The organism is Caulobacter sp. BK020 (genome assembly GCF_004342605.1).
Taxonomy (GTDB): Bacteria; Pseudomonadota; Alphaproteobacteria; order Caulobacterales; family Caulobacteraceae; genus Caulobacter.
Genome location: NZ_SLZL01000007.1, coordinates 115344 through 168679, shown reverse-complemented (window position 1 = coordinate 168679; position 53336 = coordinate 115344). Strand labels below are relative to the sequence as shown.

Here is a 53336-nt window from a genome sequence, read left to right as displayed (position 1 = left end):
GCCGATCAGCAGCGGCAGGATGAACAGCAGGGTCACGTGCATCAGCACCACGGCGGCGATCCGGCCGCCGACCGTGACGGGATACATGTCGCCATAGCCGACCGTGGTCGCGGTCACGCAGGCCCACCAGAGCGCGTCGACGAACGGCTTGTGCTCGAAGACGGCGTAGGCGGCGGCCCCCGCCACGAGCAGCGCGGCGTAAAGCGCCAGCAGTTCCTTGATGCTGTCGACATATTTGAGCATGGACCCCTCCCGAGAAGGCCCGACCTTAGCCAGGCCCCTGGGAGATGGTCCAGCGGCAACTCAATCCCTGGTGGTCGGTCCTAGTGACCGGCGCTCGGAGCCGGGTCGGTCGCCGCCGGGCGCGTCTTCATCCGCGCCATGCCCGCCTTTAGTTCCTCGAGGGAGATCTTGCCGTCGCCGTCGGTGTCGGCCTGGACAAAGCGCTTTTCCTTGCGGCCGGCGGCGAGCCACTCGTCCTTGTCGATCCCGCCGTCGCCGTTCTTGTCCCAGGCCTTGAGAACTTTTTCGGGCGAGGGCATGCGAGCCAGGGCGGAACCGGCGGTGAAGGCGGCCAGAGCGGCCAGGGCGAGGGCGGTGATCGTGCGGCGCATGGGGTGTCCTTGACAGTGCGTCCCGGTGGCCGCCATTCGCCCACCGTGTTGCGGCCGTATTGCGACGCGAGGCGACATCACGGAGTCACGTTGAAGGCGGCGTGATCATCGGCCTTTGGCGGGGCCAGGGTCGCCCCGTTGGGTGTCCAGCTCGATCCTATGCCAGCCGGCCGCGTTGATCCTGTCCATCACACCCCGGTAGACGTCGTGCGGGACCTCGACGTTCTCGTGGACGAAGATCCGTTGCAGTTCTTTGTCGGGCGACCCGGCCTGGGCGACGATGTCGCCGACCAGCAGGTCCAGGCTGGATCGCTTGTCGCCTACCCATATCGATCCGTCGCCATGGAGGTAGACGTCGACGGGCTTGGGTTCGGCGGGGCGAACGGCCGGAACCAAGTCCTTGGCCGAGATCTCCCGTGATTCCACGAGGTCGACGCTGATCTTGGCGTTCAGCAAGCCCCAGACCACCAGCGCCAGGGCGACGGCGCAGAGGGTCAGGCCAAGGGCGCGCTTCCAGCCCACGTCTAGTGTTTGCCCCGGTCTCGGCCGAAGTTCGGCTCGGCGCTCTCCTGGCCGGCGGCGACGATGCCGCGGCGGATGGCGCGGGTGCGGGTGAAGTGGGCGTGCAGGGTGTCGGCGTCGCCCCAGCGGATGGCCCGGCTCATGGCCTGCAAATCCTCGGTGAACCGGCCCAGCATCTCCAGCACCGCGTCCTTGTTGGCCACGAAGATGTCGCGCCACATGGTCGGGTCGCTGGCGGCGATGCGGGTGAAGTCGCGGAAGCCCGAGGCCGAGAACTTGATCACCTCGCTCTCGGTGACGTTCTCCAGGTCGGCGGCGCTGCCGACGATGGTGTAGGCGATCAGGTGGGGCAGGTGGCTGACCACGGCCAGCACCAGGTCGTGGTGCTTTTCGTCCATCAATTCGACCTGGGCGCCGAAGGTCCGCCAGAAGGCCGACAGCTTGGCGACGGCGGCGGCGTAGGCCTCGTCGTCGCTCTCGGCCGGGGTCAGGATGGTCCAACGGTTTTCGAACAGCTCGGCGAAGCCGGCGTCGGGGCCCGATTGCTCGGTGCCGGCGATCGGGTGGCCCGGGATGACGAAGACCTTGGAGAGGTCCAGGGCCTTGAACGCCTCGACCACATTGGCCTTGGTCGAGCCGACGTCGGTCAGGGTGGCGCCCGGCTTCAGGTGCGGGGCCAGGGCGGCGGCCACCTCGGCCGTCGACAGCACCGGCGTGGCGATCACCACCAGATCGGCGTCGCGGACCGCCTCGCCGATGTCGCCGGTGACATGCTCGGCCAGGCCCAGCTCGCTCACCCGGGCGCGGTGGGCCTCGCTGGCGTCGGCGACGGTGACCTGGCCGACCACGCCATGCTCGCGGGCCGCGCGGATGATCGAGCCGCCGATCAGGCCGCAGCCGATCACGGTCATCTTCGGATAGAGAACGCCAGGGTGGCTCATTCAAAACCCCCGCTCATCCCGGCGAAAGCCGGGACCCAAGCTGGGTTGGACGGGCGGGCGGCGTGCGAAACCCCAAGCTCGGCTTGGGTCCCGGCTTTCGCCGGGATGAGCGGAGAAGAAGGGCTCATCGCGAAACGAACTCGCGCAGCAGCTCGACGACCGTCCGGTTGTGCTCTTCCAGACCCACGGTGACGCGGATGGCGTTGGGCAGGCCGTAATTGCCCACGGCGCGGACCAGGTAGCCCTTCGAGGCGAGGAACGCCTCGGCCTCCAGCGCGGTCCTGCCGGACGTGGCCGGGAAGTTGATCAGCACGAAGTTGGCCGCCGAGGGGGTGACCTCCAGGCCCAGCCCGCCGATCTGCTGGGCCAGCCAGGGCCGCCACTGTTCGACCAAGGCCACTGAGCGCTGCTGGAACTCCGTATCGGCCAGGGCGGCGATGGCCGCGTCCTGGGCCGGGATCGAGGTGTTGAACGGCGGGCGGATGCGCTCCAGCGGCTCGATGATTCCGGCCGCGCCATAGCCCCAGCCCACGCGCAGGGCGGCCAGGCCGTGCAGCTTGGAGAAGGTGCGGGTGACGATCACGTTTTCGGCCGTGCGCGCCAGGTCCAGCCCGTCCTCGAAGCGCGGATCGGTGCAGAACTCGGCATAGGCGCCGTCCAGCACCAGCACCACCGACGGCGGCAGGGCTGCGTGCAGGGCGCGGATCTCCTCGCCGGTCAGCCAGGTGCCGGTCGGGTTGGCCGGGTTGGCGATGAACACCAGCCGGGTGCGCTCGTCCACGCACTTGACGATCTCGTCGACGGCGACGCGCTGGCCCGGCTCCTTGGCGAAGCGCACCTCGCCCTGGCAGGCGCGGGCTCCGATGGCGTAGGCGGCGAAGCCGTGCTCGCCCTGGACGATGTTGTCGCCGGGCTCAAGATAGACCTGGTTCAGCAGGGCGAAGATCTCGTCGCTGCCGTCGCCCAGGGTGATGCGCTCGACTTCCAGCCTGTAATGGGCGGCGATGGCGGCGCGCAGGGCCGCGCCCTTGCCGTCCGGATACAGGTGCATCCGGTCGACGGCGTCGCGATAGGCGGCCTTGGCCTTGTCGCTGCTGCCCAGGATGTTCTCGTTGCTCGACAGCTTCACCGGATGGGCGACGCCCTCGATCTTCGACTTGCCGCCCACATAGGCGGCGATGTCGAGGATGCCCGGCTTGGGCGTGGGGCGCGGCGCGGCGAAGCGGTCGGTGGTCGGGGCGGTCATGGTCTTGGGAACCTGGGGGTACTCGGCAGCGAAGAGGCGGCCTTCTTACACGGGGTCAGACCGTGACGTCTAACCTTTGGCCCGAAATCCTCGTCCTTCGACGGGCTCAGGATGAGGATTTCTATTCCGACCGGCCTGTCAGTCGCCCTCATCCTGAGCTTGTCGAAAGACGAGGGCGCCGCACGTGCTAAACGTCGAACTGGGTGGGCGCAGCCCCGATGACGCCGGTGAGGGAGCCCGGGGCGCGGGCCAGGCGCTCGTCGCCCGCCTGGTAGAAGCCCAGCAGCGAAAACAGCTTCAGCCCGCCGGCGTCGGCGACCAGTTCGGCGGCCACGCCGTCGACTGACAAGGCCTCGATGATGGTCCTGGCGGCCTTGGGGCTGTCGGTGACCCAGAAGGTCTGGTCGCCGCCGGTGGGTTCGACCTCGACCTCGGCCACGGCGAAGGCCACCTGCGGGCCCCAGCGCTCCAGGCAGGGCAGGGCGGCGAAGATCTTCAGGCGCGGCTCGGCCAGCAGCCGGCCCCACCAGGCGTTGTCCGGGACCAGGCCCAGGACGCCGACGCCCCACGGGGTCTTGGCGGCGGCCAGGGCGTCGCGGTCGGTGGCGACCACCGTCATCGGCGGGGCGACGCCGAACCGCAGGCGGGCCAGCTCGACGGCGCGGGCCGGGTTGGGGCCGCCCCAGACGGCCAGGTGGTAGGGGCCCTGGCGGGCCAGGCTGTCGGACATCAGCTCGCGCCAGAGGCGGATGACCAGGGCGTCGCTGGCGGCCTTGCGGGGGGCCTCCACCAGCTTGCGGACGATCAGGGCCTCGCGGCCGGGACGCAGGCCGAAGCCGGTGTCGCCGGCCGCCTGCTTGGCCGCCGCCACGGCGCGCGCCAGGCCGGCCCGCTCGTCCAGCAGGGCCAGAAGCTCACCGTCGATGGCGTCGATACGCCATCGGACCTCGTCCAGCGAAGGCGTCGCGTCGCCTGCGTCGCTACCCATGATTTATCCCCGAAATTGGAGGCCGGACCATAGACTTTGCCGCCGGAGGCGCAATAGGGCGCGATGACGGGAATAAAGTTGCGCTTGAAGAACATCGGTCGGCGCCTGGCGACCAAGCGAGCGGAGCTTGGATAAGGCGCCTGCGCCGCCCCTTCGAGTGTGTCGCATTGAGATACGTTTCGCTTGAGCTTTGTGTCGCATCGAGATACGTTCTTTGGTGAGGACGGACAACGTGAATGGCGATCCAGAGTTTCAGGGACCAGCGGGCGAAGGCGATCTTTGACGGGATCAATCCCGGCAAGGGCTTTCCTTCCGACCTGCTGCGTCCGGCGAAGCGGAAGCTGGAGATGCTGCAAGCGGCGACCGTTCTGGACGATCTCCGTGTTCCTCCGGGCAATCGGCTGGAGGCGCTTTCGGGTGATCGGGCGGGACAGCATTCGATCCGCGTGAACGACCAGTTCCGACTGGTGTTCAAATGGACGGAGGCCGGCCCGGCCGACGTGGAGTTCGTAGACTATCACTAGGGCTTCGCCAGGGCCTGCCAACCGAGGAGATTGCGATGAGCGCCAGCGTCGCAGCCGCAGATCCTCTCGCCCCGGTCCATCCGGGCGAGATCCTGCTGGAGGAGTTCATCAGGCCGTTCGGCCTTTCGCCGGGAAAGACGGCCAAGCGTCTGCGCATCGCGCGGCCGCGCATCGAAAAGCTGGTCCGGGGGCAGACTCCCGTGACGGTCGACACGGCGTTGCGCCTTGAAAAGCTGTTCGGCGTCACCGCCCAGTTCTGGCTGAATCTCCAGACCCGCTACGATCTGGAGACGGCCAAGTTGACCTTGGCGGACGATATCGCAGCGATCGAGCCGATCGCCGCCGCCTAATACACCCGCGGCGCCGGCCCCGTGTCGAACAGGCCCAGGCGGGTGCGGCCGTTCTCGAACTTCAGGGTGGCCGACAGGGTCGGGTCGCGGCCCAGGGCCTGGGCGACCGCCGCGGCGGTCGCCTCCGGGCTCTTCAGCGCCTCGTCGGGCGAGGCGACCTCGCGGACCGTGACGTCCAGGGCGCCGCGCAGGCGGCCGTCGTCGTCGACGGTCAGGGCGCCGGACTTGGCCTCCAGCAGCGCTTCGCCGGCGGTCAGCCGCCCCTCCTGGACGGTCAAGGTTCCTCCGGCGTCGGACCAGTCGCCGACCGCGTCGGCCCAGCTGGCCCCGTGCAGGGCGCTGATCTTGCTGATCTTCGAATCCCAGATCAGGTCGGCGGTGCGGTCCGCGGCGATGCGGCCCATCAGGCCGGTGAAGCGGGCCTTGGCCCCCTTGGCCTCGAAGAAGATCGCGCCCTGGTCGTCGGGCCCGGGCCGCACGTGCAGCTGCAGGCCGGCCGTCGACAGCAGCGGGAACGGCGCGGCCCCGGGGGCGGGCGTGAAGACCAGGTTCGCGCCCTCGATCGAAATGCGCGGCGGATATTGCTTGAAGCCGGCGAAGCTGGCGCGCAGGGCCTGGCCGGTGATCTGCACGTCGCCGTTGACCGGCCGGGTCATGACCACGCCCCGGGGGGCGACGATCACCCAGTGGCCGATGTCGTAGGCGTTGGCCTCGCCGTTCAGTTCCGGCGCCCTCAGGGCCCAGCCCGACGGCTCGGCGACGCGGGCGTTGACCAGCCTGACGTCCATCCGGAACGGATAGCCGGTGAAGGTCCGGCTTTCCCACGACAGGTCGTAGCCGCGCGACTTCAGCGACAGGGCCGTGGCGTCCATCCGCTGCTCGGCCTGGCCGCGCAACCATAGCCAGGCGGCGCTCCAGCCCAGGGCAACTATCAGCAGCAACACGAAAGGCGCCAGCAGACCGCGACGCCGGGGCTTGCGGGACGGGGCGGCGGCGTTATGGGTCATGGAATGGGCGGCTCCGTCGGGAACAGTAGATGAGCGTGGCAGGCAGCGAGGACCGCTGGGTCTTCGGATATGGATCGCTGATGTGGCGGCCCGGGTTCCCGTTCATAGAGCGAAGGACCGCCGTGCTCCATGGGCGCCGCCGCGCGTTCTGCATCTATTCGGTCCACCATCGGGGCACCTACGAGCGGCCTGGTCTGGTGCTGGGCCTGGCCCCCGGCGGGGCGGTGCGCGGCGTGGCCTACCGGGTGGCCGGCGCGCAGTGGCCCGAGGTCTACGCCTATCTGCGCGAGCGCGAGCAGCCGACCGAGACCTATTTCGAGGCCTGGTCCGAGCTTAAGATCGACGGGAACGGAAAGGTGAAGTCCCTGGTGTTCCTGTCCGACATGAAGCACGGCCAGTGGGCGGGCGCGCTGACCCTGGAGCAGCAGGCCGAACTGATCGCCGGCGCCCAGGGCCTGTCGGGCCGCAACATCGACTACCTGCGCGACCTGGTCATGCACCTGCGCGAGGACGGCGTGCGCGACCACGCCATGGAGACCCTGCTGAAGATGGTCGAGGCCCGGGAAGCGGCGGCTTAGGGCTGTTCGGTCCGCATCGCCTCCAGTCGCTGATATACATCATCCAGCCGTCGGGCGCAGATCGCCCGCAGCGCCGGGGTGGCCGCCTGCTGCTTGTCCCGCGCGTCGGGCGCGAAGCTCTGTTCGGGGGCCTTGGCGTCACGGGCCGCGGTGGCGCGCATGGCCTGGAGCTCGGCCTGCGACGCCGTCACCCCGAAGTGCGGCAGGATCTTGGTGAACAGCGCCTCGGGCAATTGGCGGTAGTTGACCAGCCGCCCGCCGCCGAGCGACGCGTGACGCACCGCGCCTTCGCAGACCGCCGCCAGCACCCGTGCGCAATAGTCCTCGTCGGGCACGCCGCCCGGCAGGTCGAGGCCGAAGGTCGAGGGCGGAACCAGGCTGGGCGTCATTTGCATGCCGCGCCGCCGGGCCTGCGAGACCATCACCTCGACCGGCTCGCGGTAGAGGAACACCCAGGGCGTCTGGGGGAAGGCGCGGCGGAACAGCGGCAGGTCGCGGCTGTGCCAGCAGTCGAGCTTGAGGAACAGGCGGGTCTCGCCGTTCCGCGCCTGGCCCAGGGCGGCGACCATGGCCCGCAGCACGGTGGCCTTGGCGTCGTCGCCGAGGTCGCTCCGCTGGGTGATCGCGCTGATTGGGGGCGCCTCCGACACCACCACATGGGCCGGCGAGGCGGCCAGCATCTGGGCCGCCAGGGTCGAGCCGCAGCGCGACATGTGGAAGATCAGGCCGGCCGGCTCCAAGGGGGGCAGGGCGGCGGCCCTGGCCTCCAGATCGTCCAAGGCGGTGCGGATCGCGAACAGGCGGTTGAAGGGCAGGTAACGCCGGCGGACCAGGGTGTCGTCGTAGAATGGCTCGCTCAGGCGACGCCGGCCAAAGCGCAGCCAGGCCACCGTGGCGCGACCCTCGACCTGCGTCACCTCGGCGGGCAGCCAGCCGGGCGCCGGTTCGAAGCCGTCGATCGAAGGGGTCTGGGGCAGGGTATGGAGCAGATCCCGCACCGTCCCAGCGTCGAGGTCGAGGCCTCGAGCCCGCGCCGCTTCGGCGGTCCGTTCGGCGAAGAGCGCGAAGTCCTCGATGTCGCCCAGGGCGTCGTGCAGGCCGAGGTCCGGCAGGACCAGGGCGCGCAAGGCGGCCAGCGAGTCCAGGGCCTCTGTCGCGGTCCTCAATCTGGCCGGCATCGGGTCTCCCGTCGGGACTTGTGAGGCCGCTCGCGGCTCGATAGCGTCACTGGATGGCGTTCCCGGACAGATTGCAACTGCCGCTGAGTTTCGACCCGGCCCGGCTGGCCCGCGACCTGGACGCCCTGTCGGCCACGCCCTGGACAGCCCACTATGTCCAGCAGAACTACGAGGGCGAGTGGAGCGTGATCCCGCTGCGCTGCGCGGCGGGCGAGACCCACCCGATCCGGATGATCTATTCGGACCCGACGGCCACGGCGTTCGTCGACACGCCGTTCCTGCGGCCCTGCCCCTATTTCCGCGCGGTGATCGCCGCCTTCGCCTGCGAGGTCCGCGCCGTGCGGCTGATGCGGCTGGGCCCAGGCTCGGTCATCAAGGCGCACACGGATCTCGACCTGGACATCGAGGCCGGCGGCGCCCGCGTCCACGTGCCGGTGGTCACCAACCCCGATGTCGATTTCCGGCTCAATGGCGCGCGGGTCGAGATGGCGGCCGGTGAGGCCTGGTATCTGCGCCTGAGCGATCCCCACGCGGTGGCCAATCGCGGGACGACGGATCGCGTGCATCTGGTTCTGGACCTTGTGGCCAACGACTGGCTGACGGGGTTCTTCGAGGCTTCCGCCGGGGACATGCCCTTGCGGCGTGTCCCCTGACGGAGCGTCGAGCTTGCCAATGGGGACACGCCGCAAGGGCATGTCCCCGACCGGATCTCACAGCCCCTCGTCCTCCAGCGCCTTGGTCGCCGTGTCGATCCGGGTCTGCAGCTCGCGCATGAACTCGCCGCGCTTCAGGCCAGCGGGGATGGGCGGCAGATATTCGAAGACGATCGTGCCCGGCGGCCGCAGCCAGCCGCGCGGCCAGTGGACGCCGCAGTTCAGGGCCAGGGGCGTGACCGGCAGGTTCATCTCGCGATAAAGGGCGGCGATGCCGGGCTTGTAGTCGCCCGGAACGCCGACCGGGCCGCGCGTGCCTTCGGGGAAGATCACCACCTGGCGGGTTTCCTTCATCCGGTCGACGGCGTCGCGCACCAGCTTCTTCAGGGCCGCCGAATGGCCTTCGCGGTCGACGACGATCATGCCGGCCTTCAGTCCGTGCCAGCCGAACAGCGGCACCATCAAGAGCTCCTTCTTCATCACGAAGCAGGCGTCGGGCAGCAGGGCGAACTGGCTGAAGACGTCGAACATCGACTGGTGCTTGGCCGCGACCAGGGCCGGTCCGGTGGGGCGATACTGCTCCCCACGCACCTCGACCCGGATGCCGGCCAGCCCGCGCAGGCCCCAGATCACGCCCTTCGACCAGGTCGTCAGCGACCAGGTGTTGGCGCGGCGCGGCAGGGGGTAGGTGACGATCATGCCGATCGCCCAGACCACCGACCATAGCCAGAAGAACAGCTGGAACAGGAACGAGCGCAGATAGATCAAGAGGCTTCCTTCGCCGGTTTCGGATCGGCCTTGTCCTGGGGGCCCAGCTTGAGGAACGCCTCACGGCCCAGGATCGCCAGGTACTTGCAGTATTCCACGATCATCCGTCGGGCGCTCGTGCCGCCTCTCCACCAGCGGTGGGCGTTCAGGCTTTCGGTGACCACGGGATAGGGATGCAGGGTCACCCCGGGCATGGCCGCGTGCAGCTCCAGCATCGAGCGCGGCATGTGGTAGTCGGCGGTGACCACGATCAGGCTGTGATAGTCCTTGGCCTTGGCCCACTCGGCGCTTTCGCTGGCGTTGCCGATGGTGTCGGCGGCGGCGTAGCCCAGGTCGACGCAGCAGTCGTAGATCGGCCGCACCGCCTTGGTCACGCCCAGCACGTCGTCGCGCGAGGCCTCGCGGTTGACGCCCGAGATCAGCAGGCGCTTGCCCTTGCCGGCCTCCAGCAGCTTGGTGGCCTGCTCCAGCCGCACGTTCGAGGCCCCGGTCAGCACCACCACCCCGTCCGACACCGGCGGTTCCTGGGCGGGGGTCGACTGGTCGACCCGGCTGGTGAAGGCCAGCAGGCCGACGAACCAGATCATCACCAGGATCAGCAGCGCGGCGAAACTCTTCACGGCATGCCTCTCAACAGGCGCAGGGAGGCCGCGCGCGCGGCGATCCCGGCCACCAGCGCCGCCACCAGCGGGCAGGGCAGGGGCGCCAGCAGGTCGATCCAGGCCAGCGGCAGGACCGGCGTCAGGCCCTGTCCGCCGCCCACCAGCCGCGCCGCCGCCCCGATCATGGCCGCGCCCGCCCCGCCCAGCAAGCCGGCGAAGAAGGCCATGCCGGCGAAGCGGTTCTGGAACAGGTTGGCGATGAAGCCGTCCTCGGCCCCCGACAGGTGAAGCACCTCGACGATGTCGTGGCGGGCAGTCAGGGCGGCGCGGGTGGCGAAGATGATCACGGCCGCCGCCGCCGTGGCGATCAGGCCGAAAACGCCGATGGCCGCCCAGCTGGCCAGGCGGGCCGCGCGCTCGATGTCGGCGATCCAGCGGCTGTGGTCGTCGACCACGGCGTCGACATTGGCGTCCTTCAGCGCCTTGGCGAGGGTGGCGGCGGTGGCCGGGGCCTTGGGATCCAGGTCCAGGGTCACCAGGCGCGGCACGGGCAGGTCGGCGATCAGGGCCTCGCGGCCGATCCACGGCTCCAGCAGGGCCTCGGCCTTGTCCTTGGGCAGGGCGCGGGCCTCGGTTACGCCGCGCACGCCGGACAGGGTCTCGGCGGCGCGGGCGGCGGCGCTGTCGGGGCTCTCGCTGGCGCGCGGGCGGACCACCACCGTGGCCGAACCGGTCAGCTGGGCGGTCCAGCCGGTGGCGGCGCGGGTCGAGGCCAGGGCGGCCAGGGCGGTCAGGCAGGCCAGGAAGCACAGCACCGCGACCACGAACACCAGCGATCCGTCGCGGGCGTCGCGCGGCGGCAGCAGCTGGCCCGGCTTCCAGCGGGCGACGGAGAAGCGGTCGCTCACGCCCCGTCCTCCTCGTCGTCTTCCGGGCCGTACGGCGGGTCCGGCGCCGCGCCGGCGACATCGACCAGCCGGCCGTTCTCCAGATGCAGGGTCGGGCGGTTGGCGCGGGCGACCAGGTCCTCGTCGTGGGTGGCGATCAGCACCGTGGTGCCCAGGCGGTTCAGCTCGACGAACAATCGCAGCAGGCGCAGCGACATGGCCGGATCGACATTGCCGGTCGGCTCGTCGGCCAGCAGCACGTCGGGGCGGTCGACCACGGCGCGGGCGATGGCCAGGCGCTGCTTCTCGCCGCCCGACAGGGTGGCGGGCAGGGCGTGCATGCGCTCGCCCAGCCCCACCCACTGCAGCAGCTCGGCCACGTCATCGCGATAGCTGGCCGGCTTGCGGCCGGCGATGCGCAGCGGCAGGGCGGCGTTGTCGAACACCGGCAGGTGGTCCAGCAGGCGGAAGTCCTGGAACACCACGCCGATCCGGCGGCGCACGAACGGCAGGTCCTCGGGCCGGGTCTGGCTGATGTCGCGGCCGAACAGCTCGACGCGGCCCCTTGCCGCACGGTGGGCCAGGTAGATCAGTTTCAGCAGCGAACTCTTGCCCGCGCCCGACGGGCCGGTGAGGAAATGGAAAGACCCTGGGTATAGGGTGAACCTGAGATCGCTGAGCGTTTCCGGCCCCCGTCCATACCGCATCGAGACCCCCTCGAAGCGCACGACGGGGACGGTGTCGCCATCCTGGACGTCTGCGGTGCGCAAGGGTGTGTCGCTGGGTCGTGTGGACATGGCTGGCAAAATCGGCGACCTCGTGTGTAGGAGCGGGGAGCGTCCGATTCGCGGCCATGATACTGACCTGTCCCGAGTGCGCCAGCCGCTATTTCGTCGATGACTCCAAGGTCGGCGCGGCGGGTCGTGTCGTGCGTTGCGCGGCCTGCGGGACCCGCTGGACGGCCCGCAACGAAGACGCGCTGGACCTGTTCGAAGAGCCCTCGGCCGCCGACCTGGCGGGCGAACCGAACCTGACCGCCCTGGACGGCGCGGCCAACCCCGCCGGCGATTTCGAGACCCCCGTCGACCAGCTGCCGGGCGAGGAGCTGCCCAAGGTGTTCCGGGCCCGGGCCGACGCCGAGCGCCGCCTGAAGGAAGCCAAGACCACAGGGATCATCTGGGGCGGGATGGTCGCCGTCATGGTGCTGATCCTGGTGGCCGCCGGCGTGTTCCGCATGAACGTCGCCCGCCTGTGGCCCGCCACGGCCGGAGCCTACGCCTTCGCCCGCATGCCGGTGAACAATGTCGGCCTGGTGGTCGAGGACCTGAAGGCCGAGCCGTCGATGCAGGACGGTCACGCCGCCATCACCGTCACCGGCGTGCTGCGCAACATCACCGACCACGCCGTGACCACCCCGCCGCTGCGGGTGGCCCTGCTGAACAAGCACGAGAAGCGGGTGGCCGGGAAGCTGGCCGCGGCGGCCGATCCGCTGATTCCGCCCAGCCAGACCCGGCACTTTTCGGTGACCTTGCTGGACCCGCCGCGTACCGCCAACACCCTGGAGATCGGCTTCGCCCTGGAGCCGGGCGCGGCCAGGCGCGCCGGTCCCGCCGGTCCTGTCGAGAAGGTCGCCAACCCCGAGGCCCCTTCGCTGCGGGGCGTCCAGGACCAGCCGGCCGAGCTGGCGGCGGGCGCGCCGCCTTCGGTGGAAGACGCGCAAGGGGCTGGACACGAGCCCCCGGGTCATGAGACCGGAGCGGTCGAACCGGCCCCGGCCGACCATCATTGATCCAGAAAACCTGACATGACCGATCGCCCCGCCCCCGAAGTCCTGATTTCCCAGGAAGAAATCGCCGAGCGGGTGGAAGCCCTGGCCAAGGTCATCGCCCCGCGCATCGACAACGACACCGTCGCCGTCTGCCTGCTGACCGGCGGCCTGTGGTTCGCCGCCGACCTGACCCGGGCCCTGTGGCGCGCCGGCCGCGACGTGCGCTTCGACGCCCTGTGGCTGGCCTCCTATCATGACGAGCGCAAGAGCTCGGGCCGCTGCGAGGTCCGCGCCGACCTTCAGCGCCCGCTGATCGGCCGCCGCGCCCTGGTGGTGGACGACGTGCTCGACACCGGCCTGTCGCTGGGCGAGGCCGCTCGTCTGGTCAAGGACGCCGGCGCCAGCGAGGTCCTGACCGCCGTCTTCGCCCGCAAGCCCTGGGACAAGCCGCGCATCGAGCCCGACTTCGTGGCCTGGGAAGCCCCGGCCCGCTACCTGGTCGGCTACGGCCTGGACGACGAAGGCAAGAGCCGCGGGCTGCCGTATATCGGCGCGCTGGATTAGGCTGCTTGGGCGAGTGGCTCACCCACTTGCCCCCACCTGGCGGCTTCGCCGCCTGTCCGCCCCCATAGGGGGCGGAGCCTGACGCCTGAGGCTCTTCCCCCTCTGGGGGAAGACGGTCGCGAAGCGACCCGTAGGGGGCAAGTGATCGCCTCTACACCCATTCCGGCGTAACATCCCGGCTCAGCATCTCCTCGTACGACGGCCGGGCCCGGATCACCGCGAAGCGGTCGCCATCGACCAGGACCTCCGGCACCAGCGGCCGGGTGTTGTACTCGCTGGCCATGGCCGCGCCATAGGCGCCGGCCGACATGAAAGCCACCAGCTCGCCCGCCGCCAGCGGCGGCAAAGCGCGTTCACGTGTAAACGTGTCGCCCGTCTCGCAGATTGGGCCGACCACGTCGTAGACCGTCTCGCCGCCTCGCGGGATCACCGGCCGGATGTCGTGGAAGGCGTCGTACATGGCCGGGCGGATCAGGTCGTTCATGGCCGCGTCGATGACCAGGAAGCGCTTGCCCTCCGGCCGTTCGTGGACATGGATCACCTCGCTGACCAGCACGCCGGCGTTGGCGGCGATCACCCGGCCGGGCTCGAAGGCCAGCTTGACGGGCAGGTCCTGGATGGCCTCGGCGACCATGACCGCGAATTCGGCCGGCGAGGGCGGTTCGGGCATGTCGAAATAGGGCACGCCCAGGCCGCCGCCCAGGTCCAGACGTTCGACGTGCAGGCCCTCGCCCAGCAACTGCTCGACCAGGCCCCGCATCTTGGCGAAGGCGGCGCGCATCGGCGTCAGGTCGGTGATCTGGCTGCCGATGTGGCAGGCCACGCCGATCGGCTGGAGATGGGCGTGGTTGCTGGCGTTGGCGTAGAGGCGCGCGGCCTCGGCGAACGACACCCCGAACTTGTTCTCGGACTTGCCGGTGGCGATCTTGGCGTGGCCGCCGGCCGCGACGTCGGGATTGACCCGAAACGCCACCTTCGCCCTTAGGCCCAGACCGGCCGCGACTTCGGCGATCAGGTTCAGCTCGGGCTCGGACTCGACGTTGATCTCGGCCACGCCGGCCTTCAGGGCGAAGGCGATCTCGCCGCGCTTCTTGCCCACGCCCGAGAACACGATCCGCTCGCCGGGGATGCCGGCGGCCAACGCCCGGCGAACCTCGCCCTCGGACACCGTGTCGGCCCCGGCGCCCAGTTCGCCCAGCACCTTCAGCACCGCGACGTTGGAATTGGCCTTCACCGCATAGGCCACCAGCGGGTCGACGATCCCGGCGGCGACCAGGGCGTCGCGGAACACCGTGAAGTGCCGCTCCAGGGTGGCGCGGGAATAGACATAGACCGGCGTGCCGACCTGCGCCGCGATGCGCGCCAGCGGGACGCCTTCGCAGGCCAGGCCCTCGGGGCCGTATTCGAAATGGTTCACGTCGGTGTCTTTCTCGCGGCGTGTGCGCCGTGCGTCCTTCGAGGCCCGCCGAGCGGGCGCCTCAGGATGAGGAGCTCAAGCTGTACAAACTTCCTCATCCTGAGGTGCGCGCCTACGGCGCGCCTCGAAGGACGCACGGCGGTCTCGGTCGTCAGTTGCCCTGGGCGCTGGGGAAGCCGGCGCCGGAGGGGCCGCCGAACGGGTCGTGCGTGCCGGCCAGGGGCGCGGCGCGGGTCGTGCGGTTGCTCGAGGCCGGGTCGATGTTCTCCTGCGTGCCGTTGGCGCGCGCGGGCTGGTTGGCGGTGGCCGAGCCCTTGCGCCGCTCGGCCTCGTAGGCGGCCTTCTTCTGGGCGTTCCACAGCGGGGCCGGACGCTCCAGCTCGGCCTGCTTGCCGCAGGCGGCCGCCGTCAGGACCAGGGCGGCGAGGGTGAGGACGGTGAGAGGACGGATCATCCGAGCAGTTCCTTCCAACGCGCGATCTGGGCGCGGACCTGGGCGGGGGCGGTCCCGCCATAACTCATGCGGCTGGCCGCCGAGGCGGCGGGCGTGAGCACGGTGTAGATTTCAGAGGTGATGCGCGGCTCGATCGCTTGCAAGTCGGCCAGCGCCAGTTCCGCCAGATCCACGCCCTTGCCCTCCGCCGCCTTGACGGCCGAGCCTGTCACGTGGTGGGCATCGCGGAAAGGCATGTTCAGCTCGCGGACCAGCCAGTCGGCCAGGTCCGTGGCTGTCGAGAAGCCCGCGCCGGCGGCGGCGGCCATCCTTTCGGTGTTCGGCGTCAGGTCCGACACCATGCCGGCCATGGCCAGCAGGCTCAGCTCCAGGGCGTCGAAGGCCTCGAAGGTCGGGACCTTGTCCTCCTGCATGTCCTTCGAATAGGCCAGCGGCAGGCCCTTCATCACCACGGTCAAGGTGGTCAGCGAGCCCAGGATCCGGCCGACCTTGGCGCGGATCAGCTCGGCCGCGTCGGGGTTCTTCTTCTGCGGCATGATCGAGCTGCCGGTGGTGAAGGCGTCGGTCAGCTTGATGAAGCCGAACATCGGCGTCGTCCACAGCACGATCTCCTCGGCCAGGCGCGACAGATGGGTGGCGGTGATCGAGGCGGCCGACAGGGCCTCCAGGGCGAAGTCGCGCGCCGAGACGCTGTCCAGAGAATTGGCGGTCGGGCGATCGAAGCCCAGCGAGGCGGCGGTCTGGTGGCGGTCGATCGGGAACGGCGAGCCGGCCAGCGCCGCCGCCCCCAGCGGGCACTCGTTCATCCGGGCGCGGGCGTCGCGGAAGCGGCCGGCGTCGCGGCCGAACATCTCGACATAGGCCATCAGGTGGTGGCCGAAGGTCACCGGCTGGGCCGGCTGCAGGTGGGTGAAGCCCGGCATCAGGGCGTCGGCGTAAGCCTCGGCCTGGGCCACCAGCGCGCGCTGCAGGGCCTCCAGCTGGCCCGCCGACCGCTCACAGGCTTCGCGCACCCACAGGCGGAAGTCGACGGCGACCTGGTCGTTGCGCGATCGGGCGGTGTGCAGCCGGCCGGCCGTCGGGCCGATCAGCTCGCGCAGCCGCGCCTCGATGTTCATGTGGATGTCTTCGTACTCGTCGCGGAACGGGAAGGCCCCGGCGACGATCTCGCCCTCGACGGCGTCCAGGCCCTTGAGGATTTCCTCGCCGTCTTCCCTTGCAATCACGCCTTGGCTGATCAACATCCGCGCATGGGCGCGGGAGCCCGCCAGGTCCTGCGCCCACAGGCGCTTGTCGAAGCCGATGCTGACATTGATCGCCTGCATCAGCTCCGCCGGCTTGGCCGAGAACCTGCCGCCCCACATGGCTTGGCCCTGGCCGTTCGCGGCGGGCTTATCAGAGGCGTTGTCGGTCATATGAGCGAATTCCAGTCGGACAGGGAAGAAGCCGCGCGCAAGCTCGGCCGGCTGAAGTGGGCGGTCGGCGCCGTTCTGCTGATCGGCGTCGCGGCGGTTCTATACGTCATCGCTCAGGCTTCGTTCAAACCCGCAGGCGTTCTCGACCTCAAGGAATTCAAGAAAGCGTCCTTAGAGAAGCTGGACGTCCCGTCCCAGCCGCGCGCCGCGCCGGCGACGGTGTTCACCGACGGGGCCGGCAAGGCCCTGACCCTGGCCGATTTCAAGGGCCAGGTGGTGGTGATGAACCTCTGGGCCACCTGGTGCGCGCCCTGCAAGAAGGAGATGCCTACCCTGGGCAGGTTGCAGGCCGCCTACGCCACCCAGCCGCTGAAGGTGCTGCCGATCAGCGTCGACAAGGACGTCGATCTGAACCTGGTCCAGGCCGAGATGGCCGCCAACCCGCCGCTGCAGGTCTATCGCGACAAGAACTACAAGATGTCGTTCGACCTGGAGCCACGCGCCGCCGGCTACCCGACCACGGTCATCTACGACAAGCAGGGTCGCGAGCGGGCGCGGATGTCGGGCGAGGCCGACTGGTCCAGTCCCGAAGCCCGTGGCCTGGTCGAGGCGCTTCTCCGCGAGCATTGACGCCCGGAACTGAAAAGGAGAGCAGCGCCCGCTTAGGGATATCGCCGTTTTTTGAATTGACCCCTCAACGGTCGCGTGTCCACTCTGGCGTGCAATCCTGGATTTGGGCTGCCAACGCTACCCGGACGACTGAGATTGTTACCCGCCCGCTTGTCCGGGCATTTGGATCGGCCATCTCTGGGAGACACTCCATGGCGACCGGCGTAGTGAAATGGTTCAACGGCACCAAGGGCTTCGGCTTTATCCAGCCCGATGACGGCGGCAAGGACGTGTTCGTCCATATCAGCGCCGTCGAGCGCGCGGGCCTGCGCAGCCTGGACGAAGGCCAGAAGGTCAGCTTCGACACCGCCGAGGAGCGCGGCAAGATCGCGGCGGCCAACCTCAAACCGCTCTAGGCTCGGAGCCTTTCGTCCGATACGCGAGTTTCGCGGGCGCCGGCTCCAACGAGCCGGCGCCCGCCTGCTTTGGAAGACCCGATGACCGTCGATCCCCGCCTGCTCGAAATCGTCGCCGATCGCGCTTGGCCGGCGCGCCAGAGCGGGGCGCTGGGCGGCTGGCGGCTGAACGCCTCGGACGGCTGGTCGCTGCGGATCAACGCCTGCTGGCCGCTGGGCGAGCCGGACCGGCCGATCGACGAGGCCATCGCCGCGGCCGAGGCCTTCTACGCCGCCCGCGGCCTGCCCGCCCGCTTCAAGCTGTCGGACGGAGCGGTGGTCCCGGCCAATCTGTCCGAGCACCTGCGGGCCCGCGGCTACCGACCCACCCATGGCACTGTGGTGATGGTGGGCGAGGCCTCGGGAATGATCGCCGGCGCCGCCGACGCGGCCGTCATCCTGACGGGCGCGCCCGACCCGGCCTTCGAGGCGGTGCTGACCGCCAGCGCGGCCGGCAACGCCGCCGACGCCCGCGAGCGCCTGGACGCCCTGGGCCGCATCCCCGCGCCCGCCCGCTTCGCGCGGCTGGAGATCGACGACGAGGTCGCGGCCCTGGGCGCCACGGCGGTCGACGGCGAATGGGCGGGGATCTTCGGCATGCGCACCCTGCCGGGGCATCGCCGCAAGGGTCTGGCCCGCCGGATCCTGGCGGCCCTGCTGGGCGAGGCCCAGGCGCTGGGCGCCCGCCGCGCCTACCTGCAGGTCGAGGCCGACAACGCCCCGGCCATCGGCCTCTACAGCGGCCTGGGGTTCGTGCCGGCCTACGGCTACCGGTACTGGGTGGTGGAGTAGGGGGCGCGCGCCGGGGACATGCACTCACGCATTGCGCAGGCCAGTTTGCAGGGCGTTTTGCGTGAGTGCGTGTCCCCTGTTTCGTCCAGGGCAAGTCGCCTGGGATCGCTGATCGGGCGCCGGGGGTGACGGTGAGGACACGCACTCACCCGATGTCCAGGGATCTATCAGCCGAGGGCTTGCCGTGAGTGCATGTCCCCGGCGGCTTATGCTCGGCCCATCCGAGATGAAGCTCAGCCAAATCAACGCCTTGAACTTTTTCGACCCGATTTGATCCTCACCCTCCCGAACCACCCTTATCCTGATCTCACCTCGACGCAGGGAAAGGGCGTATGGCCAGCGACCGATGCGGCGGCGGGGGGCGATCGAGCGGGGCTCGTCGGATGCGCGTGAGTTTGCAGCCGAGGCGCTTAAACAGAGGGCGAGGGACGTAAGCTCGCCCATCGGGACTTTCATGCTGGGAAGGTCCCGCCCGTCGCGGGGTTCGCTCCGGTCCTCTTAAAACGGCTCACTCCCGCCTCTGATACATGCGGTGCACAGATCCAGAGGAACCACCGGGTGGGGTGAAGGGCGGAAAAGGCCCGCGCGCCCCGGCCTTGCGGATAACGGTCGCGCGGAGCGTCTGGCTTCGTCGAAACGGTACACTTAACTCAAACCCTCCGGACGATGTCCGGCGCTCCGCGACCCTTTCCACCCACTCACAGCCAGAAGCGTGAGGACGAGAAGCCGTGCCTGTTAACACTTGCCCCCACCTGACCGCTTCGCGGCCTGTCCGCCCCCAGAGGGGGCGGAGCCGCACGGCGCCGGCGACAGCGCTCTTCCCCCTCCGGGGGAAGACGACCGCGCAGCGGTCCGTAGGGGACAAGTGATCGGCGCCCCAATGACCACCCCCTCAGTCCAGATCGAACTCGAACCGGTCGTGTTCCGGGTGCAGGCAGCTCTGGTCGATCGGGGCGGTGGGGTCGGCCAGGAAGCCGCGGATCATCCTGCGGGCGCAGGCGCTGCCGCGCGAGACGCCGTGGGTGGTGTTGGGGATGATGCTCAGCTGGCCCTTGGGAAACCGGCCGACGGCCGCCTTGGCCACGTCCGGCGGGCAGCCGGGATCGATCTCGGCGGCCAGGAACAGGGTGGGGATCGGGCTGGAGATTGGCTGGGCCTCGACCGGATCGGGCTTGCCGACCGGATAGGCCTGGCAGACCTGGAACAGGCGGTCGAACGACTTCTCGGCCAGCCGGCTGACCGGATCGCGCTGGGCGCCCTTGCGGGTGGCCTCCCGGCTCTCGAACGGCAGTTCCTCCTTGCACAGGTGCGTGAAGAACTGGGCCTCGCGATAGCCGGCCCCCGCCCGGGTGTCGTCCAGGGCCGACAGGTCGCCGGCCGCGAACTTGGCCACCGTGGCGGGCAGGGCGCGGGCGTCGGGGCCGCTGTAGGCGGCGTCCATCAGGAAACCGCCCAGCAGGTCGGCGGTGTAGGTCTGGCCGTTCTGGACCACCGGGCCGGCCAGCAGCCGGGTCGCCACGCCGTCCAGGTCGGCGCCCGGATGCGGATACTTGGCGTTGCAGGCGGCGTCCTCGGCGCAGCGTTTGAAGATCACCTTCACCGCGTCCGAGATCATCTCCGGTCCGCCCTGGGCCCACTTGGCCTCGGGCGTCCAGGGCGAGTCCAGCACCACGGCGCGCACGCCGGTCGGGTCGTGCTGGACCACGTCCAGGGCGATCCGGGTGCCGTACGAGACACCGAACAGGTCGACCTGCTTGAGGCCCAGGGTCTTGCGCAGGTCCTGGATGTCCTTGACCACCTCCTCGGCGTTGTAGCGCGACAGGTCGACGCCGGAGGCCTTCAGGCGCTGGCCGCAGGCGATCAGCTGCTGGGCGGCCGCGTCGCTCAACGGGCCGGCGTCGTTGAGGGCCACGCCGCCGCAGTCGAGGGTGGGCGAGGCGACGCCGCCGCCGCGCTGGTCGAAATAGATCCAGTCCTGATCGACGGCGATCAGTTCGCGGCCCGAGACGCCGCGCAGGGATCGGCCGATGGTCTCGACCACCCCGCCGCCGGGGCCGCCGTGCAGGTAGATCACCGGGACCGCGCCGGGCCTGGGGGCGCTGGCCTTGACGATGGTCACCGGCAGGGCGACGCGGCGCGGGCTGGGCCCGCCGCGGGTCTCGTCGACCGTGAGAGTCCCGCACTGGATCCTGTTGGTCACGCCCGAATAGTCGCCGGCGCACGGTCCGGGCGTGAACTTCGGCTCGGCGGCCTGGGCGGCGCCGGCGGCCAGGGCGAGGGCGGCGAACGCGCCGGAAACAGCGGCGCCCCAGATCATCTTGCGCATGTGAGTCCCACGGTGCTGAAGCCCAGCAGTGAGCATGACGGCGGGGAGGGGGCAAGGGCGGGCTTGGGGCGCGGCGCCGACGCCTCAGTTGAAAGGATGGCGGGACAACGCCACGCCGCTTCTGGAACGGCGTCCGGCCCAAAAAGAGATCTCTTCATCAACAAGTTTACAAAACAAACAGGTTGATCCATGCTTCGGCCATCGCAACGGAACCCGGCCATGCACGCGCCTCTGAAGTCCCTCGAAACGGTCGTCCCGGCGGACGCCTCGGCTCGCAACGCGCCGATCGGCGCTGTCCGCGCCTTCCTGACCCTGCTGGTCATCGCCCATCACGCGGTGCTGACCTATCACCCCTACGCGCCCGCCCCGAAGGCGTTCGCGGCCCCGCCGATCCTGTGGACCGCCTTTCCGGTAGTGGACCTGCAGAGGTTCGGCGGCTTCGGCCTGCTGACCCTGGTCAACGACCTGTTCTTCATGTCGCTGATGTTCCTGGTCTCGGGCCTGTTCGTCGCCGAGAGCCTGAAGGCCAAGGGGCCGGGCGGGTTCCTGAAGGGCCGGGCCCTGCGCCTGGGTGTGCCGTTCGTCTTCGGCGTGGGGCTGCTGGCGCCGATGGCCTATTACCCCGCCTGGCTGCAGTCGGGCGGCGCGCCGTCGCTGGCGGCCTACGCCCAGGCCTGGATCCGCCTGCCGTTTTGGCCCAGCGGCCCGGCCTGGTTCCTGTGGGTCCTGCTGGTGTTCGCCGCCGTCGCCGCGGCCCTGGACCGCCTGTTTCCGAAGTTCGTTCCCGCCTTGGGCCGCTGGACGCAGGACGCCGCCCGGCGGCCCGGCCGCGCCTTCCTGGTTCTGCTGGCCGCCAGCGCCCTGGCCTATGTCCCGCTGAACATGGCGCTGCCGTTCGGCCACTGGACGACGGTGGGACCGTTCCTGGTCCAGACCGGGCGGATCGGCCACTACCTGGTCTATTTCTTGACCGGTCTGGCGTTCGGGGCGGCGGGCGTCGGCCAAGGCCTGACAGACCCGCAGGGCGCGCTGGCCCGGCGCTGGTGGGCCTGGCAGATCCTGCCGGTCCCGGCGGTGGTCGCCGCGGTGGCTGTCTTCGTCGTCGCCTTCTCGCCCCACCCGCCGCCCAAGCCGGTGGTGGACGTGGCCGGCGGCCTGGCCTTCGTCCTGGCCTGCGCCAGCCTGTCGTTCGCCGTGCTGGCGGTGTTCCTGCGCTTCGTCCGCGAGACCGGCCCGATCGGACGCAGCCTGCAGGCCAACGCCTACGGCATGTACCTGACCCACTACGTCTTCACCGCGTGGCTTTCGTGGCTGCTGCTGCCCCAGGCCTGGGGCGGGCTGGCCAAGGGGCTGGCGGTGTTCGGCGGGGCGGCGGCGCTCAGCTGGCTGACGACCATGGCGCTGCGCCGCATGCCGTTGTTGGGACGAATCCTGTGACCGGCCATGATGCCGCAGCGAAGGGGGCCTTGCCCTTGAACCAAGAGATCAAGTCGGTCCAGGACGACCTGACGTTCCTGCGAACCATCGCCGAAGGCCGGCCGGGCGGCGGGATGGGGGTCGCCGGCAGCGCGCTCTACGGCTCGGCCGGGGTGCTCTACGGGCTCCAATGCCTGAGCTACTACCTCCAGGAGGTCGGGATTCTCCGCATGTCGTCGGCGGCCAACATCATCATGGCCTGGGCGCCGACCCTGATATTCCTGGTGCTTATGACGGTCGTGATCGTCATCGACCGCAAGCGGCCGGCGGTCGGGGTGACCAGCCGCGCCGTCAATTCCGCCTTCGCTGGCGCGGGAATCGCCAACCTGGCCCTGGTCCTGGTCTTCGCCAGCGCCGCCCAGCGCCACCAGGACTTCCACTACTGGCTGTTCCACCCGGCCGTGGTCTTCGTGCTGCAGGGCGCGGTCTGGTACGTGATCTTCATGCTGCGCAGGCGGTGGTGGACCGCGCTGGTGGCCTTTGGCTGGCTGGTCTCGGGCGTGGCGTTGGGCATGCTGATCGAGTGCGCGGACCTGTACCTGCTGATCGCCACCGGCAGCCTCTTCCTGCTGATGGCGGTCCCGGGCTTCGGGATGATGCGCCAAGCCCTGCGGGCTTCGGCGAGCTGAGGCGGGCGTGAGCGGCAGGTTCGACATCAGCGGGCTGGACGACGTCATCCACGGCCGGGTGCGGCTGGGGATCGTCGCCTATCTGGCCAGCGCCGAGGTGGCCGACTTCACCGAGCTGAAGGACCTGCTGGAGGTCACCCAGGGCAACCTGTCGGTCCACCTGCGCAAGCTGGAGGACGCCGGCTACGTGGCGATCGACAAGAGCTTCGTGGGCCGCAAGCCCCTGACCCGCGTGCGCCTGACCGAGGCGGGCCGGGCGGCGTTCAGGGCCTATCTTAAGGCCATGGGACAGCTGGTGGACCAGGCGGGCGGCGGCTAGAGGCCTATCTCGGCCCGCAGCTGGGCCGGCGTCACCCCCGCCGCCCGCAGCTCCCGCAGCGTCTGGGCCCGGTCGCGCTTGGCGTAGCGCTTGCCGTCGGGACCGACCAGCAGGCGATGGTGGCGATAGGTCGGGGTCGGCAGGTCCAGCAGGGCCTGCAGCAGGCGCTGGATGTGGGCGGCCTCGAACAGGTCCCGGCCGCGGATCACGTGGGTGATCCCCTGCAGGGCGTCGTCCAGTACGACGGCCAGGTGATAGGCCACCCCGACATCCTTGCGGGCCAGGACGATGTCGCCGGCGGTTTCGGGGCGAGCGCGGATCAGGCCGGTCTCGCCGTTCGGCCCCGCGCCCTCCTCGACGAAGCCGAGCCGGTCGAAGCCGCCCAGCGCGCGGTGGGCCGCGTCCAGCGACAGCCGCCAGGCGAAGGCCTCGCCCCGCTCCAGCCGCGCGGCCTCCTCGCCGGGCGACAGCGGACCGCCGGCGAAGGGTCGGGCCGGCTCATGCGGCGCGCGGCCGATGTCCAGCTCCTTGCGGGTGCGAAAGCAGCGATAGACCAGGCCCCTGTCTCGCAAGGCGTCGATGGCCCGGTGATAGTCGGCCAGGTGTTTGGACTGGCGGCGGACCGGCTGTTCCCAGGACAGGCCCAGCCAGGCCAGGTCCTCCAGGATCGCGGCCTCGAACTCCGGCCGGCTGCGGGTGGCGTCGATGTCCTCGATCCGCAGCACGAACCGGCCGCCAGCGACCCGGGCGGCGTCGAAGGCGGTCAGGGCCGAGAACGCGTGGCCGCGATGCAGAAGGCCGGTCGGGGAAGGGGCGAAGCGGGTGGCGAACGTCAAGCGGACCTAGGCCTGGTCGAACTTGGCGAACATGCCCAGGTGTTCGAACACCGCGCGCAGGAAGGCCTCCTCGCCGCCCAGGGCGTCCTTGAGGGCGTCGAACTGCTTGAAGCTGGCCATCTCGGCCAGGCCATGGGCGGCGCACCAGGCGGCGATGGTCGCCAGTTCCAGGTCGATCGGCGAGACCGTCCCGCCGCTGCGCTCGCCGATCGTGTTGCGCACCTGGCAATAGGCGCCTTCCTCCTTCATCTGCTCGGGCAGGGCGTCCTTGTCGCGCGAGCAGTCGTACATCACCCGGTAGAGGGCGGGGTTCTCGCGGGCGAAGCCGACATAGGCCACGCCCAGGCCCGTCATCCGCTCCTTGCCGTCGACCGCCTTGCGCCGCGCCGCGTCCAAGGCCGTGTCCAGGGCCGCCCAGCCCTCGTGGGCGACGGCGTCCAGCAGCTCGCCCTTGTCCTTGAAGTGGTGATAGGGCGCGGCCGGGCTGACCCCCGCCTCCCGCGCCACCGCCCGCAGCGACAAGGCCGCCGGGCCCTCGGTCTCGAGGATGCGGCGCGCGGCCTCGACCAGGGCGCGGCTGAGGTCGCCGTGGTGGTAGGGACGGGCTTCGGAGGCGGCGGTCTGTGTCATCTGCGACACTGTAACCGTTCCTGTTCAAAAATCCATCCTAACGCCGTAAAGATTATCTTGACGTTGTTAGGATCGGTGCTATCTAAGCGTTGTCCAGATCGGGCTCGATCCGGACCGGGACGCGGGTTCAAAAATCACCGCGCCTCGCCACCAAACTCAAGGATGTGTGTGATGACCAATACCTTCTTCGCCTTCGAAACCCTTCTCGACCGCATGGCCGTGGGCTTCTTCCTGACCGCCGCGGTCGGCGTCGCCGCCGCTCTGGTGGGCGTCGCGATCTAGGTTTCGCCGAACGACTTCTGCCTGACGTGTTTGAAGCCGCCCGCGTTTGCCCGCTGGCGGCTTTTGCACGTCTTGATCCGGGAAGCCCGCGCGCCTAGGTCGGATGCTCCCGAGGCGGAACATCCCGCGGCGGGCCGGATTTTCCAGACATGACCCTTTCGTCCTCCACTCGCGAGATGCGCCGATGAGCGTGGCCTTCACCAAGGAAGGCGACAGCGAAGCCTTCGCCGCCGACCTGCTGGACCGCCCGATCTCGCCGCACCCGAACCTGGTGACGCCCGACGGGCTGGCCCAGATCGAGGACGCCCTGACCCAGGCCCGCGCCGCCTACAGCGCCGCCCAGGCCGGCGGCGACGTCGCCCAGGACCGCACCGCCATGGCCCGCGCCACCCGCGACCTGCGCTACTGGTCCGCCCGCCGGGCCAGCGCCCAGCTGCGCGAGCGCGATCCGGTCGTCGAGGGCCTGCAGTTCGGCGGGACCGTCACCTTCGACCGCGAGGACGGCCGTCGCCAGACCTTCCGCATCGTCGGCGAGGACGAGGCCGACCCGGCCCGGGGCTCGGTGTCCTACGTCTCGCCGGTGGCGCGGGCCCTGCTGGGCAAGGGCGTCGGCGACACAGCCCGGGTGGCCGGCGGCGAGGTCGAGATCGTCGCGATCGACTGAGCTCAGCGCGTCGGAACGGGGACCGCGAAAATGTCCATCCGGCCGGGGCCCAGCGTGGGGCAAAAGGCCGAATAGTACAACACGTCCGGCCGCTTCGGATCGACGGCGGGGCCGTTGTTGATCGCTTCCGAACAGTTGACCGGCGCCGCCAGCACCGTGCGCGGGCCGAACCGACCGTCCTCGCCGCGTCGGGCGGCGTGCAGGGCCACGCGGGTCTCGGCCTTCAGGTCGCCCGAGGCGAACACCAGGGTGGCGCCGTCGGCCGGGAGGGTCGCGTCGAAGTCGTCCAGCGGGCCGTTGACGCCGGGACCGAGATTGCGCGCCGGGGCCTCGCCCGCCAGGCCGCCCTCGAAGAGGTCCTGATGGCCCAGGCCGCCGTGGCCGTCTGACGAGAAGATCAGTTTGCCGTCGGCGGTCGGGAAGGGCGCCCACTCGTCGCCGGGGGTGTTGAAGCGGGGACCCAGGTTGCGCGGCGCGCCGAACGTCCCGGTCGCCGGGTCGCGGTCCACCGCGTAGAGGTCGTCGCCGCCCCGGCCGCCCGGGCGGTTGGAGAAGAAATAGACCGTGCGACCGTCGGGCGAGAACGCCGGGTCGAAGTCGTTGTCCGGACCATCGAACGACACCGCCGCCGGCTTGGACCAGTCCGCGCCCTCGCGGCAGGTCTGCAGGATGCGCCAGGCCGTCTTCGGCGCGCCGATCGATCCCCACAGCACGCAGCGGCCGTCGGGGCTGAAGGCGGAGCGGACCTCGGTGTCGGGCGAATCGATCACGCCCGGCAGCAGCGGCGCGGGCGATCCGGCCGCCGGCGAGCCCGTGGCCAGGGCCTGGGCCATGGCGATGGCGACGAGGGCGGGGGGCGGCATGGCGAAAGGCTCCGAAATGTCGGCCGCCGACCATAGCCGTGATCGGTCGCGCGCCAAGTGCGGACGCAAATGCAAGGATGTCTTGGTTCTGTCGCCGAGTTGGCTCATCCTTTCCCTGCGTTCGGGAATGAATGGCGATTCCTGAGAATGCGTAGGAAGGAGGCCCGTCTTCAGTCCGACCGCGTACCCGCTTCATCGGAGCCCATCCGGCTCGCAAATTCGTTGGAGCCCTCCGGGCTCCGAGGGGAGGCCCTGATGCAGGTGCTGTCCCGTCCGCCGTCCGGCATGCCGGCGCTCGTCCTCAACGCCGACTATCGGCCCCTGAGCTATTATCCGCTGTCCCTCTGGCCCTGGCAGGAGGTGATCAAGGCGGTGTTCCTGGAACGGGTCGACGTGGTCTCGACCTACGACCACGTGGTGCATTCGCCCTCGTTCGAGATGAAGCTGCCCAGCGTGGTGTCGCTGAAGCAGTACGTGCCGCAGGATCGTCCCCCGGCCTTCACCCGCTTCAACCTGTTCCTGCGCGACGCGTTCAGCTGCCAGTATTGCGGCTCGCCGGACGACCTGACCTTCGACCACGTGATCCCCCGCTCGCGCGGCGGCCGGACCACCTGGGAGAACATCGTCACCGCCTGTGCGCCCTGCAATCTGCACAAGGGCGGCCGCACGCCGCGCGAGGCCGGGATGCAGCCCTTCCACGCCGCACGCCGCCCCAGCATGCACGAACTGCAGGACCGCGGCCGTCGGTTCCCGCCCGGCCACCTGCACGCCAGCTGGCTGGACTATCTGTACTGGGACATCGAGCTGGAGGCGTAGGGGCGGCATTCAGAAAAGCGCTCCAACCTTCGTCATTCCGGGCCCTGTGCCCGGAACCCCTGGTTCAGCTTGCACGTGAGCGCCTTGGCGCGCTGGCGCGCCACACCTTCGCACCTGCGGCGGACAAAGGGGTTCCGGGCACAGGGCCCGGAATGACGGCGAAAGGGGGAGGCGAGCTTTCACTGGGCGAAGAGAGGGACGCCATCAACAGGACGCATCATTTCCCCAGTCGGCCTACCTCTTCCCGCGCCGCCGAGTCGCGAAAAATGTCCAGGAAACAAAGCCTTCCGGCTCCGCTTGTCTCGACTCGCCGCTGAGCGGATCCAAGGGACAGGGGGTCTCGACGGGAGGATTCGATGCTTGCCAGTCCTTCGGCGCCGACGCTGCACGAGCACGGGCGGGCGCTGTGCGTTCGACGGCGGTTGCGGTGGCTGACGGCGGTCCTGGCGGTGGCCAACCTCGCGCTGTGGTCCGTGGTGTTCGGGCTGTCGGGCGCAACCTAGGCGCCGCTTCACGGGTTCTCTATCCGACGCCTCCGGGCGAAAATTCGGGAGAGACTCCATGAACTTTGGCCATAAGAAAGAAGAAGACGGCCGCCACTTCACCCACGGCACCAGCGCCTCGACGGCCGACATGGCCAGCGAGGGCAAGGTGCGGCGCGAGGACAAGCATTTCGACGCGCCGCACGCCCGCGAGGCCAAGAAGCCCCTGGCCGAGGGCGAAAAGCACGATCAACTGGCCGAGAAGGTCGAGTGTTCCGAAAGCCGGCAGGAAGCCCTGCTCGACGAGGGGCTGGAGGAGAGCTTCCCGGGCAGCGACCCCGTCAGCGTCAAGCGCATCACCTGACGGAGAGGTCTTCAGGCCCGTCGCGGAAAGCGTCGGGCCGCCCGGCCGGCGAAGCTGGTCGAACCTTCGGGCTGCGGTTCGCCGGCCGGCGGCGGGAACGCGGCCCGGATCGCCGGGGCCAGGCGGCGTCCGCCACGCCGGCGGTCCTGGGCGGCGATGTCGGCGAAGCTGGCCCGACCGCGCTGGCGGGCCAGGGACCGCAGGCTCTCGATATGGCTGGCCAGGTAGACGACGGCCACGCCGGCGATGTCGGCCAGCAGGTCGCTGATCGAGGCGCTGCGGTCGGAAGTGAACATCTGGGCCACCTCGACACTGGCGCCCAGCAGAACGGCCGCCAGGGCCAGATCATTGCGGCGCATGCGCGGGAAGGCCAGGAACGAGACAGCGACCAGGCCGCCGAAGGCGATGGCATGGGCCGTCTTGTCGCTCAGGCCGAACACCTGCTCCAGACCCGGCCAGGGACCCAGCATCAGCACCGCGGCGGTCAGGGCGCCGGCGACCAGGACGGCGCGGGCGGTGGTCACGACATGGTTGGGCGTCAGCATCGGCTTCCTGGCTCGCAATGAGCCCAAAGCCTTAGGGCGCCTTGGCGTACAAGCCGTGAAGGAACAGGGTCAACGGAAGATGACCAGGCGCCGTGGGCGCTCGCCACAGGTCTCTTCGCAGTTCCCAAGCGGGTTCGACGGGGATGGAGCAGGCTGGATTCCCGCTCATGGCGAAAACAAGATCAACAATCTCAATGCCTTGTAGAAAAATCAGCGTCACCATCGCTGGCGCGCTCAGAACCACCCCCATAATGCTTGCACCTGAAGGCACGGGGAGGGCGCACGTACGGCGACCGATGCGGCCTTCGGGGGTGGACGAGCGGGAAGTGTTTGTCGGTGGTCTTTGGTGACAGCCTTTCGCGACGGTCCTGGGCAGGTTCTCCTTGGTCGGGACGAAGCCCAGGCGGCGAGGGATCGGCGGGCGCGGCAGGCCCGGGCTGAAATCGCCCGGGCGGTCCGGAGAGGTCGTCAACTCTCCGCCCGTCGGGGGCCTCCATCGGAGCGGGTTAAAAATCCGCGACCCGAAGGCTTCCGGATAACGGCTCCACGCGAAGCGCTCGAACTTCGTCGAAACGGTATAAAACATCAAAGCTACTCCGGGCGAGGCCCGGGCGCTTCGCACCCTTCCCATCAGCTCAGCGGGTTTCCGCGTGAGGCGGCCAAGTCGCGACCACGATTGGGGACAGGCGCATGCCGCCTGTCCCCGGCCGCGGCGCCGGCCATCGTCTACAGCATCGCCCGCCGCAAGGCGCCCCGCCATTCGGCCAAGGTGCGTTCGGGAACCTCTGTCCGGAGCGCCGCCGAGGCGGCGCTTCTGCGCGATCTTGATCAACCCGGCGTCTAGGGCGTTTCCCGTCGAAGTCGACGCGATGAAACGGCGACCTTGATCGCGCCGCCGTCCGCCGCCTATGCAGGTGTTTTCGGCGTGGTTGCATCATGAGTCCCTCCCGTCCCCCGATCCGGCCAGCGGCCGAGCGCAATATCGCCTCGTATGCGGTGGACCTGGCCGCGGCGCTGGGCGCCCGCGCGGCCTTCACCCTGACGGGCGGGATGGCGATGTACCTGAACCGGGCGGTCGCGACCCATCCCGGACTGACGGCCGTCTACAACCAGCACGAACAGGCCTGCGCCGGCGCCGCCGAAGGCTACGCCAAGGCGACCGACTATCGGGCCGCTGGCCTGGCGGTGGTCACGGCCGGGCCGGGGGTGACCAACACCATCACCAGCCTGTGCTCGGCCTATGGCGACAGCGCCCCGGTCATCGTGCTGGCCGGCCAGGTCAAGACCGCCGACATCGACAGCTTCGGCACGCGCACCCACGGCGCCCAGGAAGTCCGTTCCCGGGACCTGGTCAGCCCGTGCGTCAAGCGCTTCGTCCGCGTCACCGCGGAGGGGTTTCGCGATGAACTGGTCGAGACCTTGACCGAGGCCTTCACCGGTCGGCCAGGGCCGGTGTTCGTCGAACTGCCGCTCGACGTCCAGAACCTGGTGATCGACTACGCGCCGGACGACGTGCTGGCGGCGGTCCAAGCCGTGCGCGACCGGATCGAGGAGGCCGCCAACCGGTCCGACGCCGCCTCGCTGACGCAAGCCCTGACCTGGCTGCTGGGCGGCCGGCGGCCTCTGGTCTATGTCGGCAACGGCTGCCGCGTGGCCGGGGTCGGCCAGGCGGTGCGCGCCTTCCTGGAGACGCACGGCGTCCCGGCGGTGTTCTCATGGCTGTCGGCGGACCAGTTGCCGGCGGACCATCCGCTGAACTTCGGCGCGCCGGGCGGCCTGGCGCCGCTGTCGGCCAACCAGATCCTCTATCAGGCCGACCGCGTGCTGTTCCTGGGGGCGCGGCTGGACCTCGGCACCACGGCTTTCCAGCGTCACGACTTCGGGGCCCAGGCCGAGCGGCTGGTGGTCGACGTCGACGCCGGGGAACTGGCCAAGTTCGAGGGGCTGCCGGACACTCGCGTGCTGCAGGCCGACCTTTCCGCCCTTCCAGCCGCCGTCCAGGCCGCCCAGGCGGCGTCCAGCGCCATGGCCGCCGACTGGCGCGCCTGGTGCGAGGCCCGCCGCGCCGAATACCTGGCTGACGAGCGCCAGCGCCTGACCGTCGACAGCCTGAACGTCTTCGGTGTCGCCCGGCGCCTGTCGGTCTGGTCGGCGGGCAAGGTGTTCGTGCCCACCGGATCGGGCTCGGCGATCGAAGCCTTCATCCGCTTCTTCGCCCCGGGCGAGGACAGCCGCTGCTTCTTCGGCGCCTCGCTGGGGGCCATGGGCCTGGGCCTGCCGCAAGCAATCGGCGCGGCCTTCGCCACCGACCGGCGGGTGATCTGCGTCGAGGCCGACGGCGGGCTGATGCTCAACATCCAGGAACTGGCGACGCTCAGCCACTATGCGCCCAAGGGCTTCGTGCTCTTCGTCCTGAACAACGACGGCTACACATCGATCCACGCCTCGCAGAGCCGCCACTTTGGCGCGGTGGGCGGGGCGGGGCGCGAGTCCGGCGTGTTCATCCCCGACTATGGCCAGGTCGCCCCGGCCTTCGGCCTGCGCTACGCCCGTGTCGAGAGCCTGGCCGCCTTGGACGCCCTCTTGCCGACCCTCGACGCCGAAGCCCCACCGATCTTCGTGGACCTGATCATCGATCGCGCCGAGTCCCGGGGTCCGACGGTCAAGACGGTGATCTCGCCCGACGGCAAGCTGTCCTCGACGCCGCTGTCCGACATCCAATGGTAGACCCCGCGCTGGCCCGGCTGTTCTCGCTGGAGGGCAAGGTCGCCCTGGTGACCGGCGCGTCGCGGGGCATCGGCGCGGCCTTGGCCGACGGCCTGGCCGGAGCCGGCGCCAGCGTCGTCGGCGTGGCTCGCTCGCCGGCCCCGCGCGAGCCCTTTCGCCATCCGGTCCGCTATGTCGCCGCCGATGTGGCCGCGGGGCTGGATGCGCTGGTCGCCGAGATCGTCGCCGAGCACGGTCGCATCGATGTGCTGGTCAACGCCGCGGGAGTCAGCGTTTCAGCCGCGCCGGATCAGGCGCTGGCCGCGTTCGACGCGACGCTGGACGTCAATCTCCGCGCCGCCTACGCGGCCTGCCTGGCGGTTGCGCCGCACATGGCGGCCCAAGGGGAAGCGGGGGGCGGATCCATCGTCAACGTCACCAGCATCAACAGCCTGGTCGGCTTTCCCGGCAACCCCGGCTATGTCGCGGCCAAGGGCGGCCTGCGGCTGCTGACCAAGGCCCTGGCGGTCGACCTGGGGCCGCGGGGCGTCCGGGTCAACGCCTTGGCTCCGGGCTACATCCACACCGGCATGACCGCCGCCAGCTTCGCCGATCCCGAACGCCACGCCGCCCGCGCCCGCCATACCTGCCTGGGCCGCTGGGGCGAGGTCGAGGATCTGGTCGGGGCGACGATCTTCCTGGCCTCGGACGCGTCGCGGTACATGACCGGCCAGGACCTGGTGATCGATGGCGGCTGGACCGCCAAGGGGCTGACATGAGCGACCTGGCTCGCCGCATCGGCTTCATGCAGGGCCGGCTGTCGCCGCAGATCGACGGCAAGATCCAGGCCTTCCCCTGGCCCTACTGGCGGGACGAGTTCCCGCTGGCCCGGGACCTGGGCTTCGCACGGCTGGAGTGGACGCTGGACCACGACGACCTGGCCGCCAATCCGCTGATGACCTCCGAAGGCCGGGCCCAGATCGTCGCCCTGTCCGCCACCCACGATGTCGCGGTCTCGTCGATTACCGGCGACTGCTTCATGCAGGCGCCGTTCTGGAAGGCGGCGGGCGCGGCTCGAACGGCCCTGGTCGACGAGATGGCGCGCGTGATCCAGGCCGGCGCGGCGGTCGGCGCCTCGATCTTGGTCGTGCCGCTGGTCGACAACGGCTCGGTGGCGACACCGGGCGAGGAAGCGGCTCTGGCCGAGGGGCTGGCCCAACTGACCCCGTTGCTGCGTGAGTTGGGCGTGCGGATCGCCTTCGAATGCGACTATCCGCCGGTCCGGTTGGCGCGGTTCATCGCGGCCTTTCCCGCCGACGCGTTCGGGATCAACTTCGACATCGGCAACAGCGCCAGCCTGGGGTGGGCGCCGGCCGAGGAAATCCCGCTGATCGCGCCGCGCCTGATCAATGTCCACGTCAAGGACCGGGTTCTGGGCGGCACGACCGTGGCCCTGGGCCAGGGCGACGCCGACCTGCCGACGGTTTTCAGCCTGCTGGATGAGGTCGGCTACGACGGCTTTCTTATCCTGCAGACCGCGCGAGCGGTCGACGGGGACCACCTGGGCGCAGCGCGGACCTATCGCGACCTCGTCCTGAACCTGGCGGGCCGGTCATGAACCTGGAGCTGGAAGGCAAGGTCGCCCTGGTCGGCGGCGCAAGTCGCGGCATCGGCCTGGCCATCGCCAAGACGCTGGCGGCCGAGGGATGCACGGTGGTCCTGTCGGCACGGGAACAGGAGGGCCTCGATGCGGCCGTGGCCGAGGTGGGGAGCGCAGCCTGGGGCCACGCCGCCGATCTCTCCGACCCGGACGATTGCGAGCGTCTGGTCGCCGCCGTCGAAACCCGGTTCGGCCGTTTGGACGTCCTGGTCGCCAACGCCGGCTCCGGCGCCTCGGTGGCGCCCGGTCGGGAGACGCCGGAGGAATGGCGACGTGTCATCGCGCTGAACCTGTTCACGGCCACCAATCTGATCGGCGCGGCGAAGCCCCTTCTGGCGCGGGAGGGCGGTGGGGCGATCGTCTGCGTCTCGTCGATCTGCGGTCGCGAGGCGCTGGGCGCCCCGGTGACCTATTCCGCCGCCAAGGCCGCGCTGGACGCCGCGATCAACGGCCTGTCGCGCCCGTTCGCCGCCGAGGGGATTCGTATCAACGGCGTCGCGCCCGGCAACATCCTGTTTCCAGGCGGGACCTGGGATCGCAAGTTGGCCGAAAGCCCCGAAACGGTCGCCGCCATGCTGGTCCGCGACGTGCCGCAGGGTGTCCTGGGCCGTCCGGAGGACGTGGCCGACGCCGTGACCTTCCTGGCCTCGTCACGCGCCGCCTTCGTCACGGGCGCCGTGCTGGTGATCGACGGCGGCCAGACGCGGACCTGAGGAGCCCTTTGATGACGCAACCCGTCGGCCTCGCCGCCTTCGACCTGACCGGCAAGACCGCCCTGGTCACCGGCGCCGGCGGGCTGCTGGGTCGGGAGCATGTCGCCGCTCTCGCCGAAATCGGCGCCACGGTGATCCTGACCGACCTCGACTTGGCTGCGGCCCAGGCCGCCGTCGCGTCGATAGAGGAGGGGTGTCGCGACCGCGTTGTGGCCGCCGCCCTCGATGTCACATCCGAGGACTCGATCCGCGCTGTTCTCAAGGCGCACGGTCCGATCGACGTGCTGGTCAACAACGCCGCCGTCGACCCGAAGGTCACCGCCGCCGGCGGGCCGGAACTGAGCCGCCTGGAGCACTTCCCGCTGGAAAGCTGGGACTTCCAGATCGCCGTCGGCCTGACGGGCGCCTTTCTTTGCGCCCGGGTGCTGGGGGCTGAGATGGCGCGGCGGGGCGGCGGGGTGATCCTCAACATCGCCTCGGACCTGTCGGTGATCGCGCCGGACCAGCGCCTCTATCGCCAGGACGGCGTCGCGGAGGGCGACCAGCCGGTCAAGCCGGTGACCTATTCGGTGGTCAAGGCCGGGCTGGTGGGCCTGACCCGCTACCTGGCCGGCTACTGGGCCGGGCAGGGGGTGCGGGTCAACGCCCTGTCGCCGGGCGGCGTGTTCAACGACCATCCCGACGACTTCGTCGGGCGGCTGAGCCAGCTGATCCCGATGGGGCGGATGGCCGGGGTCTCGGAATACCGGTCGGCCGTGCAGTTCCTGTGCTCGCCCGCCTCCAGCTACATGACCGGCCAGAACATCCTGATCGACGGCGGGCGGACCATACTGTGACGACCTCGAGGAGCGCTTCAACCATGCCTGTTTCCGACCCCGCCTTGTCCTTCGCCCAGTTCGGCGAGGTCCTCCAGGCGGGCCAGGCCGCGTTGCGGGCGAAGGCGCCGCGCATGGCCGGGTTGGAAGGAGCGCGCGAGGTGCTGGTCTACACCTACGGCACGCGCGGCAAGGACCTGGCGCTGCAGCTGAGGGCGGCGGGGATCGGCTGCGTGATCTACGACAACGGCGCCGCCGCGAGAGCTGGCGCCGAGGCCGATGGGTTCGAGGTCACGCGCGATCTTGGCCTGGACCTGCCCTTGATCGTCGCCGCCGGCCAGAACCAGATCGAGATTCTTAGCGAACTGACGCGGGAGGCCTGTTCGCTGGCCGAGGGGCTCTACGCCCTGGACCTGCGCAACTCGTACGGCCCGGCGCGGGCGTTCAGCGACGGCGTCGCCGACGCCGCCGAAGCTCTTTTCGCCGTCTATCGCGACCTGGACCCAGGCTGCCGCCAGCCGTTCCTGGAGGTGCTGCAATATCGGGCTTCACTGGACGTCCGACATCTCGCTCACCGCCGACCCGTGGGCGAGATGTGGCGCCCGCCCGTCGCGGACCTGAGGATCGAGTCCTTCTGCGACATCGGCGCCTATGACGGTGATAGCCTGGCGGCCGCCAAGGCGGTGTTTCCCGAGCTGGCGCGCAGTCTCACCATCGAACCCAGCGAAGCCATGGCGCCAGTCATCGCCGCGACGGCCGACCGGCTCGGGGTGCGCAATCGCAACTTCGTCGGGGCGGCCTGGAGCCATCCGACGCGGCTGGACGCCCGCCTCATCTTCAATGGGATGCTGGTGATCGAGGAAAACACCGCCGGCGACATCCGGACCGATACGCTGGACGCCTTGGCGGGCGACGAGACCTACGACTACGTCAAGATGGACGTCGAGGGTTCCGAGGCGGCGGTGATCGCGGGCGGCGCCGAGACGCTGCGCCGAGCCCGTTGCATCGCGGCGGCTTCTTATCATCTGCCAGATGATCTGGTCGCCGTGCCGGCCCAGCTGCGTCGCGCGGTCGAGGACGAGACGGGGGAAACCTGGCGCCTGGCCTTCGGTCACTATTCGCAGGTGTTCGACGACTCGATCTTTTATCTTCACCGCGCTGAACCGGCGGCTTAGGCGCCTGGTCGGCGCTACGAGCGGGTTGACCTCATAAACATCCCCGAGGTCTCGAGCGCGGCGTTTTGGGCCAAGTTCAGCGCCGCCTGGGCGTTCTTCACATTGCGCTCCAGGGTGACGAGACGCTGGTTGTAGGCCCAGAGTTCGGCGAACTGGGCCATGCGGTCGGGCCTGCAATGCGGCAGAACGGACTCCAGCGCCCGTTGGTGGCCGACGTTCAGATATTTGCCGGCCGACATGCCGCGCAGGATGTTTTCGAAGATGGTGTCGATGAAGGTCACGTCAGGCGGATCGTAGCTCGTGACCTGGCGATGCCCGGAGGCCCGCTCGAACAGGTCTTTGGGGGCGCCCACTTTTTCACAGATCTCGATCAGCAGGCGCGGGAAGGTCGCGCCGTAGTCGAAGAAGTTGCCGGCGTTGTAGTCGAGCATCGGCGAGTTCTCGACCCGGTGAACCAAGTGATTGGCCGCACTGTAGTAGCTCGGGGCGAAAGCGTGCTTTTCGAGATAGGCGGCCACGTGCGGGTGGCGGCTGTCGGTGCGAAGATACGGTTCGGGATCGAGTTTGCGCGCGGCTTCGGTGCTTTCGATCTGGGCGCTGATGAAGGCCAGCTGGTTCATGCCGAAGGCGCAGAAGAGATCGATGAAGCTGTCGAACCGCCTGTCCGGCACGGAGTTCAACGACGTGTAGAGCGCCTCCGTCAGCCCGGCGTTGGCTGCGCGCTTGTTGAGGGTCAGAAAGTTGGGCCTCTCGCGCTCAAGGATCGAGATGACGCTCGCCACGCCGCCGTCCAGCAGCACGTCGTCGGACCCGAACACCCACGTATAGCGACCGCGGGCTCGCCAAGGGGCCGCGAAGAAGTTGAAGAAACCGCCCTCGTCCCGGGCGTTGAGCATGTAGCCCAGGCGCGGATAGTGCTCGGCTAGGGCCCGGATTACCTCGACGGTCTCGGCGCCCGAACCGTTGTCGCTGATCAACAGTTCGACCTTGTCCTCAAGCCCGCCCTGCAGCTGGTCGGCGATGGTCTGCACGGTCAGCTGCAGCTCGGCGGGGCGATGGTAGCTTGGGATGACGATGCTGAGCACCGGCTCCTGGGAGATCGGCCGGATCAGGCTGTCGGCGAGGGGGCATTCGAGTTTGGACATGGAAGCTCTCGCGAGGGTCAGGCTGTACGGCAGAAGTCGTGGATGACGTCGAGCATGTAGGCGATGTGGTCAGCGCCAAGGCCAGGATAGACCCCGATCCAGAACGTCCGCTCCATGATCGTGTCAGCCACGGTCAGCTCGCCGGCGATCCGGAAATTGCGGCCGGCCATATAGGGTTGGCGCACCAGGTTACCGCCGAACAGCAGGCGCGTGCCGATGCGGGCGTCCTCAAGGCGGCGGGTCAATTCGTTGCGGGTGAAGGCCGTTTCGGGTCTGACGGTGATCGGAAAGCCGAACCAGGCAGGGTCGCTGTTCGGCGTCGCCTCCGGCAGCACCAGGAATTCCTGCAGGTCGGCCAGGCCCGCCTTCAGGGCGGCGAAATTGCGCCTGCGCGCGGCGATGAAGCCGTCCAGATGGTCCAGCTGCGCCAGGCCCACCGAGGCCTGCATGTCGGTCATCTTCAGGTTATAGCCGAGGTGGCCGTAGGTGTACTTGTGATCGTAGCCCCGCGGCAGGTCGCCCATCTTCCAGCCGAACCGCTTGCCGCAGGTGTTGTCCTGACCCGGCGCGCAAAAGCAGTCCCGGCCCCAGTCGCGGAACGATTCCGCCAACCGGCGCAGGAACTCGTCGTTGGTGAACACCGCCCCGCCTTCGCCGGTGGTGATGTGGTGGGCGGGATAGAAGCTGAGGGTGGCGATGTCGCCGAACGTGCCCACCTGCCGACCGTCATAGGTCGAGCCTAGGGCGTCGCAGCAGTCCTCGACCAGCCACAGGCCGTGATCGTCGCAGAGCTTGCGAATGGCGGCCAGATCGAACGGGTTGCCCAGGGTGTGGGCGGCCATGATCGCCTTGGTCTTGGGGCCGATCGCGGCGGCGACCTTGTCGGGGTCGAAATTGTAGGTGGTCGGCAACATGTCGACGAACACCGGGACCAGGCCCGCGCCGAGCATCGGGTTCACCGTGGTCGGAAAGCCGGTGGCGGCGGTGATCACCTCGTCGCCGGGCTTGAGCTGGCGCGCCTTCAGCTTCGGCGAGGTCAGTGCCGACAACGCCACCAGATTGGCCGACGAACCGGAGTTGACCGTCATGGCGAACCGGGCGCCCAGGCGCTGGACCAGCCCGGCCTCGAACGCGTCGTTGAAGCGGCCGGTCGTCAGCCAGAAGTCCAGGGCCGAGTCGACCAGGCTGCGCATGTCCGAGGCGTCGTAAATCCGGCCCGACACAGGAACGGGCGATGCGCCCGGTTCGAACGCCTTCGGCGCATGGGCCAGCGCGTGGTACTCCTCGACCAGGGCGAGAATCCTGCCGCGCAGCGCCGCGGTCTCCTCCGAAGGTTCCTGAAACGAGATGACGCGCTCCCCGATGCGCCCGCAAACGGCGGTCTTGCTGCTCCGCCCGGGCGGAGACGATGATTATCGCCGATTCGGTCCAGCGTCGGCGCGTCAAACTGCCATGGGCGTCTGGCGGGAATCCCTGTCGGCTTTGGAGACGTCATGACCATCAGGCTCGACGAGGATTTCTGGCGCGGGCGGCGGGTGCTGCTGACCGGGCATACCGGCTTCAAGGGCGGCTGGATGAGCCTGTGGCTGGAGCGGCTGGGGGCGACCGTGCGCGGCCTGGCGCTGCTCCCTGACAGTCAGCCAAGCCTGTTCGAGGCGGCGCGCGTCGCGGAGGGGCTGGACAGCGTGATCGCCGACGTGCGCGATCCCGACGCGATGGACGCCGCCGTACTGGATTTCGCGCCGTCGGTGGTGATCCATATGGCCGCCCAGCCTCTGGTGCGCCGGGCCTATGCCGCGCCGCAGGAGACCTTCGCCACCAATCTGATGGGCACGGTCAACGTGCTGGACGCCGTGCGTCGCCAGCCACGTCCGGCCACGACCCTGATCGTCACCACCGACAAGGTCTATGAGAACCTGGAGCATGGCCAAGCCTACCGGGAGAGCGACCGCCTGGGCGGCCGAGACCCTTACAGCGCCAGCAAGGCCTGCGCGGAACTGGCTGTAAGGGCCTATTTCGCCTCTTTCCTGGAAGGGGTCGGCGCAGCCGTGGGAGTCGCGCGGGCCGGAAACGTGATCGGGGGCGGCGACTGGTCGCGCGACCGGCTTCTGCCCGACGTGCTGTCGGCCTTCGCGCGAGGCGAGGCGGCGGTGCTGCGCAATCCCGCGGCCGTGCGCCCGTGGCAGCACGTGCTGGAGCCGTTGCAAGGCTATCTCCTGGCCGTGCAGGCCCTGGCCGCCTTGCCCGAGGGCGGGCTGCGGGCCTGGAACTTCGGTCCTGACGCGAATGGAGCCCGGTCGGTCGGCGAGGTGGCTCGGATCGCGGCGGACGCGTGGGGCGGGGAGGCGCGGCTTGTCGAGCGGAGCGACCCTTCCGCCCCCCACGAGGCGGGCCTGCTGACCTTGAATTCCGACCTCGCCAAGGCCGAATTGGGTTGGAGGCCGCGCTTGGATCTTGAGCAATCCGTCGCCCTGACCATCGACTGGTGGCGCGAGGCCCAGGCTGGCCGCGACCTGCGCGCGACGACGCAGGCGCAGATCGATCGCTACGCCTCGTCCAGCGCGCCCGTCGCCGCCAGGTAAGCGACCGTGTCGGCCACCGTCCGCGCCAGCGGGGTCGGGTGCTCGCCGCGCCGGAAGAGGGCGTTCTGATAGCGTCGGCCGTCACCGACATACCAGTCGCCAGGGCCGTCGCCGGGTTCTGGGCGATCGATCGGCGGATCGCTCGGACCGAGGGCCTGGCCGACCGCCATGGCCAGCGCGCCCAACTCGACCACTTCGGCGCCGCCGATGTCGAACGGGTCAGCCGACTGTGTCTCGTCCACCGCCATGTCGAGAATCACCCGCGCCATTTCCGCGACGTGGACGAAGCTCCTGAACACTGGATCGGCGGCGCCGATCGTGATCCGGCCGCGCCGTGCGAGGGCCAGGATAAAGGCGCCCAGGGCGTAGGCTTCGGTGTGGTTGATGAAGGGGCCGCCGAGGTTGAACACGCGTGGGATCAGCACGGGCTTGCCGGTTCGGCGGGCCCATTCGGCGATGACGGTCTCGTGATCGCGTTTCATGGCCGTATAGGCCACGCGGTCAAGCGAGCCGACATCGGGCCGCCCGACGGCGCCCGACGAGAATGCGACCAGTCGTCGCGTTTTGGTCGTATCAGCCAGGGCCAGAACCCGGTCCAGCAGGGCGTCGTTGCGACGTCGCATTTCCTGTAGATCGCCGCCTTCGACCCGGTCGCCGCCAATGATGGCGGCGTGGAGGATCAGCCACTCGCCGTTTCCCAGGCGCGCCGAGGCGTCCAGCGGCTCGATCCGGGGCCGGTGATCGCCAAGTTCCAGGGTGCGGTGGGAAGAGCCGAGCAACCGCAAGCGATCTGGCGGAAGGTCCGGGCAGATCGTCAGAACATGGTCGGCCAGCGCCATTCCGACCCAGCCCGACGCTCCGACGATCGCCACGCAACTGGAGGGGTGCGCTAACCATGCGGCGAACTTGCACCTAGGCATTATCGCCGACTCCATTCTAGACAAGGGAACGCAAATCACGGCCGCAGCAGGATCGGTCGCGATAGATATACCAGCCCGCGCTGGAGCCAAGAGCCCTCGCGGCGGCTTCCACGCCTCGGAAGGCGACGTCCGAACGTCGCTCGTCCGTACAACAGGACCCGGACACCATGCAGACCGTCGACGCCTCGATCAACAAGGCGCTTTCCGTGGAGAACATGGCCACCGAGCGTCTGGCTTCGATCCCATGGCCGCTGGCGGACCGTCCTTTCGTGATCGCCGAGATTGGCATCAATCACAACGGCGACCTGGAGATCGCCAAGTCGTTGATCCGGGCCGCCAGCGAGGCCGGCTGCGACGCGGTGAAGTTCCAGAAGCGGACGATCGACATCGTCTACACGCCCGAGGTGCTGGCCGCGCCGCGCCAGAGTCCCTGGGGCGAAACCCAGCGTGCTCAGAAGGAGGGGCTGGAGTTCGGCGAGGCCGAGTACGACGCCATTGACGCCTATTGCCGCGAGCTGGGCCTGGCCTGGTTCGCCTCGGCCTGGGACGTGCCCAGCCAGTCGTTCCTGGCCAAGTACGATCTGCCCTACAACAAGCTGGCCTCGGCCATGCTGACCCATCGTCCGCTGGTCGAGGCGGTGGCCGCCGAGGGCAAGCTGGTGTTCGCCTCCACCGGCATGTGCACGTTCGAGCAGATCGACGCGGCGGTGGAGATCCTGCGCGCGGCGGCCTGTCCGTTCGTGCTGATGCACACGGTCTCCACCTATCCGACTCCGCCCGCCGACCTGAACCTGATGACGATCGACACCCTGCGCCGCCGCTATGGCGCGCCGGTCGGCTACAGCGGTCACGAGGCTTCGGTGGAACCCAGTCTGGTGGCCGCCATGCTGGGCGCGGTGGCCATCGAGCGCCACATCACCCTGGACCGGACGATGTACGGTTCGGACCAGTCGGCCTCGCTGGAGCCGAACGAGCTGAAGGTGCTGGTCTCGCGCTTGCGCGACCTTCGCGAATGGCTGGGCGACGGCGAAAAGCGCATCACGCCCGGCGAGACCTCGGTTGCCGAGAAGCTGCGCTACTGGTCGGGCGACGCGACCTGAGGTCTGCGCCGGCTACCAGGATTTCCAGGGCGCGCCCCGGGCCCAGAGGTCTTCGAGGTGGAGTTTCTCTCGCAGCGTATCCATGGGCTGCCAGAATCCGTCGTGACGGAAAGCCCGTAGCTGTCCGCTCCGGGCCAGGCGCTCCAGCGGAGCCTGTTCGAACACCGTCTCGTCGCCTTCGATCAGATCCAAAACCTTGGGCGACAGCACGAAGAACCCGCCGTTGATCCGTCCGCCTTCGGCCGACGGCTTTTCGACGAACCGCTCGACGGTGTCGCCCTTGATCTTCAGGGCGCCGAAGCGGGCGAGAGGGCTGACCGCGGTGATCGTCGCCTGGGCGCCGTGGGCCTCGTGGAAGCGGAGCAGGGCCCCGATGTCGACGTCGGACAGGCCGTCGCCGTAGGTCAGGCAAAAATAGGGATCATCGGCGACGTAGCGGCCCACCCGCTTGATCCGCCCACCGGTCATGGTGTCGTCCCCGGTGTCGACCAGGGTGACGGTCCAGGGCTCGGCATGACGCTGATGGACCTCGACCTGGCCGTTCGGCGAGATCGTCAGGTCGGCGTTCTGGTAGGCGTAGTTCAGGAAGTATTCGCGAACCTTGTCGCCCAGGTAGCCGCAGCAGATGACGAAGTCGTTCAGGCCATGGGCGCTGTAGGACTTCATGATGTGCCAGATGATCGGTCGGCCGCCGATCTCGACCATCGGCTTGGGACGGACCTGGGTTTCCTCGGCGATCCGCGTCCCCTTGCCGCCGGCGAGGATGACGACTTTGACCTTGGTGTTCTGCGCCATGCGACCGCTTTCGACGGGAATCTCCAGGGGACTCTACCGAAGTTGGAGATCGGGAGCATCACGGTTCGCGGACGGTCGTCGCGCGCTCCGGGCTGAAGAAATGGCGTCTGGACGGATCGCGAGGGCCTGATAAACTCCACCTATGAGTTCAGCGCGTTAATTGATCTCCCAATCCGCGTAACCTTGACTGTAGACCGCTGAGATCTGGGTGATCGAACGGGCGGCCACGGCGCTCGCGAATGCCGCGCCGGTGAGGAGCTGTTGTTCTCGAGTCCGGTCGACTTCGACCGTCCACCGACCTGCGTACCCGAGCTGTCCCGGGAGAGTTCCGCGTCCACTTGAGTTCTCAAGGAGGGGCCATGACCGCTTACCGCGGTTTCATCGTGTTGGGGGCCGGGATCGTCCTGGTCCTGCTGCCGTTCCTGATCTTCGTCGCCGCCGGCTGGCCGGGCAGTCCGGACAGCTGCATGGCCGCGACCCCCAACACCTGTTTCTGCGAGGCCTTCGACCCGGCCGACGTCATCGCGCATGTCCGTGGCGTCCGGCAGCCGGTCAACACCTGGTTCAATCTCTACTCGATCCTAACGGCCGGCCTGGTGGCCTTCATGATCTATCTGGATCGCAAGGATGGCGCGGGCGGCGAGAACGTCATGCGGTCCGACAACTTCATCGCCGACCTGTACGTCTTCGCGGTGCTGTTCCTGGGTTTGGGCAGCATGTGGTTCCACGCCTCCATCGTCGGCTGGGCGGGAAACTTCGATGGCCTGTCGATGTACGTCTATGCCGCCTTCCTGGTGTTCTACACCTTGCGCCGCCTGGTTCCCGCCGACTGGGTGTTCTGGGTTTTCTATCCGATCACTGTCGTGGTGTTCCTGATCATCCACGCCCTTTGGCAGTGGGAGTTCAAGTCGCTGATCCTGATCATCGCCTTGGTGGCGGCGTACCTGGCGCTGGAGATCGTCGCCTGCGTGCGCGACGGAAAACCCTGGCAAGGCAGGTGGCTGACCATCCTGCTGTGGTGGTTGGCGGTGGGGTGCATCATTGCGGCGACCGTATTCTGGGCGCTGTCGCAGACCGACGGGCCGATGTGCCACCCCAAGGACTTCTTCCAGCCGCACGGAATCCTCTGGCACCCGCTGGCCGGTGCGATGGCGGTGCTGCTCTACTTCTATTGGCGAGAGGAGAACCGAGCGTGAGGACGGCTCCGGAGCCCATGGGCCCAGCCGCGGTCTTCGCGTCGGAGGGCGGTGGTCCTGGGGCGTCGCCAAGGCTCGCCCATCACCGAAGGTCCGCTGCTCAATGATCTCGCGCGGGCTTCAAGGCTGGCCTAGGCCTTCCAATGTCGATTTGGCGCAACCCCCGCGTTTGTTCTGATTTCTGGAAGGTAATTTTAGACGTGTCTTTTAGGTGCTGGGCGCATTCTGATCGCAGTTAAAAACGACCATTTCGCCATATTACATTTATTATACGAGTTTAGGTAAAAAAATCAGGAAAGAAAACGGGCAACGATAAGTAATCGTCGCTCCGCGAGATCCTGTATTTGCGATATTTCAGAAATTTCATATCATGATGTGATGTGAAAATTATCTTGAAAAGCACGTTTCTCTCAAAAAACGATGAAATATGATCTTCCTATTTTTGCAAAACTGGGCCTAAGTAGGGCGAGACGTCTTTGGGTTGTACCCGAGGGGTGGCCGGAATGACCGAGGGGCTGGAGGAAACGACGCGGGATCTGATCGGCTGGACCCAGACGGTCCTGCCGGGGCGAGCCGTCGTCGCCCGGTCCCTTGGCGATCGCGATTGCGGCGAAGGGGTAGACCTCCGCCTGATCAGCTTGGCCCCCCAGGCGACGCCCCGCGCGATCGCGCCGCCCCTGATCTTGACCGCCGACTACCTCGTCACGGTGCGCGCCGCCGATCCCATCATCGAACAGACCGGCGCCATGGCGTTGATGTTCGCGGCCATGGAGTATGACGAGGCTGAAGTGGCGCTGGATCGTGACGCGCTGAAGCTCTGCGCTGACTTGGACCTGCCGCCGGGACCCGGTTTTGTGCTGCGGGCCACGGTCTCGATCGCGCGGCGGCGGGCGGTCGCCCGGGCCGCCCTGGTCCGCTTCCCGCTCAAGATCGACGCCGGCGAGCTCGGAGTGCTCCAGGGGGCGGTCCTGGGACCCGGCGACACGCCGGTCGCCGGCGCCGTGGTGTGCGTCGAGGGCGTGGACCGCGCCGCCCAGACCGATGCGTTCGGCCGCTTTCGCCTTCGCGGACCCGTCGGCGGCAAGGGCGCGCCGGTGCGCCTCAATGTTCGCGCCCGCGGGATCGAGATCGACCGCGAGGTCGAGACCGGCAATCCCGTGATCCTTCGTCTACCGCTGGAGATTTGACATGCCGTCCTATTTGAGCCCCGGCGTCTACGTCGAGGAGATCGACTCTGGAACCCGTCCGATCGAGGCGGTGGGAACATCGACGGCCGGCTTCGTCGGGACGGCGCCGAACCCCGACGCCTTCCTCGACGAGGCGGTGGCGATCAACAATTGGAGCGAGTTTCGGCGACGCTACGTGCGCGACGGCGACAAGGGCACCGACCTGGCCAACGCCGTCTACGGCTTCTTCCTGAACGGCGGCTCACGCTGCTATGTCGTCAACATCAAGGCCGACGGGGCGATCGCCGGCAAGGGGCGGGGGCTGGACGCCCTGGCGGCGATCGACGAAATCGCCATCATCGCCGCTCCCGGCCGCACCGATCCGGCTTCGCATGGAGCTCTGCTCGACGCCGCGGAGTCGCTGAAGGACCGCGTGGCGATCCTGGACGCCCCGCCTCGCGTCGATGACGTCGAAGTCTTGACCCGCGCGGCGGACGGCAGCGCTGCCCCTTCCGCGACGCCCGCCGCCGAAGGCGATGCGGCCCCGGCGACGCCTCGCGGACGTGGGCCGAAGCCGGGTCTTCGGCCGCGGGATTCCGACGGCGGCTACGGCGCCTGCTACTTCCCCTGGCTCCGGGGCCGCGACGCCGTCGATCCCGATAGCCTGGCCCAGATCCCGCCTTCGGGCCACATGGCCGGGATCTATGCCCGCACCGATAGCGAGCGTGGCGTGCACAAGGCTCCGGCCAATGTCACGATCCGGGGCGCCGAGGGATTGACCCAGATGCTGTCGCGGGCCGAGCAGGACGTGCTCAACCCGGTCGGCGTCAATTGCATCCGCTTCTTCACCCGCGAAGGCGTTCGCGTCTGGGGGGGCCGGACCCTGGCCCCCAGCGCCAGTAACTGGCGCTACCTGAACGTCCGCCGACTGTTCAACATGATTGAGGAATCGATCGCCATCAGCACCCGCTGGGTGGTGTTCGAGCCCAACGCCGGTCCGTTGTGGAAGGACATCCAGCGCGACGTCGGCGCGTTCCTGACCCTGCTCTGGCGTCAGGGCGCCTTGGCGGGAGCCCGGCCCGAGGACGCCTTCTTCGTCAAGTGCGACGCCGAGACCAACCCGCCCGAGGTGGTCGACGCCGGCCAGGTCGTGGTGGTCATCGGCATCGCGCCGGTGAAGCCCGCCGAATTCGTCATCTTCCGCATCGGCCAGACGGCGGTCGGATCCACCGTCGAGACCGCCTGACCCCCAACCTTGAAGAGGATCCGTCATGGCCAACAAGCCCGAAGAAGCAGCGGCGGCGCCCAAGGTCGGCGCGCTCCCCGACGTCTATCGCAACTACAACTTCATGCTCTCGTCCCGCGAGATGGGCGACGTTCGGTTCACGGAGTGTTTCGGCCTGGGCGTGCGGATCCATCCGATCCGCTATCGGGAGTCCGGCAGCGGTCAGATCGTCCGGACCCTACCCGGGCCGGTCGAATATGCCGAGGTCACGCTGCGCTACGGCCTGACCAAGACCCCGGCCCTGTGGGACTGGCTCAAGGAGGTCCTGGCTGGCGGCACGCCCCGCCGCAACATCTCGATCGCGATGATGGACGTGAAAGGTACGGCCGAGGTCCTGCGCTGGAACCTCGACAACGCCTGGCCCTGTGAATGGAGCGGGGTGTCTTTCGACGCCCTCGGCCGTGAGGTGGCGATCGAGGAACTGAAGCTGTCCTTCGACACCCTGACCCGAGCGTAAGCCATGGTCCTTCGCCGCCTGTTTTCGGGTTGGCTGAGCGCCATGGCCGCCCTGGCCCGTTCCGTGGCCCTGGTCCTGGAGCGCGCCGCCGAGGACCAATCCGCGCTGGCGCCGAACCCGGTCATGGCCGCCCTGGCCGAACGGTATCCGGGCGCGCCGGTCCATTGGCTGGCGCACGTCGCTGAGCGGACGTCTCAGTTGGCCGAGGCGGGCGAGGTTCCCTTGTCCCTGAACAGCGACCCGGCGACTTGGCCGCCGACCGAACCCCAGTCCTTGCCGCCGCCGGTCTCGCGCGATCCGGCCCCGGTCAGGCCGTCGTCCCACCGCGAGGCGGTCGTCCCGACCCTGGCGGCGCTGCGAGAACGTCCCTCCGAGACCTGGCGACGACCCGACCTCGCCCCGAAGCGGCGACCAAGGCCGGTGTTCGCGTCTGCGTCGCCAGCGGTAGGGCCTGAACCTCCAGCCCGTGCAGCGCCTGGGCCGAACGCCGGCGACGGCGGCGGCCGACCGCGTTCGCCGCTGTCGGTCAAGGTTGACACGTCGTGTCGACCAACCTCGGAGACGTTGCGGGCAACGGCGGCCTCCGAAGCGCTCGTGCGTCAAGCCGCATTGGGGGATGCGCCGCGCATCCCTGTCGAGAGATCACGGGCGACGACAGCTTCGTCGTTTCAGGCTCCGTCGATCGGGTTGGATCCCGAGGTTCGGACAGTCGCCGAGAAGCGGGCGGCTCTTGACCCTGGAGCCCACGGTGGCGGGGTCCGGCCGCCAGCCATATCTCGCGATCGCACGTCCTCGATTCTGGAAAGATTGGTGCAGGGGCCGGTGCATATCGCGCGGCTTTTCGCGCCTCGCCCGAAGCCGGTGAAGCGCGCACCCGCCGCCCTTGCCGCCGAAACTTCCGGGACCATCCCGCGGGCGACCCAAGATCTTGGGACAGCCGCGGTGCGCCCCTCCTTGCCCAGCAGGCGACGCCCCATCTTCCGGGCGCTCGCCGCCTCCCAAGTGCGATCCGGCGCCGAACGTCCTCCGGTTGCCGACCTGCCGGTAACGTCAGCGCCGCTGCGGGCCCACTGGATGCCCGGTCATGCGCCCCGGCGAGCGTCCGTGCCCGGCTTCGAGCCACAGATGGCGACATTTCCGGACCCCCCGGCGGCATTTTCGCGCCAGGACCACGACGAGTCGACAACCCTTACCCGTCCGGCCGAGTCCATCGCGCAGCCGAGGGTTTCCAAGGCTTCGGTCGTCGAGCACGCCGCCCATGCCCCGCATGGCGAAGCGGCCGATGGGGCCAAGCGATCGAACTTCACGGCGCCTGGCGCGGCGCCGTCGCGGGCCGCCGCGCGTCGTTTCGCCGATCCGCCGCCGGAAGTCCGTTGGCCGGGACTGCCGCCGGCGACCTTCGCGTCACCGCAGGGCGTCGCCGCTCCGCCGCCGCGCTGGGAGGAGCTGGCTCGTGAACAGGAAGAGGGCCGATGGAGCGTGTAGCCTTCCTGCTGGAACGGTCCGGCGAGCGGATCTCGTGCCTGCTCAATCCGGAGAACCTCGAGGCGCGCCGCACGGCCGGGGTGCGGACGCGGCTGGCCGGCGGCGGCTTCCTGACCGGCGTCGCGCGCTCGGAAGATCCGTTGATCGCCACCGGCGGCGGGGTTACCGAATACGACCTGAACCTGCTGTTCGACGTCGAGGTCGCTCGCGAAGGCCGCTCGCCGGCGGCCGCGGAGGACGGCCGAGGACCGGCCGAGGACGACGACGTCCGCGCCCTGACCCGGCCGCTGTGGGACCTGACCGAGAACGCCGTGGCGGCCGACGGTTTCGCCGCCCCGCCGACGGTCCGGTTCATCTGGGGCAAGTCCTGGAACATCCCGGGCGTGGTGCTGCATGTCTCCGAGCGCCTCGAGCGGTTCAACGCCGACGGCGCGCCCCGGCGTTCGTGGCTCAGCCTGCGCCTGCGTCGCGTCGAGGATTCCGAACCGCGTCCGGCCCCCAGCCGACCGGTCACGCCACAGTTCGAGGCGCCGGCCGAACTCGACGGCGAGTCCATCGATCAGGCCCCGGCCGTCGATATGCCGGTTGATAACGACGGCCTGCCGCTGAAGCGCTTCGACCAGGTCGCCGACGACGGCTATGGCGACCCGACCCTGTGGGCCGACGTGGCGGCCTACAACGGCGTCGATGATCCCCTGAATATTCCGGAAGGCACGACCATCGTGCTGCCGCCCCTGGCGGCCCTGTTGGGAGCGCGCGCGTGACCTCGATCTTCGCCAACCGCCCCTTGCGGGTCCGCCTGGACGGGGCGCCGTTGGACGCCAAGCTGGGACGTCACGCCGTCTCCGCCTTCGTGCGCCAGGCCCTCAACGCGCCGGCCATGGCCGAGGTGGTCTTCGCCGACCCGTCGGCGGACAGCTTGCCAGGCCTGCACCTCGGCGCGGGCCTGGCCTTATCAGTCGACGGCTCCGGCGATCTTTTCGACGGCGAGATCACGGCCGTCGAGTACCAGCACGACGCCGCCCAGGGGAGGGTGGTGCGCCTGCGGGCGCTCGACAAGCTGCACAGGGCGCGGCTGCGCCAGCGGGCCCGGACCCTGGCTGACACGACGGTCGCCGACCTGGCCGAGCAGATGGCGGGCGACCTCGGCTTGACGTTCAGTTGCTCCGAGCATCCGCCGACCCGCGCCCTGATCGTTCAGCACGACCAGAACGACTTCGACCTGGTGGTCGACTTAGCGCGCGACGCCGGCCTCTATGTGGTGCTTGAGGCCGATCGTCTGCGGCTGGTCAGCCTTGCTGGCGAGGGGGATCCGATCCCGCTCCGGATGCGCCGCGAGATCATTCAGGCCAGCGCGACAGCCGGCGCCGACTCGCTACGGCCCTGGACCGGCGCCCAGTCATGGGACCCCGCCCGCGCGATGGCGGTCAACGCCCGCGCCGGCCTTGCCCGACAGGACGCGGAAGAGCTGCGGGACGGCGGACTGACGGCCTTTCCGGACCTGGGCGGCCGGACCTTGTTCAATCGCCTGGCCGCCGACGCCGCCGAGGCCGAGAGCCTGGCCCAGGCCGATCTCGACCGCGCCGCCGCCCGCGCGGTGCTGCTGGAGGCTGTGGTCGAGGGCGACACCCGCCTGCGTCCTGGGCGGCCGGTGACCCTGGAAGGCGTCGGCGAGCTGGTCGATGGTCGCTGCGTGGTCACGCGCGCCCTCCATCGCTTCGAGGAGGCGCGCGGCTATGTGGTGGAGATCTCGACCGAGCCGCCGACCCGGCCCGATCGCCCGCGAGTCCCGGCCTTCACCCTGGGTAAGGTGATCGACGCCGACGATCCCGACGGCCTGGCGCGGGTCCGGGCTCGCCTGCCTGTGCTGGGCGACGTCGAGACCGGCTGGATGTCGGTGCTGCTGCTCGGCGCGGGCGCCGAGAAGGGGGTGGCCATCCTGCCCGAGCCCGAGGACGACGTGCTGGTGCTGTTTCCCGACGGCGACCCGGCCCGGGGGCTGGTCCTGGGCGGCCTCTATGGCGAGCGCACCGCGCCCGGCCCGCGTGGCGCGGGTACGGCCGGCGCCCGGGCCTTCACCGTGCGCACGCCCGGCGGCCAGGTCCTGACCCTGGACAGCGTCGACGCCCTGGCGCGGTTGGAGACCCGCGCGGGCGGGGTGTTCGAGTTCGGCCCCAACGGCTCGCGCCTGCGAGCCAGCGGCGACCTGGTCATCGAGGCCCCAGGCCGCCGGTTGACGATCCGCGCGGCCGCCGTCGCCTTCGAGGAGGGGTGAGCATGCTGTGGTTGACTCAGGATGCGACGCTGGTTTGCGACCATGGCGGCCGGGTGGGCATCGCCCCGACCCAGACCCTGGTGCGGATCAAGAACCGACTGGCGCTGGTGAACCCCAATCCCCAGTCACGGCCGATCTCGGCCTGTCCAAACGCCAATCCGGTCATCGGCCTGCGACCTTGTCTGACGACCCTGGCGGTCAAGCAGGGTTATTCGACCTTCGTCACCATCGGCGGTCGGGCCGTGTGCCTGGATACGGTGACTGGGCTTACCGACGGCTCGCCGCCCGGCACGGTCAACTACCGCGTGGTCGATCCCGGCCAGCGTCTCGTGGCGGCCGGGAGTTGAGCATGAAGACGGTGCGGGGCATCCGGTTCGAAGGCGCCGAGCTGGGCGGGGCCACGTCCGAGCTGCGGCGGCCGGCGGGGCTGGTCCTTTCGCCCACAGGACGGCTGGCCGACGTCAGCGGCCACGACGCCGTGCGCCAGGCGATCATCCTGCTGCTGACCACCATACCCGGCGAGCGGGTGATGCGACCTAGCTATGGCTGCCCGCTGCATCGACTGATGTTCGCGCCCAATGACGCCACGACCGCCGGCCTGGCCATCCATTACGTGCGCCAGTCGATCAAGCGCTGGGAGCCGAGGATCGAGATCGTGCGGCTGGACGCCGGCGTCGATCCCGCCGCGCCCAGCCAATTGACGGTCTCGCTGGACTACCGGGTGCGCAGCAGCAATCAGCCCGGCCAGCTGCAATTCGGGCTCGACCTGCAAGGAGAGGCCGCCTGATGCCGCTGCCCGCTCCCAAGTTGGACGACCGTTCCTTCACCGACCTGATGGCCGACGCCATCAAGGTCATCGACCGCTCGTGCCCGGAATGGACCGACCGCAATCCCAGCGATCCCGGCATCACCCTGCTCGAGGCCTTCGCCTATCTGACCGACACCATGCTGTACCGGCTCAATCGCGTGCCGGAGAAGCTCTATGTCAGCCTGCTGAACCTAGTTGGCGCCCAGGTCCGGCCGCCGGCCGCGGCGGCAACGACCCTGACCTTCACGCGCACGACCGGCAATGCGCGGATCGTCATTCCCGCCGGCGCGCGCATCGCCACCAGCGACGGCTCGGCGACCTTCGTGGTCACCCAGGCCGCGACCCTGGCGGCCGACCAGAAGAGCGTCGAGGCGCCGGCCCTGCATTGCGACATGACCGAGGCCGAGGCGGTCGGGGTTGGAACCGGCGCGCCGGGTCAGAGCGTGCAGGTCAGGCGGCCCCCGATCATCGCGCCGTCTGGCGACGGGTTGGACCTGATCGTCGGCGTCGAGGCCGACAACGCCGAGTTGGCCGACGGCGCCGTGTCGCGCACCCTGGGCGACAAGAGCTATCGGATCTGGCGGGAGGTCGTCAGCTTCGCCGACGCCGCACCAACGGACTGCGTCTATAGCGTCGATCGCGCCGCTGGGCGCATCCAGTTCGCCCCGGCCCTGGCGGGCGAAGGCTCCACGCCACTGGCCAGCGTGCCCGCCCTGGGACGGGACATTCGGGTCTGGTACCGGAGCGGCGGCGGCCGGGCGGGCAACGTGGTTCCCGGCGCCTTGACGGTGTTCAAGACTCCGATCGCCGACCTGGCGGTGACCAATCTCGCGCAGGCCGCCGGCGGAGCCGACGCCGAGACCGTGCAGGCAGCGATGCGGCGCGGGCCGCTGGAGCTGACCTCCATGCGCTGCGCGGTCACCGCCCGCGACTTCGAAAGGGTGGCCTTGAGCGTCGGCGCGGTGGCGCGGGCCAAGGCCTATGCCCAGTCCCAGGTCTGGGCCCATGCCGCGCCTGGCGTGGTCGAGATTCTGCTGGTGCCCGCGGTCGACGTGGAGAAGCTGCCCGACGCGGGAGTCACCGCGCAGACCGTGATCGAGCGCCGAAGCGAGGAGCTTCGGGCGCGCGTCCAGAAGGCGGTCGACCAGCGGCGTCCGCTGGGCGTGCAGACGGCGGTGGGCTGGGCCAGGGTGCGGCCGGTGTCGGTGGCGGCGCGGGTGGTGGTCAGCCGTGAGGAGGATGCGCCGGCCGTCGAGGCGCGACTCCGCACCCGGCTCAACAAGCTGTTCTCGCCATTGCGCGACGAGCCGTTCGGTCAGGTTCTGCGGGCCTCCGACGTCTATGAGGCCATGCTGGCCGATCCCAGCGTGCGCTATGCCGACCAGCTTCGCCTGACCATCGGCGAGGCGCCGGACCGCGACGTGTCGGACCTGCTGCGCGATCCGCATCAGGCGCGCACCTGGTTCGCCGCCACCAACCAGGGTCTGCATCGCAGCCTGGACGACGGCGGCACCTGGTCGGTGGTGTTCAAGGCCGAGGGCGACCGCCCGCTGTTCGTGCGGCGACATCGCGACCGTCCCGGCTTGGTCGCCCTGGGAGTCGTCCGCAAGGCCGGCGGCGCCATCCACGTGTCGCGCGACTGCGGCGAGACCTGGAAGACCGAGGCGGCGGTGTTCAACAGCGAGGTGTCCGACGCCGACTGGGTTGACCGGGAAGGCTCGCCGCTGCTGCTGATCGCTACGGCCGAAGGCCTGCGCCAACTCAAGCCGTTCGGCGACGCCGGGCCGGCGCCGGTGGTGGTCGACAAGGCCCGGGACACCAAGGGCTTCTACGCCGTGACCGCCTCGGTGTCGTCGGCGGGCGTCGTCCAGGTGGCGGTGGCGGCCCGGGCCAAGGGCGGGGTCTACCTGTCGGCCATGGGCGGGGTGTCGGACAGTTTCCACTCGGTGGGGCTGGTCGGCCAGGACATCCGCAGCCTGACGGTGCAGCGCTTCAACGCCCGCGACTTCCTCTGGGCGGCCGCCGCGGCCGAGGCTGGGCAGCAGGGATCTGGCGCCTTCCGGGTGGAGCTGCGTTCCGGCGGCGCCGACGATCCCGAGGGCTTCAAGCCTTTCAACGTTGGCTGGCAGGGCGGCTCCTGCGAGGGTCTGGCCTTCGCTGACCAGTGGGTGTTCGCGGGCTCGAACCGCGGCGGCGTGCTGGCCCTGGACACCACCGTCGCCGCGCCGGCCTGGCGCGCCGCGCCCCTCGACGCCGGACTGCCGATCCGCGACACCGAACGGTTGCTGCATGTGGTGTCCTGCGTGGCCGCAGCGCCCGTGGCGGGCGGGGCGCCGATGGTGTTCGCCGGCGGCCCCATGGGCGTCTATCGCAGCCTTGATGGGGCCCTGCATTTCGCCACGGCCTCGGCGACGGTGTTCACCGACCGGATCCCTCTGCCGCCCAACTGGCTCTACTGCGCCGACCAGCACCACCTCTCCGTGGTGATC

The 53336-nt window shown here is 69.4% G+C and carries 60 protein-coding genes and 1 pseudogene (2 of these 61 cut by a window edge); 36 read left to right on the top strand and 25 right to left on the bottom strand.

The window, feature by feature from the left end; genetic code table 11:
- From EV278_RS10820 to hisC, 5 genes are all read right to left on the bottom strand, one after another.
- Positions 1 to 243, bottom strand: the 5' portion of a protein-coding gene (locus EV278_RS10820; RefSeq protein ID WP_132090643.1) for a potassium channel family protein. Its footprint begins 117 nt before the window's first position; 243 of the gene's 360 nt are visible here — the first part of the coding sequence; its start codon is at positions 241 to 243; its stop codon lies off the left edge, out of view.
- Positions 244 to 323: 80 nt separating this feature from the next.
- Positions 324 to 614, bottom strand: coding sequence for an EF-hand domain-containing protein (locus tag EV278_RS10815; protein ID WP_165916604.1), 291 nt, complete (start codon positions 612 to 614; stop codon positions 324 to 326).
- 105 nt (positions 615 to 719) lie between these two features.
- Entirely contained in the window at positions 720 to 1136 is a 417-nt protein-coding gene (locus EV278_RS10810; protein WP_132090637.1) for a hypothetical protein, read from the bottom strand.
- A 2-nt stretch (positions 1137 to 1138) separates the two neighbouring features.
- Positions 1139 to 2077, bottom strand: coding sequence for a prephenate/arogenate dehydrogenase family protein (locus EV278_RS10805; RefSeq protein ID WP_132090634.1), 939 nt, complete (start codon positions 2075 to 2077; stop codon positions 1139 to 1141).
- Between the two features lie 124 nt (positions 2078 to 2201).
- Entirely contained in the window at positions 2202 to 3323 is a 1122-nt protein-coding gene (gene hisC, locus EV278_RS10800; RefSeq protein WP_132090631.1) for a histidinol-phosphate transaminase, read from the bottom strand.
- A 62-nt stretch (positions 3324 to 3385) separates the two neighbouring features.
- On the opposite strand from hisC, the pseudogene EV278_RS24380 reads away from it, so the two are divergent.
- Positions 3386 to 3502: pseudogene (locus EV278_RS24380) on the top strand (hypothetical protein); the annotation flags it as partial.
- Between the two features lie 8 nt (positions 3503 to 3510).
- Here EV278_RS24380 and EV278_RS10795 read toward each other — a convergent pair.
- On the bottom strand, positions 3511 to 4311 hold the full coding sequence (locus EV278_RS10795) for a chorismate mutase (protein WP_132090628.1): 801 nt from the start codon (positions 4309 to 4311) through the stop codon (positions 3511 to 3513).
- A 236-nt stretch (positions 4312 to 4547) separates the two neighbouring features.
- Here EV278_RS10795 and EV278_RS10790 point away from each other — a divergent pair, with 236 nt between their 5' ends.
- Together EV278_RS10790 and EV278_RS10785 are read left to right on the top strand one after the other, a co-directional pair.
- The gene (locus tag EV278_RS10790) at positions 4548 to 4835 is read left to right on the top strand and encodes a type II toxin-antitoxin system RelE/ParE family toxin (protein WP_132090625.1); all 288 of its coding nucleotides are present in this window, start codon (positions 4548 to 4550) and stop codon (positions 4833 to 4835) included.
- A gap of 35 nt (positions 4836 to 4870) precedes the next feature.
- Positions 4871 to 5185, top strand: coding sequence for a HigA family addiction module antitoxin (locus EV278_RS10785; RefSeq protein WP_132090622.1), 315 nt, complete (start codon positions 4871 to 4873; stop codon positions 5183 to 5185).
- On the opposite strand, the gene EV278_RS10780 is transcribed toward EV278_RS10785, so the two are convergent.
- Positions 5182 to 6192: a DUF2125 domain-containing protein gene (locus EV278_RS10780; protein WP_132090619.1), complete on the bottom strand. Its 1011-nt coding sequence runs from the start codon at positions 6190 to 6192 to the stop codon at positions 5182 to 5184. The two genes, EV278_RS10785 and EV278_RS10780, sit on opposite strands and share 4 nt — an antisense overlap.
- A 29-nt stretch (positions 6193 to 6221) precedes the next feature.
- Here EV278_RS10780 and EV278_RS10775 point away from each other — a divergent pair, with 29 nt between their 5' ends.
- On the top strand, positions 6222 to 6770 hold the full coding sequence (locus EV278_RS10775) for a gamma-glutamylcyclotransferase (RefSeq protein WP_132090616.1): 549 nt from the start codon (positions 6222 to 6224) through the stop codon (positions 6768 to 6770).
- Here the strand turns inward: EV278_RS10775 and EV278_RS10770 are convergent.
- Positions 6767 to 7948, bottom strand: a complete 1182-nt coding sequence (locus tag EV278_RS10770; RefSeq protein ID WP_132090613.1) for an aspartyl beta-hydroxylase — start codon at positions 7946 to 7948, stop codon at positions 6767 to 6769. The genes EV278_RS10775 and EV278_RS10770 overlap by 4 nt on opposite strands.
- Before the next feature lie 53 nt (positions 7949 to 8001).
- Between EV278_RS10770 and EV278_RS10765 the strand changes: the two genes are divergently transcribed.
- On the top strand, positions 8002 to 8601 hold the full coding sequence (locus EV278_RS10765; RefSeq protein WP_132090610.1) for an aspartyl/asparaginyl beta-hydroxylase domain-containing protein: 600 nt from the start codon (positions 8002 to 8004) through the stop codon (positions 8599 to 8601).
- 57 nt (positions 8602 to 8658) lie between these two features.
- Here EV278_RS10765 and EV278_RS10760 read toward each other — a convergent pair whose 3' ends face one another.
- Genes EV278_RS10760 through ftsE form a run of 4 tightly spaced genes read right to left on the bottom strand, consistent with a single transcriptional unit; the run spans position 8659 to position 11655 of the window.
- Positions 8659 to 9369 (bottom strand): lysophospholipid acyltransferase family protein, encoded by a 711-nt coding sequence (locus tag EV278_RS10760; protein ID WP_132090607.1) that lies wholly within the window; start codon positions 9367 to 9369, stop codon positions 8659 to 8661.
- Positions 9366 to 9989, bottom strand: coding sequence for a YdcF family protein (locus EV278_RS10755; protein WP_132090604.1), 624 nt, complete (start codon positions 9987 to 9989; stop codon positions 9366 to 9368). The genes EV278_RS10760 and EV278_RS10755 overlap by 4 nt, the downstream gene beginning before the upstream one ends.
- Entirely contained in the window at positions 9986 to 10879 is an 894-nt protein-coding gene (locus EV278_RS10750) for an ABC transporter permease (protein ID WP_132090601.1), read from the bottom strand. The genes EV278_RS10755 and EV278_RS10750 overlap by 4 nt, the downstream gene beginning before the upstream one ends.
- On the bottom strand, positions 10876 to 11655 hold the full coding sequence (gene ftsE, locus EV278_RS10745; RefSeq protein WP_132090599.1) for a cell division ATP-binding protein FtsE: 780 nt from the start codon (positions 11653 to 11655) through the stop codon (positions 10876 to 10878). Before ftsE ends, EV278_RS10750 begins: the two co-directional genes overlap by 4 nt.
- 56 nt (positions 11656 to 11711) lie before the next feature.
- Here ftsE and EV278_RS10740 point away from each other — a divergent pair, with 56 nt between their 5' ends.
- Together EV278_RS10740 and EV278_RS10735 are read left to right on the top strand one after the other, a co-directional pair.
- On the top strand, positions 11712 to 12647 hold the full coding sequence (locus EV278_RS10740; RefSeq protein WP_132090596.1) for an MJ0042-type zinc finger domain-containing protein: 936 nt from the start codon (positions 11712 to 11714) through the stop codon (positions 12645 to 12647).
- A 15-nt stretch (positions 12648 to 12662) separates the two neighbouring features.
- A complete protein-coding gene (locus EV278_RS10735; protein WP_132090593.1) occupies positions 12663 to 13190 on the top strand; it encodes a phosphoribosyltransferase family protein in 528 nt (175 codons plus the stop codon).
- 151 nt (positions 13191 to 13341) lie between these two features.
- Here EV278_RS10735 and lysA read toward each other — a convergent pair whose 3' ends face one another.
- The 3 genes from lysA to argH all read right to left on the bottom strand — a co-directional run bounded on the left by lysA (position 13342) and on the right by argH (position 16476).
- The gene (gene lysA, locus EV278_RS10730; protein WP_132090590.1) at positions 13342 to 14607 is read right to left on the bottom strand and encodes a diaminopimelate decarboxylase; all 1266 of its coding nucleotides are present in this window, start codon (positions 14605 to 14607) and stop codon (positions 13342 to 13344) included.
- A gap of 151 nt (positions 14608 to 14758) precedes the next feature.
- Positions 14759 to 15061 carry a hypothetical protein gene (locus EV278_RS10725; RefSeq protein ID WP_132090587.1) on the bottom strand — a complete coding sequence of 101 codons (303 nt, stop codon included), beginning with the start codon at positions 15059 to 15061 and terminating at the stop codon, positions 14759 to 14761.
- Positions 15058 to 16476, bottom strand: a complete 1419-nt coding sequence (argH, locus tag EV278_RS10720) for an argininosuccinate lyase (protein ID WP_132090584.1) — start codon at positions 16474 to 16476, stop codon at positions 15058 to 15060. The genes EV278_RS10725 and argH overlap by 4 nt, the downstream gene beginning before the upstream one ends.
- On the opposite strand from argH, the gene EV278_RS10715 reads away from it, so the two are divergent.
- The 3 genes from EV278_RS10715 (at position 16477) to EV278_RS10705 (ending at position 18332) form a co-directional block, all read left to right on the top strand.
- A complete protein-coding gene (locus tag EV278_RS10715) occupies positions 16477 to 17106 on the top strand; it encodes a TlpA disulfide reductase family protein (RefSeq protein WP_132090581.1) in 630 nt (209 codons plus the stop codon).
- Between the two features lie 191 nt (positions 17107 to 17297).
- Entirely contained in the window at positions 17298 to 17501 is a 204-nt protein-coding gene (locus EV278_RS10710) for a cold-shock protein (protein ID WP_007668086.1), read from the top strand.
- A gap of 81 nt (positions 17502 to 17582) precedes the next feature.
- The gene (locus EV278_RS10705) at positions 17583 to 18332 is read left to right on the top strand and encodes a GNAT family N-acetyltransferase (RefSeq protein WP_132090578.1); all 750 of its coding nucleotides are present in this window, start codon (positions 17583 to 17585) and stop codon (positions 18330 to 18332) included.
- A gap of 892 nt (positions 18333 to 19224) precedes the next feature.
- Here the strand turns inward: EV278_RS10705 and EV278_RS10700 are convergent.
- Positions 19225 to 20658 (bottom strand): alpha/beta hydrolase, encoded by a 1434-nt coding sequence (locus EV278_RS10700; protein ID WP_132090575.1) that lies wholly within the window; start codon positions 20656 to 20658, stop codon positions 19225 to 19227.
- Between the two features lie 219 nt (positions 20659 to 20877).
- Here EV278_RS10700 and EV278_RS10695 point away from each other — a divergent pair, with 219 nt between their 5' ends.
- From EV278_RS10695 to EV278_RS10685, 3 genes are read left to right on the top strand one after another with little or no spacing between them, the layout of a single operon-like run.
- Positions 20878 to 22095 carry an acyltransferase gene (locus EV278_RS10695; protein ID WP_132090572.1) on the top strand — a complete coding sequence of 406 codons (1218 nt, stop codon included), beginning with the start codon at positions 20878 to 20880 and terminating at the stop codon, positions 22093 to 22095.
- A 35-nt stretch (positions 22096 to 22130) separates the two neighbouring features.
- Positions 22131 to 22763, top strand: coding sequence for a hypothetical protein (locus EV278_RS10690; RefSeq protein WP_243692156.1), 633 nt, complete (start codon positions 22131 to 22133; stop codon positions 22761 to 22763).
- A gap of 7 nt (positions 22764 to 22770) precedes the next feature.
- Positions 22771 to 23082 (top strand): transcriptional regulator, encoded by a 312-nt coding sequence (locus tag EV278_RS10685; protein WP_132090566.1) that lies wholly within the window; start codon positions 22771 to 22773, stop codon positions 23080 to 23082.
- On the opposite strand, the gene gluQRS is transcribed toward EV278_RS10685, so the two are convergent.
- On the bottom strand, positions 23079 to 23918 hold the full coding sequence (gene gluQRS / locus EV278_RS10680; RefSeq protein ID WP_132090563.1) for a tRNA glutamyl-Q(34) synthetase GluQRS: 840 nt from the start codon (positions 23916 to 23918) through the stop codon (positions 23079 to 23081). The genes EV278_RS10685 and gluQRS overlap by 4 nt on opposite strands.
- A gap of 6 nt (positions 23919 to 23924) precedes the next feature.
- Positions 23925 to 24548 (bottom strand): TetR/AcrR family transcriptional regulator, encoded by a 624-nt coding sequence (locus EV278_RS10675; protein WP_132090959.1) that lies wholly within the window; start codon positions 24546 to 24548, stop codon positions 23925 to 23927.
- A 171-nt stretch (positions 24549 to 24719) separates the two neighbouring features.
- On the opposite strand from EV278_RS10675, the gene EV278_RS24375 reads away from it, so the two are divergent.
- Both EV278_RS24375 and greA read left to right on the top strand, forming a co-directional pair.
- Positions 24720 to 24830 carry a hypothetical protein gene (locus EV278_RS24375; protein ID WP_243692155.1) on the top strand — a complete coding sequence of 37 codons (111 nt, stop codon included), beginning with the start codon at positions 24720 to 24722 and terminating at the stop codon, positions 24828 to 24830.
- 184 nt (positions 24831 to 25014) lie between these two features.
- Positions 25015 to 25494: a transcription elongation factor GreA gene (gene greA, locus EV278_RS10670; protein ID WP_132090548.1), complete on the top strand. Its 480-nt coding sequence runs from the start codon at positions 25015 to 25017 to the stop codon at positions 25492 to 25494.
- A 2-nt stretch (positions 25495 to 25496) separates the two neighbouring features.
- On the opposite strand, the gene EV278_RS10665 is transcribed toward greA, so the two are convergent.
- A complete protein-coding gene (locus EV278_RS10665) occupies positions 25497 to 26357 on the bottom strand; it encodes a PD40 domain-containing protein (protein WP_165916602.1) in 861 nt (286 codons plus the stop codon).
- Positions 26358 to 26609: 252 nt separating this feature from the next.
- Between EV278_RS10665 and EV278_RS10660 the strand changes: the two genes are divergently transcribed.
- The 3 genes from EV278_RS10660 to EV278_RS10655 all read left to right on the top strand — a co-directional run bounded on the left by EV278_RS10660 (position 26610) and on the right by EV278_RS10655 (position 28019).
- The gene (locus tag EV278_RS10660; RefSeq protein ID WP_132090956.1) at positions 26610 to 27173 is read left to right on the top strand and encodes an HNH endonuclease; all 564 of its coding nucleotides are present in this window, start codon (positions 26610 to 26612) and stop codon (positions 27171 to 27173) included.
- A gap of 356 nt (positions 27174 to 27529) precedes the next feature.
- Positions 27530 to 27676: a hypothetical protein gene (locus tag EV278_RS23980; RefSeq protein ID WP_165916601.1), complete on the top strand. Its 147-nt coding sequence runs from the start codon at positions 27530 to 27532 to the stop codon at positions 27674 to 27676.
- 58 nt (positions 27677 to 27734) lie between these two features.
- Entirely contained in the window at positions 27735 to 28019 is a 285-nt protein-coding gene (locus tag EV278_RS10655) for a hypothetical protein (protein ID WP_132090542.1), read from the top strand.
- An 11-nt stretch (positions 28020 to 28030) separates the two neighbouring features.
- Here EV278_RS10655 and EV278_RS10650 read toward each other — a convergent pair whose 3' ends face one another.
- The gene (locus tag EV278_RS10650) at positions 28031 to 28564 is read right to left on the bottom strand and encodes a VanZ family protein (RefSeq protein ID WP_132090540.1); all 534 of its coding nucleotides are present in this window, start codon (positions 28562 to 28564) and stop codon (positions 28031 to 28033) included.
- A gap of 936 nt (positions 28565 to 29500) precedes the next feature.
- Here EV278_RS10650 and EV278_RS10645 point away from each other — a divergent pair.
- From EV278_RS10645 to EV278_RS10620, 6 genes are read left to right on the top strand one after another with little or no spacing between them, the layout of a single operon-like run.
- Positions 29501 to 31291, top strand: coding sequence for a thiamine pyrophosphate-binding protein (locus EV278_RS10645; protein WP_132090537.1), 1791 nt, complete (start codon positions 29501 to 29503; stop codon positions 31289 to 31291).
- Positions 31285 to 32049 (top strand): SDR family oxidoreductase, encoded by a 765-nt coding sequence (locus EV278_RS10640; protein WP_132090534.1) that lies wholly within the window; start codon positions 31285 to 31287, stop codon positions 32047 to 32049. Before EV278_RS10645 ends, EV278_RS10640 begins: the two co-directional genes overlap by 7 nt.
- A complete protein-coding gene (locus EV278_RS10635; RefSeq protein WP_132090531.1) occupies positions 32046 to 32888 on the top strand; it encodes a sugar phosphate isomerase/epimerase family protein in 843 nt (280 codons plus the stop codon). Before EV278_RS10640 ends, EV278_RS10635 begins: the two co-directional genes overlap by 4 nt.
- On the top strand, positions 32885 to 33643 hold the full coding sequence (locus EV278_RS10630; RefSeq protein ID WP_132090528.1) for an SDR family NAD(P)-dependent oxidoreductase: 759 nt from the start codon (positions 32885 to 32887) through the stop codon (positions 33641 to 33643). The genes EV278_RS10635 and EV278_RS10630 overlap by 4 nt, the downstream gene beginning before the upstream one ends.
- A gap of 11 nt (positions 33644 to 33654) precedes the next feature.
- Positions 33655 to 34479, top strand: coding sequence for an SDR family oxidoreductase (locus tag EV278_RS10625; protein WP_132090525.1), 825 nt, complete (start codon positions 33655 to 33657; stop codon positions 34477 to 34479).
- Positions 34480 to 34502: 23 nt separating this feature from the next.
- Positions 34503 to 35633, top strand: coding sequence for an FkbM family methyltransferase (locus EV278_RS10620; RefSeq protein ID WP_132090522.1), 1131 nt, complete (start codon positions 34503 to 34505; stop codon positions 35631 to 35633).
- Between the two features lie 14 nt (positions 35634 to 35647).
- On the opposite strand, the gene EV278_RS10615 is transcribed toward EV278_RS10620, so the two are convergent.
- Positions 35648 to 36778: a glycosyltransferase gene (locus tag EV278_RS10615; RefSeq protein ID WP_132090519.1), complete on the bottom strand. Its 1131-nt coding sequence runs from the start codon at positions 36776 to 36778 to the stop codon at positions 35648 to 35650.
- Between the two features lie 17 nt (positions 36779 to 36795).
- Positions 36796 to 38070 (bottom strand): lipopolysaccharide biosynthesis protein RfbH, encoded by a 1275-nt coding sequence (rfbH, locus tag EV278_RS10610; RefSeq protein ID WP_243692164.1) that lies wholly within the window; start codon positions 38068 to 38070, stop codon positions 36796 to 36798.
- A gap of 201 nt (positions 38071 to 38271) precedes the next feature.
- Here rfbH and rfbG point away from each other — a divergent pair, with 201 nt between their 5' ends.
- Positions 38272 to 39360: a CDP-glucose 4,6-dehydratase gene (rfbG, locus tag EV278_RS10605; RefSeq protein WP_132090513.1), complete on the top strand. Its 1089-nt coding sequence runs from the start codon at positions 38272 to 38274 to the stop codon at positions 39358 to 39360.
- Here rfbG and EV278_RS10600 read toward each other — a convergent pair.
- Positions 39324 to 40280: an NAD(P)-dependent oxidoreductase gene (locus EV278_RS10600; protein WP_279389374.1), complete on the bottom strand. Its 957-nt coding sequence runs from the start codon at positions 40278 to 40280 to the stop codon at positions 39324 to 39326. The two genes, rfbG and EV278_RS10600, sit on opposite strands and share 37 nt — an antisense overlap.
- Before the next feature lie 167 nt (positions 40281 to 40447).
- Here EV278_RS10600 and EV278_RS10595 point away from each other — a divergent pair, with 167 nt between their 5' ends.
- On the top strand, positions 40448 to 41380 hold the full coding sequence (locus EV278_RS10595) for an N-acetylneuraminate synthase family protein (protein WP_132090510.1): 933 nt from the start codon (positions 40448 to 40450) through the stop codon (positions 41378 to 41380).
- A 12-nt stretch (positions 41381 to 41392) separates the two neighbouring features.
- On the opposite strand, the gene rfbF is transcribed toward EV278_RS10595, so the two are convergent.
- Positions 41393 to 42175, bottom strand: a complete 783-nt coding sequence (rfbF, locus tag EV278_RS10590) for a glucose-1-phosphate cytidylyltransferase (RefSeq protein WP_132090507.1) — start codon at positions 42173 to 42175, stop codon at positions 41393 to 41395.
- 359 nt (positions 42176 to 42534) lie between these two features.
- On the opposite strand from rfbF, the gene EV278_RS10585 reads away from it, so the two are divergent.
- From EV278_RS10585 to EV278_RS10570, 4 genes are all read left to right on the top strand, one after another.
- Complete coding sequence (locus EV278_RS10585; protein WP_132090503.1) at positions 42535 to 43371, top strand: ceramidase domain-containing protein; 837 nt, start codon at positions 42535 to 42537, stop codon at positions 43369 to 43371.
- 503 nt (positions 43372 to 43874) lie between these two features.
- Positions 43875 to 44558, top strand: coding sequence for a carboxypeptidase-like regulatory domain-containing protein (locus EV278_RS10580; RefSeq protein WP_132090500.1), 684 nt, complete (start codon positions 43875 to 43877; stop codon positions 44556 to 44558).
- Position 44559: 1 nt separating this feature from the next.
- Complete coding sequence (locus EV278_RS10575; RefSeq protein WP_132090497.1) at positions 44560 to 45783, top strand: phage tail sheath C-terminal domain-containing protein; 1224 nt, start codon at positions 44560 to 44562, stop codon at positions 45781 to 45783.
- 25 nt (positions 45784 to 45808) lie between these two features.
- Positions 45809 to 46279: a phage tail protein gene (locus tag EV278_RS10570; protein WP_056753838.1), complete on the top strand. Its 471-nt coding sequence runs from the start codon at positions 45809 to 45811 to the stop codon at positions 46277 to 46279.
- A gap of 194 nt (positions 46280 to 46473) precedes the next feature.
- On the opposite strand, the gene EV278_RS10565 is transcribed toward EV278_RS10570, so the two are convergent.
- Positions 46474 to 46809 (bottom strand): hypothetical protein, encoded by a 336-nt coding sequence (locus tag EV278_RS10565; RefSeq protein WP_132090494.1) that lies wholly within the window; start codon positions 46807 to 46809, stop codon positions 46474 to 46476.
- Positions 46810 to 47383: 574 nt separating this feature from the next.
- Between EV278_RS10565 and EV278_RS10560 the strand changes: the two genes are divergently transcribed.
- The 6 genes in view from EV278_RS10560 to EV278_RS10535 are tightly spaced (at most 2 nt apart) and all read left to right on the top strand, a layout consistent with a single transcriptional unit that may run on beyond the window.
- Entirely contained in the window at positions 47384 to 47764 is a 381-nt protein-coding gene (locus EV278_RS10560) for a hypothetical protein (RefSeq protein WP_132090491.1), read from the top strand.
- Entirely contained in the window at positions 47752 to 48528 is a 777-nt protein-coding gene (locus tag EV278_RS10555) for a hypothetical protein (protein ID WP_132090488.1), read from the top strand. The genes EV278_RS10560 and EV278_RS10555 overlap by 13 nt, the downstream gene beginning before the upstream one ends.
- Positions 48525 to 50039, top strand: coding sequence for a phage baseplate assembly protein V (locus EV278_RS10550; RefSeq protein ID WP_132090485.1), 1515 nt, complete (start codon positions 48525 to 48527; stop codon positions 50037 to 50039). Before EV278_RS10555 ends, EV278_RS10550 begins: the two co-directional genes overlap by 4 nt.
- A 2-nt stretch (positions 50040 to 50041) precedes the next feature.
- Complete coding sequence (locus tag EV278_RS10545; RefSeq protein WP_035081941.1) at positions 50042 to 50386, top strand: hypothetical protein; 345 nt, start codon at positions 50042 to 50044, stop codon at positions 50384 to 50386.
- 2 nt (positions 50387 to 50388) lie between these two features.
- Positions 50389 to 50826, top strand: a complete 438-nt coding sequence (locus tag EV278_RS10540; RefSeq protein ID WP_132090482.1) for a GPW/gp25 family protein — start codon at positions 50389 to 50391, stop codon at positions 50824 to 50826.
- Positions 50826 to 53336 carry the 5' portion of a baseplate J/gp47 family protein gene (locus EV278_RS10535; protein ID WP_132090479.1) on the top strand. The gene runs 21 nt beyond the window's last position, so 2511 of the gene's 2532 nt are visible here — the first part of the coding sequence; the start codon lies at positions 50826 to 50828; the stop codon falls past the right edge of the window. The genes EV278_RS10540 and EV278_RS10535 overlap by 1 nt, the downstream gene beginning before the upstream one ends.

What these genes read in the sequence shown, in the direction of transcription:
- EV278_RS10815 (WP_165916604.1), bottom strand. Translation starts at nt 614, where the DNA reads ATGCGCCGCACGATCACCGCCCTCGCCCTGGCCGCTCTGGCCGCCTTC.
- EV278_RS10805 (WP_132090634.1), bottom strand. Translation starts at nt 2,077, where the DNA reads ATGAGCCACCCTGGCGTTCTCTATCCGAAGATGACCGTGATCGGCTGC.
- hisC (WP_132090631.1), bottom strand. Translation starts at nt 3,323, where the DNA reads ATGACCGCCCCGACCACCGACCGCTTCGCCGCGCCGCGCCCCACGCCC.
- EV278_RS10795 (WP_132090628.1), bottom strand. Translation starts at nt 4,311, where the DNA reads ATGGGTAGCGACGCAGGCGACGCGACGCCTTCGCTGGACGAGGTCCGA.
- EV278_RS10790 (WP_132090625.1), top strand. Translation starts at nt 4,548, where the DNA reads ATGGCGATCCAGAGTTTCAGGGACCAGCGGGCGAAGGCGATCTTTGAC.
- EV278_RS10785 (WP_132090622.1), top strand. Translation starts at nt 4,871, where the DNA reads ATGAGCGCCAGCGTCGCAGCCGCAGATCCTCTCGCCCCGGTCCATCCG.
- EV278_RS10780 (WP_132090619.1), bottom strand. Translation starts at nt 6,192, where the DNA reads ATGACCCATAACGCCGCCGCCCCGTCCCGCAAGCCCCGGCGTCGCGGT.
- EV278_RS10775 (WP_132090616.1), top strand. Translation starts at nt 6,222, where the DNA reads ATGAGCGTGGCAGGCAGCGAGGACCGCTGGGTCTTCGGATATGGATCG.
- EV278_RS10770 (WP_132090613.1), bottom strand. Translation starts at nt 7,948, where the DNA reads ATGCCGGCCAGATTGAGGACCGCGACAGAGGCCCTGGACTCGCTGGCC.
- EV278_RS10765 (WP_132090610.1), top strand. Translation starts at nt 8,002, where the DNA reads ATGGCGTTCCCGGACAGATTGCAACTGCCGCTGAGTTTCGACCCGGCC.
- ftsE (WP_132090599.1), bottom strand. Translation starts at nt 11,655, where the DNA reads ATGTCCACACGACCCAGCGACACACCCTTGCGCACCGCAGACGTCCAG.
- EV278_RS10740 (WP_132090596.1), top strand. Translation starts at nt 11,712, where the DNA reads ATGATACTGACCTGTCCCGAGTGCGCCAGCCGCTATTTCGTCGATGAC.
- EV278_RS10735 (WP_132090593.1), top strand. Translation starts at nt 12,663, where the DNA reads ATGACCGATCGCCCCGCCCCCGAAGTCCTGATTTCCCAGGAAGAAATC.
- EV278_RS10725 (WP_132090587.1), bottom strand. Translation starts at nt 15,061, where the DNA reads ATGATCCGTCCTCTCACCGTCCTCACCCTCGCCGCCCTGGTCCTGACG.
- argH (WP_132090584.1), bottom strand. Translation starts at nt 16,476, where the DNA reads ATGACCGACAACGCCTCTGATAAGCCCGCCGCGAACGGCCAGGGCCAA.
- EV278_RS10715 (WP_132090581.1), top strand. Translation starts at nt 16,477, where the DNA reads ATGAGCGAATTCCAGTCGGACAGGGAAGAAGCCGCGCGCAAGCTCGGC.
- EV278_RS10710 (WP_007668086.1), top strand. Translation starts at nt 17,298, where the DNA reads ATGGCGACCGGCGTAGTGAAATGGTTCAACGGCACCAAGGGCTTCGGC.
- EV278_RS10705 (WP_132090578.1), top strand. Translation starts at nt 17,583, where the DNA reads ATGACCGTCGATCCCCGCCTGCTCGAAATCGTCGCCGATCGCGCTTGG.
- EV278_RS10700 (WP_132090575.1), bottom strand. Translation starts at nt 20,658, where the DNA reads ATGCGCAAGATGATCTGGGGCGCCGCTGTTTCCGGCGCGTTCGCCGCC.
- EV278_RS10695 (WP_132090572.1), top strand. Translation starts at nt 20,878, where the DNA reads ATGCACGCGCCTCTGAAGTCCCTCGAAACGGTCGTCCCGGCGGACGCC.
- EV278_RS10675 (WP_132090959.1), bottom strand. Translation starts at nt 24,548, where the DNA reads ATGACACAGACCGCCGCCTCCGAAGCCCGTCCCTACCACCACGGCGAC.
- EV278_RS24375 (WP_243692155.1), top strand. Translation starts at nt 24,720, where the DNA reads ATGACCAATACCTTCTTCGCCTTCGAAACCCTTCTCGACCGCATGGCC.
- greA (WP_132090548.1), top strand. Translation starts at nt 25,015, where the DNA reads ATGAGCGTGGCCTTCACCAAGGAAGGCGACAGCGAAGCCTTCGCCGCC.
- EV278_RS10665 (WP_165916602.1), bottom strand. Translation starts at nt 26,357, where the DNA reads ATGCCGCCCCCCGCCCTCGTCGCCATCGCCATGGCCCAGGCCCTGGCC.
- EV278_RS23980 (WP_165916601.1), top strand. Translation starts at nt 27,530, where the DNA reads ATGCTTGCCAGTCCTTCGGCGCCGACGCTGCACGAGCACGGGCGGGCG.
- EV278_RS10655 (WP_132090542.1), top strand. Translation starts at nt 27,735, where the DNA reads ATGAACTTTGGCCATAAGAAAGAAGAAGACGGCCGCCACTTCACCCAC.
- EV278_RS10650 (WP_132090540.1), bottom strand. Translation starts at nt 28,564, where the DNA reads ATGCTGACGCCCAACCATGTCGTGACCACCGCCCGCGCCGTCCTGGTC.
- EV278_RS10645 (WP_132090537.1), top strand. Translation starts at nt 29,501, where the DNA reads ATGAGTCCCTCCCGTCCCCCGATCCGGCCAGCGGCCGAGCGCAATATC.
- EV278_RS10640 (WP_132090534.1), top strand. Translation starts at nt 31,285, where the DNA reads ATGGTAGACCCCGCGCTGGCCCGGCTGTTCTCGCTGGAGGGCAAGGTC.
- EV278_RS10635 (WP_132090531.1), top strand. Translation starts at nt 32,046, where the DNA reads ATGAGCGACCTGGCTCGCCGCATCGGCTTCATGCAGGGCCGGCTGTCG.
- EV278_RS10630 (WP_132090528.1), top strand. Translation starts at nt 32,885, where the DNA reads ATGAACCTGGAGCTGGAAGGCAAGGTCGCCCTGGTCGGCGGCGCAAGT.
- EV278_RS10625 (WP_132090525.1), top strand. Translation starts at nt 33,655, where the DNA reads ATGACGCAACCCGTCGGCCTCGCCGCCTTCGACCTGACCGGCAAGACC.
- EV278_RS10620 (WP_132090522.1), top strand. Translation starts at nt 34,503, where the DNA reads ATGCCTGTTTCCGACCCCGCCTTGTCCTTCGCCCAGTTCGGCGAGGTC.
- EV278_RS10615 (WP_132090519.1), bottom strand. Translation starts at nt 36,778, where the DNA reads ATGTCCAAACTCGAATGCCCCCTCGCCGACAGCCTGATCCGGCCGATC.
- rfbG (WP_132090513.1), top strand. Translation starts at nt 38,272, where the DNA reads ATGACCATCAGGCTCGACGAGGATTTCTGGCGCGGGCGGCGGGTGCTG.
- EV278_RS10600 (WP_279389374.1), bottom strand. Translation starts at nt 40,280, where the DNA reads ATGCCTAGGTGCAAGTTCGCCGCATGGTTAGCGCACCCCTCCAGTTGC.
- EV278_RS10595 (WP_132090510.1), top strand. Translation starts at nt 40,448, where the DNA reads ATGCAGACCGTCGACGCCTCGATCAACAAGGCGCTTTCCGTGGAGAAC.
- rfbF (WP_132090507.1), bottom strand. Translation starts at nt 42,175, where the DNA reads ATGGCGCAGAACACCAAGGTCAAAGTCGTCATCCTCGCCGGCGGCAAG.
- EV278_RS10585 (WP_132090503.1), top strand. Translation starts at nt 42,535, where the DNA reads ATGACCGCTTACCGCGGTTTCATCGTGTTGGGGGCCGGGATCGTCCTG.
- EV278_RS10580 (WP_132090500.1), top strand. Translation starts at nt 43,875, where the DNA reads ATGACCGAGGGGCTGGAGGAAACGACGCGGGATCTGATCGGCTGGACC.
- EV278_RS10575 (WP_132090497.1), top strand. Translation starts at nt 44,560, where the DNA reads ATGCCGTCCTATTTGAGCCCCGGCGTCTACGTCGAGGAGATCGACTCT.
- EV278_RS10570 (WP_056753838.1), top strand. Translation starts at nt 45,809, where the DNA reads ATGGCCAACAAGCCCGAAGAAGCAGCGGCGGCGCCCAAGGTCGGCGCG.
- EV278_RS10555 (WP_132090488.1), top strand. Translation starts at nt 47,752, where the DNA reads ATGGAGCGTGTAGCCTTCCTGCTGGAACGGTCCGGCGAGCGGATCTCG.
- EV278_RS10545 (WP_035081941.1), top strand. Translation starts at nt 50,042, where the DNA reads ATGCTGTGGTTGACTCAGGATGCGACGCTGGTTTGCGACCATGGCGGC.
- EV278_RS10540 (WP_132090482.1), top strand. Translation starts at nt 50,389, where the DNA reads ATGAAGACGGTGCGGGGCATCCGGTTCGAAGGCGCCGAGCTGGGCGGG.